General features: G+C 73.2%; 46 protein-coding genes. 37 read left to right on the top strand and 9 right to left on the bottom strand.

The features are described from left to right. Positions 1-276: 276 nt before the first annotated feature. The gene (locus tag ACMA1D_RS09515) at positions 277-2,304 is read right to left on the bottom strand and encodes an ATP-binding protein (RefSeq protein WP_414723426.1); all 2,028 of its coding nucleotides are present in this window, start codon (positions 2,302-2,304) and stop codon (positions 277-279) included. Between the two features lie 502 nt (positions 2,305-2,806). On the opposite strand from ACMA1D_RS09515, the gene ACMA1D_RS09510 reads away from it, so the two are divergent. The 14 genes from ACMA1D_RS09510 (at position 2,807) to nusB (ending at position 17,452) form a co-directional block, all read left to right on the top strand. Further along, a complete protein-coding gene (locus ACMA1D_RS09510; RefSeq protein WP_349992228.1) occupies positions 2,807-3,265 on the top strand; it encodes a DUF948 domain-containing protein in 459 nt (152 codons plus the stop codon). 5 nt (positions 3,266-3,270) lie between these two features. Next, positions 3,271-3,702 (top strand): hypothetical protein, encoded by a 432-nt coding sequence (locus ACMA1D_RS09505; RefSeq protein WP_414723425.1) that lies wholly within the window; start codon positions 3,271-3,273, stop codon positions 3,700-3,702. Continuing rightward, positions 3,702-6,371 carry an alanine--tRNA ligase gene (gene alaS, locus ACMA1D_RS09500; RefSeq protein WP_414723424.1) on the top strand — a complete coding sequence of 890 codons (2,670 nt, stop codon included), beginning with the start codon at positions 3,702-3,704 and terminating at the stop codon, positions 6,369-6,371. Before ACMA1D_RS09505 ends, alaS begins: the two co-directional genes overlap by 1 nt. Before the next feature lie 194 nt (positions 6,372-6,565). Then, a complete protein-coding gene (gene ruvX, locus ACMA1D_RS09495) occupies positions 6,566-7,030 on the top strand; it encodes a Holliday junction resolvase RuvX (protein WP_414723453.1) in 465 nt (154 codons plus the stop codon). A 126-nt stretch (positions 7,031-7,156) separates the two neighbouring features. Then, on the top strand, positions 7,157-9,109 hold the full coding sequence (gene mltG / locus ACMA1D_RS09490) for an endolytic transglycosylase MltG (RefSeq protein WP_414723423.1): 1,953 nt from the start codon (positions 7,157-7,159) through the stop codon (positions 9,107-9,109). A gap of 31 nt (positions 9,110-9,140) precedes the next feature. Beyond that, positions 9,141-9,986 carry a shikimate dehydrogenase gene (locus ACMA1D_RS09485; RefSeq protein WP_414723422.1) on the top strand — a complete coding sequence of 282 codons (846 nt, stop codon included), beginning with the start codon at positions 9,141-9,143 and terminating at the stop codon, positions 9,984-9,986. Positions 9,987-10,370: 384 nt separating this feature from the next. Then, the gene (gene aroC / locus ACMA1D_RS09480; protein WP_414723421.1) at positions 10,371-11,555 is read left to right on the top strand and encodes a chorismate synthase; all 1,185 of its coding nucleotides are present in this window, start codon (positions 10,371-10,373) and stop codon (positions 11,553-11,555) included. A 116-nt stretch (positions 11,556-11,671) separates the two neighbouring features. Next, positions 11,672-12,169 (top strand): shikimate kinase, encoded by a 498-nt coding sequence (locus ACMA1D_RS09475; protein WP_414723452.1) that lies wholly within the window; start codon positions 11,672-11,674, stop codon positions 12,167-12,169. A gap of 49 nt (positions 12,170-12,218) precedes the next feature. After that, on the top strand, positions 12,219-13,352 hold the full coding sequence (gene aroB / locus ACMA1D_RS09470) for a 3-dehydroquinate synthase (protein ID WP_414723420.1): 1,134 nt from the start codon (positions 12,219-12,221) through the stop codon (positions 13,350-13,352). After that, positions 13,349-13,795: a type II 3-dehydroquinate dehydratase gene (aroQ, locus tag ACMA1D_RS09465; RefSeq protein WP_414723419.1), complete on the top strand. Its 447-nt coding sequence runs from the start codon at positions 13,349-13,351 to the stop codon at positions 13,793-13,795. Before aroB ends, aroQ begins: the two co-directional genes overlap by 4 nt. Before the next feature lie 357 nt (positions 13,796-14,152). Next, on the top strand, positions 14,153-15,061 hold the full coding sequence (locus ACMA1D_RS09460; protein WP_414723418.1) for an AAA family ATPase: 909 nt from the start codon (positions 14,153-14,155) through the stop codon (positions 15,059-15,061). 233 nt (positions 15,062-15,294) lie between these two features. After that, a complete protein-coding gene (locus ACMA1D_RS09455; protein ID WP_414723417.1) occupies positions 15,295-16,401 on the top strand; it encodes an aminopeptidase P family protein in 1,107 nt (368 codons plus the stop codon). 47 nt (positions 16,402-16,448) lie between these two features. Continuing rightward, entirely contained in the window at positions 16,449-17,015 is a 567-nt protein-coding gene (gene efp / locus ACMA1D_RS09450; protein ID WP_349992852.1) for an elongation factor P, read from the top strand. 2 nt (positions 17,016-17,017) lie between these two features. Further along, a complete protein-coding gene (gene nusB, locus ACMA1D_RS09445) occupies positions 17,018-17,452 on the top strand; it encodes a transcription antitermination factor NusB (protein WP_414723416.1) in 435 nt (144 codons plus the stop codon). Positions 17,453-18,073: 621 nt separating this feature from the next. Here the strand turns inward: nusB and bldD are convergent. Then, complete coding sequence (gene bldD, locus ACMA1D_RS09440; RefSeq protein ID WP_414723415.1) at positions 18,074-18,574, bottom strand: transcriptional regulator BldD; 501 nt, start codon at positions 18,572-18,574, stop codon at positions 18,074-18,076. Between the two features lie 198 nt (positions 18,575-18,772). Between bldD and pyrR the strand changes: the two genes are divergently transcribed. The 13 genes from pyrR to metK all read left to right on the top strand — a co-directional run bounded on the left by pyrR (position 18,773) and on the right by metK (position 34,076). After that, positions 18,773-19,423 (top strand): bifunctional pyr operon transcriptional regulator/uracil phosphoribosyltransferase PyrR, encoded by a 651-nt coding sequence (gene pyrR / locus ACMA1D_RS09435; protein WP_414723414.1) that lies wholly within the window; start codon positions 18,773-18,775, stop codon positions 19,421-19,423. 87 nt (positions 19,424-19,510) lie between these two features. Continuing rightward, the gene (locus ACMA1D_RS09430; protein ID WP_414723413.1) at positions 19,511-20,545 is read left to right on the top strand and encodes an aspartate carbamoyltransferase catalytic subunit; all 1,035 of its coding nucleotides are present in this window, start codon (positions 19,511-19,513) and stop codon (positions 20,543-20,545) included. Beyond that, positions 20,542-21,837 (top strand): dihydroorotase, encoded by a 1,296-nt coding sequence (locus tag ACMA1D_RS09425; RefSeq protein WP_414723412.1) that lies wholly within the window; start codon positions 20,542-20,544, stop codon positions 21,835-21,837. The genes ACMA1D_RS09430 and ACMA1D_RS09425 overlap by 4 nt, the downstream gene beginning before the upstream one ends. Continuing rightward, positions 21,834-22,499 carry a hypothetical protein gene (locus ACMA1D_RS09420; RefSeq protein WP_414723411.1) on the top strand — a complete coding sequence of 222 codons (666 nt, stop codon included), beginning with the start codon at positions 21,834-21,836 and terminating at the stop codon, positions 22,497-22,499. The genes ACMA1D_RS09425 and ACMA1D_RS09420 overlap by 4 nt, the downstream gene beginning before the upstream one ends. Then, positions 22,499-23,638, top strand: a complete 1,140-nt coding sequence (gene carA / locus ACMA1D_RS09415) for a glutamine-hydrolyzing carbamoyl-phosphate synthase small subunit (RefSeq protein ID WP_414723451.1) — start codon at positions 22,499-22,501, stop codon at positions 23,636-23,638. Before ACMA1D_RS09420 ends, carA begins: the two co-directional genes overlap by 1 nt. Next, positions 23,631-26,945 (top strand): carbamoyl-phosphate synthase large subunit, encoded by a 3,315-nt coding sequence (gene carB, locus ACMA1D_RS09410; RefSeq protein WP_414723410.1) that lies wholly within the window; start codon positions 23,631-23,633, stop codon positions 26,943-26,945. Before carA ends, carB begins: the two co-directional genes overlap by 8 nt. A 203-nt stretch (positions 26,946-27,148) precedes the next feature. Beyond that, positions 27,149-28,264: a quinone-dependent dihydroorotate dehydrogenase gene (locus ACMA1D_RS09405; RefSeq protein WP_414723409.1), complete on the top strand. Its 1,116-nt coding sequence runs from the start codon at positions 27,149-27,151 to the stop codon at positions 28,262-28,264. Then, on the top strand, positions 28,261-29,160 hold the full coding sequence (gene pyrF, locus ACMA1D_RS09400) for an orotidine-5'-phosphate decarboxylase (RefSeq protein WP_414723408.1): 900 nt from the start codon (positions 28,261-28,263) through the stop codon (positions 29,158-29,160). The genes ACMA1D_RS09405 and pyrF overlap by 4 nt, the downstream gene beginning before the upstream one ends. Before the next feature lie 249 nt (positions 29,161-29,409). Continuing rightward, positions 29,410-29,733, top strand: a complete 324-nt coding sequence (locus ACMA1D_RS09395; protein WP_014157387.1) for an integration host factor — start codon at positions 29,410-29,412, stop codon at positions 29,731-29,733. A gap of 38 nt (positions 29,734-29,771) precedes the next feature. Beyond that, positions 29,772-30,392, top strand: coding sequence for a guanylate kinase (gmk, locus tag ACMA1D_RS09390; RefSeq protein WP_414723407.1), 621 nt, complete (start codon positions 29,772-29,774; stop codon positions 30,390-30,392). 307 nt (positions 30,393-30,699) lie between these two features. Further along, the gene (gene rpoZ / locus ACMA1D_RS09385) at positions 30,700-30,972 is read left to right on the top strand and encodes a DNA-directed RNA polymerase subunit omega (RefSeq protein ID WP_005319902.1); all 273 of its coding nucleotides are present in this window, start codon (positions 30,700-30,702) and stop codon (positions 30,970-30,972) included. Between the two features lie 129 nt (positions 30,973-31,101). Beyond that, on the top strand, positions 31,102-32,409 hold the full coding sequence (gene coaBC / locus ACMA1D_RS09380) for a bifunctional phosphopantothenoylcysteine decarboxylase/phosphopantothenate--cysteine ligase CoaBC (protein WP_414723406.1): 1,308 nt from the start codon (positions 31,102-31,104) through the stop codon (positions 32,407-32,409). A 443-nt stretch (positions 32,410-32,852) separates the two neighbouring features. Continuing rightward, positions 32,853-34,076: a methionine adenosyltransferase gene (metK, locus tag ACMA1D_RS09375; protein WP_414723405.1), complete on the top strand. Its 1,224-nt coding sequence runs from the start codon at positions 32,853-32,855 to the stop codon at positions 34,074-34,076. 142 nt (positions 34,077-34,218) lie between these two features. Here the strand turns inward: metK and ACMA1D_RS09370 are convergent, their stop codons facing one another. The 4 genes from ACMA1D_RS09370 to ACMA1D_RS09355 are packed head-to-tail and all read right to left on the bottom strand — an operon-like array spanning position 34,219 to position 39,521. Next, the gene (locus ACMA1D_RS09370; RefSeq protein WP_414723404.1) at positions 34,219-35,367 is read right to left on the bottom strand and encodes a hypothetical protein; all 1,149 of its coding nucleotides are present in this window, start codon (positions 35,365-35,367) and stop codon (positions 34,219-34,221) included. A gap of 22 nt (positions 35,368-35,389) precedes the next feature. Beyond that, on the bottom strand, positions 35,390-37,345 hold the full coding sequence (locus ACMA1D_RS09365) for an ABC transporter substrate-binding protein (protein ID WP_414723403.1): 1,956 nt from the start codon (positions 37,343-37,345) through the stop codon (positions 35,390-35,392). Next, complete coding sequence (locus ACMA1D_RS09360; RefSeq protein ID WP_414723402.1) at positions 37,342-38,169, bottom strand: toll/interleukin-1 receptor domain-containing protein; 828 nt, start codon at positions 38,167-38,169, stop codon at positions 37,342-37,344. Before ACMA1D_RS09360 ends, ACMA1D_RS09365 begins: the two co-directional genes overlap by 4 nt. Positions 38,170-38,216: 47 nt before the next feature. After that, positions 38,217-39,521, bottom strand: coding sequence for a helix-turn-helix domain-containing protein (locus ACMA1D_RS09355; protein ID WP_414723401.1), 1,305 nt, complete (start codon positions 39,519-39,521; stop codon positions 38,217-38,219). A gap of 392 nt (positions 39,522-39,913) precedes the next feature. Between ACMA1D_RS09355 and ACMA1D_RS09350 the strand changes: the two genes are divergently transcribed. Next, positions 39,914-42,061, top strand: coding sequence for a primosomal protein N' (locus ACMA1D_RS09350; RefSeq protein WP_414723400.1), 2,148 nt, complete (start codon positions 39,914-39,916; stop codon positions 42,059-42,061). A gap of 300 nt (positions 42,062-42,361) precedes the next feature. Here ACMA1D_RS09350 and ACMA1D_RS09345 read toward each other — a convergent pair whose 3' ends face one another. Beyond that, complete coding sequence (locus ACMA1D_RS09345) at positions 42,362-42,886, bottom strand: hypothetical protein (protein ID WP_414723399.1); 525 nt, start codon at positions 42,884-42,886, stop codon at positions 42,362-42,364. A 255-nt stretch (positions 42,887-43,141) separates the two neighbouring features. Between ACMA1D_RS09345 and fmt the strand changes: the two genes are divergently transcribed. The 9 genes from fmt (at position 43,142) to ACMA1D_RS09300 (ending at position 55,389) form a co-directional block, all read left to right on the top strand. Further along, entirely contained in the window at positions 43,142-44,074 is a 933-nt protein-coding gene (gene fmt, locus ACMA1D_RS09340; protein ID WP_414723398.1) for a methionyl-tRNA formyltransferase, read from the top strand. A 356-nt stretch (positions 44,075-44,430) separates the two neighbouring features. Continuing rightward, complete coding sequence (locus tag ACMA1D_RS09335) at positions 44,431-45,480, top strand: LLM class flavin-dependent oxidoreductase (protein ID WP_414723397.1); 1,050 nt, start codon at positions 44,431-44,433, stop codon at positions 45,478-45,480. Between the two features lie 83 nt (positions 45,481-45,563). Then, the gene (locus ACMA1D_RS09330; protein WP_414723396.1) at positions 45,564-46,976 is read left to right on the top strand and encodes an RsmB/NOP family class I SAM-dependent RNA methyltransferase; all 1,413 of its coding nucleotides are present in this window, start codon (positions 45,564-45,566) and stop codon (positions 46,974-46,976) included. Positions 46,977-47,275: 299 nt separating this feature from the next. Then, a complete protein-coding gene (locus tag ACMA1D_RS09325) occupies positions 47,276-48,589 on the top strand; it encodes an MFS transporter (RefSeq protein WP_414723395.1) in 1,314 nt (437 codons plus the stop codon). Between the two features lie 206 nt (positions 48,590-48,795). Continuing rightward, positions 48,796-51,129, top strand: a complete 2,334-nt coding sequence (locus ACMA1D_RS09320) for an MMPL family transporter (RefSeq protein ID WP_414723394.1) — start codon at positions 48,796-48,798, stop codon at positions 51,127-51,129. 113 nt (positions 51,130-51,242) lie between these two features. Next, positions 51,243-52,460, top strand: coding sequence for a sensor histidine kinase (locus tag ACMA1D_RS09315; protein ID WP_414723393.1), 1,218 nt, complete (start codon positions 51,243-51,245; stop codon positions 52,458-52,460). Between the two features lie 81 nt (positions 52,461-52,541). Then, the gene (locus tag ACMA1D_RS09310; protein ID WP_414723392.1) at positions 52,542-53,213 is read left to right on the top strand and encodes a response regulator; all 672 of its coding nucleotides are present in this window, start codon (positions 52,542-52,544) and stop codon (positions 53,211-53,213) included. A 324-nt stretch (positions 53,214-53,537) separates the two neighbouring features. After that, positions 53,538-54,233 (top strand): ribulose-phosphate 3-epimerase, encoded by a 696-nt coding sequence (gene rpe, locus ACMA1D_RS09305; protein WP_349991245.1) that lies wholly within the window; start codon positions 53,538-53,540, stop codon positions 54,231-54,233. 127 nt (positions 54,234-54,360) lie between these two features. After that, complete coding sequence (locus tag ACMA1D_RS09300) at positions 54,361-55,389, top strand: sugar-binding transcriptional regulator (protein WP_414723450.1); 1,029 nt, start codon at positions 54,361-54,363, stop codon at positions 55,387-55,389. A gap of 367 nt (positions 55,390-55,756) precedes the next feature. Here ACMA1D_RS09300 and ACMA1D_RS09295 read toward each other — a convergent pair whose 3' ends face one another. Together ACMA1D_RS09295 and ACMA1D_RS09290 are read right to left on the bottom strand one after the other, a co-directional pair. Continuing rightward, positions 55,757-56,908, bottom strand: coding sequence for a Vms1/Ankzf1 family peptidyl-tRNA hydrolase (locus tag ACMA1D_RS09295; protein WP_414723391.1), 1,152 nt, complete (start codon positions 56,906-56,908; stop codon positions 55,757-55,759). Positions 56,909-57,060: 152 nt separating this feature from the next. After that, positions 57,061-57,671, bottom strand: a 611-nt coding sequence (locus ACMA1D_RS09290) for a TIGR03557 family F420-dependent LLM class oxidoreductase (RefSeq protein ID WP_414723390.1), incomplete at its 5' end; no start/stop codon positions are given.

The following is a 57,671-nucleotide window of genomic DNA, read 5'->3' as shown; positions in this document are numbered from 1 at the left end:
GTGCGGATGGCGCCGGTTACGTGGGGCTGACGGCCGTACGGGAGGCGTACGGCCAAGTGGGTGGTTCGTCCGGCGGGGCCCGTTGTGGAAGTGCCCTCGGGCGGGGGCTGCTGCGGAGCTGCTTCGGGCGGTGTCTGCTTCACACAGGTTCAGGTCGGAGCTGCTTCGGCCGGGCCTGGTCCGTACGTGCCGTGTGGGGACAGGGCCCGGCGGGCCGCCCCCTCGTGGCCGCACCCCTCAGTGGCCTCGCCGGTCCGTACGGGCCCCGGCGGGGGTTCACTCCGGGGCGTCGGCTTCGGGTGTGGCCGGCGGCGGTCCCGCCGGCTGCTTGCGGCGCAGCGCAGCCGCCGCGTCCGCGGCCCACTCCTCGGCGGCCCGGCCCTCGCTCGCCCGGTCCTCCTCGGGCCAGGGCCGCCCGGCCACCCCACCGGCCTGGCCGACGAGACTGGCCGGTCGGCCCCGGCCCCGCTCCAGGACCTGGGCCACCGCCGACTCCAGGCCACCGCGGCGGCCACCGCGCCGGGCCGCCTCGTACCCCGCGTCGCCGATGATGCCCTTGGCCCGGGCGGCACACCGCTCGTGCCGGTCGCGCAACTGCGAGGAGCGCAGCGGCTCGCCGCTCAGGTCGCGCCAGCCGGTGGCCGCGGCGCCCTGGAGCTCGGCCGCCCACTCCGGCGCGTCAAGCACCACCAGCGGCGCCAGCCGCTCCAGCGCCAGCGTCATGCCGAGGGCGTCGCCGAACTCCTGCTTGATCTCCAGACAGTCCACCAGCAGTTCGCGGGCGAGCTGGTCCTCGCCGCGCTCGGCCCGCGCGCAGGCCAGCGCGTACAGGGCGTACGAGCGCACCCACCGCTCCCCGCTGTCGGCCGCCACCTGTCGGGCGTCCTCGGCCAGCGCCAGGGCCGCCTCCAGGTCGCCCACCAGGGCCAGCGCCAACGAGAGCTGTACCTGTGCCAGGAGGACCAGGGCGTTGAGCTCGCCGCGGGTGCGGTACCGCTCCAGGCACTCGCGCAACAGGGCCACCGCGCCCGGCAGGTCGTCGTTGGAGAGCGCGGTCACGCCCAGCATCTGCGTCGCCAGCGCCGCCGCGCTCTCGTCGCCGGTGCTCTCGGCCAGCTCGCGACACTCGTGCAGGGCGGTCAGCGCGGCCACCGCGTCCCCCCGCGCCGCCGCCGTCAGACCCACCGCCCACAGCGCCTTGGCGCGCGGTTCGGGCTGGTCGCTCTCCAGCTCAAGCGCCCGCTCCAGCCACCGCTGGCCCTCGGCGAGCCGCCCGCAGCCCACCCAGTAGAACCACAGCGTGCCGGTCAGGTACTGGCCGATGTGCGCGTCGTCCGGGCTGTCCAGGCTGTACTCCAGGGCCAGCCGCAGGTTCGGCAGCTCCGCCTCCACCCGCTGCGCCACCTCGACCTGCCGCAGGCTGAACCAGTCCAACTCGCACCAGGTGGCCAGCCCCAGGTACCAGTCGCGGTGCCGCTTGCGCAGCCGCTGCGTCTCGCCCAGCTCGGACAGCCAGCGGGCCCCGTACGCGCGTACCGGGTCCAGCATCCGGTAGCGGGCCTGCCCGGCTTCGTCCGGCGGGGCGTCGCGGACTATGACGGACTGCGCGACCAGGCCGGTCAGCGCCGCCAACACCTCGTCCGCCGGCAGGTTCGTACCGGCGCACACGTACTCCACGGCGTCCAGGTCGAAGCCGCCGTCGAAGACCGAGAGGCGGGACCACAGCAGCCGCTCGGCCGGGCTGCACAGTTCGTGGCTCCAGCCGATCGCGGTGGACAGCGAGCGGTGCCGGTCGGGTGCGCTGTGGCCGGTGGTGGTCAGCAGCCGCAGCGGGTCGTCGAGCCGGTGCAGGACCTGTTCCAGGGAGAGCGTGCGTAACTGGGCCGCCGCCAACTCGATGGCCAGCGGAATGCCGTCGAGCCGCCGGCACACCTCGCCCACCGCCTCCCGGCCGACCGCCGGCGTGAAGGCGGGCAGCACCGCGGACGCGCGGTCGGCGAACAGCGCCACGGCCTCCGGCCGGATCGGCAGCGGGCCGAGCGGCAGCAGCCGTTCGCCGGTGATGCCCAGCGGGCGCCGGCTGGCGACCAACACCCGCAGCCCGGGCGCCCTCCGCAGCAACTCGGCCACCAGCGCGGCGCACGGCTCGACCACCTGCTCGCAGCCGTCGATGAGGAGCAGGGTGTCGCCCTGCGCGAGTCGTCGCACCAGCACATCGCGCGGCGAACGACCGCCGGGCGCCACCAGCCCCAGCGCATCGAGCAGGGCCTCTTCTGGGGTTCCGGTTGTGGGTAGCTCGTCCATGGGGACCAGCCACATTCCGTCGCAGAAGCGATTCCGCATGCGCTTGGCACCGCGGCGCGCCAGGCGTGACTTACCGATCCCGCCCACCCCGGTGACCGTCACCAGACGGGACCGGGAGAGAAGTCGCTTGAGTTCGGCCAGTTCCGCGGACCGACCGATGAATCGACTGACGTCGGCGGGCAACCCGCCTGTTCTGGCTGGCCCGGCGAGCGGACCGGGCCGTGGAGATCCGGGGCGCGGAGCATGTCGCATAAAACACGGAGCGTACTGAACGGTTTGCGGGCCGTACAATCCCCTCCCGCGCCACTTCGCCACCGCCCGCGACCTGCCAGGAACGGCCCGCTGCGGGCGGCAATGCAGTACGGCCGACGACCCGCGGCGCGATATGGTCGGGGTCTGCCGCCCGCGCCCGCGGTGACCCCGCCGTCCGTGCGCGGCGGCCGACCGGGACGACCAACAGCGGCCCATGACGAGCCCGAGATTCAGCAGGGAGCGGTGCGAGATGTCCGGTGGAGAGGTGGCCGGGATCCTCGTGGCCGTCTTCTGGGCGATCCTGGTGTCGTTCCTCGCCCTTGCCCTGGTGAGGCTCGCCCAGGCGCTCAGGGCGACCACCAAGCTGGTGGCCGAGGTCACCGAGCAGGCCGTGCCGCTGCTGAGCGAGGCGTCCGCGACGGTGCGCTCGGCCCACACCCAACTCGCCCGCGTCGACTCGATCGCAGCCGACGTCCAGGAAGTGACCTCCAACGCGTCGGCGCTCTCCTCCACGGTCTCCTCCGCGTTCGGCGGCCCGCTGGTGAAGGTGGCCGCGTTCGGCTACGGGGTGCGCCGGGCGATCGGCCGCAAGGGCGAGGCCGCGGACCCCGCGACCGTCGTCGTCGGCAAGACGGTGCCCGCCGCGCGCCGCGGAGGCCGCCGCAGCCGGGTACGCGACCGGGGCAACAACCGCAGCAAGAAGGACTGATCGCGATGTTCCGCCGCGCATTCTGGTTCACCACCGGCGCCGCAGCCGGCGTGTGGGCCACCACCAAGGTCAACCGCAAGCTGCGCCAGTTGGCGCCGGAGAGCCTCGCCGCACAGGCCGCGGACAAGGCGGTGGAGACGGGGCACCGGCTCAAGCAGTTCGCCCTGGACGTACGGGTCGGAATGGCGGACCGGGAGGCGGCGTTGAACGACGCACTGGGTCTCGCAGCGGGGCCCGACGTCCGGGAACTGCCCGCACAGCGCGCGCAGGTGCTGGAGTCGAAGACGTACCGCCCCGTGAGCCTGACCACCCACGGCGACCCGGCCACCGACCGGGCCCGCGACTGGAACGACCGGAAGTCCGGCCGCAACGACGACCGGAACACCGACCGGCACGACGGCCGGAGCGACCGGAACAACGAGAAAGAGGACTACTGATGGAGTCGGCCGAAATCCGCCGCCGCTGGCTACGCTTCTTCGAGGAGCGGGGGCACACCGTCGTGCCGTCGGCGTCGCTGATCGCGGACGACCCGACGCTGTTGCTGGTCCCCGCGGGCATGGTGCCCTTCAAGCCGTACTTCCTCGGCGAGGTCAAGCCGCCCTTCGACCGCGCGACCAGCGTGCAGAAGTGCGTGCGCACGCCCGACATCGAAGAGGTCGGTAAGACCACCAGGCACGGCACGTTCTTCCAGATGTGCGGCAACTTCTCCTTCGGCGACTACTTCAAGGAAGGCGCCATCAAGCTCGCCTGGGAGCTGCTCACCAGCTCGCAGGAGGACGGGGGCTACGGCCTCGACCCGGAGAAGCTGTGGATCACCGTCTACGAGCAGGACGACGAGGCCGAGCGCATCTGGCGTGAGGTGATCGGCGTCCCGGCCGAGCGCATCCAGCGCCTGGGCATGGGCCCCAACTACTGGTCCATGGGCGTGCCCGGCCCGTGCGGCCCCTGCTCGGAGATCAACTACGACCGCGGGCCCGAGTTCGGCGTCGAGGGCGGTCCGGCCGTCAACGACGAGCGGTACGTGGAGATCTGGAACCTGGTCTTCATGCAGTACGAGCGCGGCCCGGGCTCCGGCAAGGACGACTTCCCGATCCTCGGCGAGCTGCCCAGCAAGAACATCGACACCGGACTCGGCCTCGAACGCCTGGCGATGATCCTCCAGGGCGTCCGCAACATGTACGAGACCGACACCCTCCGCGTCGTCATGGACAAGGCCACCGAGCTGACCGGCGTCGCCTACGGCGCCGGCGCGGACAGCGACGTCGCGCTGCGCGTGGTCGGCGACCACGTCCGCACCTCGGTGATGCTCATCGGCGACGGCGTCACGCCCGGCAACGAGGGCCGCGGTTACGTGCTCCGCCGCATCATGCGCCGCGCCATCCGCAACATGCGCCTGCTCGGCGCCACCGGCCCGGTCATCGGCGAGCTCGTGGACGTGGTCCTGAAGACCATGGGCGAGCAGTACCCGGAGCTGCTGACCGACCGCAAGCGCATCGAGACGGTCGCGCTGGCCGAGGAGGGCGCCTTCCTCAAGACGCTCAAGGCCGGCACCAACATCCTGGACGCCGCCGTCAGCGAGACCAAGGCCGCCGGCGCCAGCCAGCTCGCCGGTGACAAGGCGTTCCTGCTCCACGACACCTGGGGCTTCCCCATCGACCTGACCCTGGAGATGGCCGCCGAGCAGGGGCTCAGCGTCGACCAGGACGGCTTCCGCCGGTTGATGAAGGAGCAGCGGGAGCGGGCCAAGGCCGACGCCAAGGCCAAGAAGCAGGGCCACGCCGACGTCTCCGCCTACCGCGCGGTGGCCGACGCCTCCGGCGCCACGGTCTTCACCGGGTACGTCGACACCGCAGGCGAGTCCTCGGTGGTCGGGCTGCTGGTGGACGGCGTCTCCTCGCCCGCCGCGCACGAGGGCGACGAGGTCGAGGTCGTCCTCGACCGCACCCCCTTCTACGCCGAGGGCGGCGGCCAGCTCGCCGACACCGGCCGGATCAAGCTCGACACCGGCGCGGTGGTCGAGGTCCGCGACGTGCAGCAGCCGGTGCCCGGCGTGAGCGTGCACAAGGGCGTGGTGCAGGTCGGCGAGGTCACCGTGGGCGCCAGCGCGTACGCCCAGATCGACATCGCCAGGCGGCGGGCCATCGCCCGCGCCCACAGCGCCACCCACCTCACCCACCAGGCGCTGCGCGACGCGCTCGGCCCGACGGCCGCCCAGGCGGGCTCCGAGAACTCGCCCGGCCGCTTCCGCTTCGACTTCGGCTCGCCCACTGCGGTGCCCTCCGCCGTGCTCACCGACGTCGAGCAGAAGATCAACGACGTGCTCTCGCGCGAGCTCGACGTCACCGCCGAGGTGATGAGCATGGACGAGGCGAAGAAGCAGGGCGCCATCGCCGAGTTCGGCGAGAAGTACGGCGACCGGGTGCGCGTGGTCACCATCGGTGACTTCTCCAAGGAGCTGTGCGGCGGCACGCACGTGCACAACACCGCCCAGCTCGGCCTGGTGAAGCTGCTCGGCGAGTCCTCCATCGGCTCCGGGGTGCGCCGTGTGGAGGCCCTGGTCGGTGTGGACGCGTACAACTTCCTGGCCCGTGAGCACACGGTCGTCTCGCAACTGACCGACCTGGTCAAGGGCCGGCCCGAGGAGCTGCCGGAGAAGATCTCCGGGATGTTGGCCAAGCTCAAGGAGGCCGAGAAGGAGATCGAGCGGTTCCGCGCGGAGAAGGTGCTCCAGGCCGCCGCCGGGCTGGCCGACGGCGCCCAGGACGTGCGGGGCGTGGCCCTGGTCACCGGCCGGGTGCCGGACGGCACCGGCGCGGACGACCTGCGCAAGCTCGTCCTCGACGTGCGCGGTCGCATTCAGGGCGGCCGGCCGGCCGTGGTCGCGCTGTTCACGGTCAACGGCGGACGTCCGCTCACCGTGATCGCCACCAACGAGGCGGCCCGCGAGCGCGGCCTGAAGGCCGGCGAGCTGGTCCGCACCGCGGCCAAGACGCTCGGCGGCGGAGGCGGCGGCAAGCCGGACGTCGCGCAGGGCGGCGGACAGCACCCGGAGGCCGTGGACGAGGCCATCGCCGCGGTGCAACACCTGGTCGCCGAGCAGGCGTAGCGAAGGGGCCGGCCGGGCGGAGGGAGAGCCACCCGGCCGGCCCAGCCGGCCCCCTCGGGTGTGTGGTACACCCGATCGGGCCAGTGGGACCCGGGGGCGCACGGGCGTCACCCGGGCGGTGCGAGACGGCTCCGACGCGTGGATCGCGGGGCCGGCGGGAGCGAGGACGAGGCGGCATGAGCGAGGAAGCGCCCATGCGGCGTGGGCGAAGGATCGCCATCGACGTCGGCGACGCCCGGATCGGAGTCGCCTCCTGCGACCCCGACGGCGTCCTGGCGACACCGGTGGAGACGGTGCCCGGACGAGACGTGCCGGCGGCGCAGCGCCGGCTGGCGGCGATCGTCGCCGAGTACGAGCCGATCGAGGTGGTCGTGGGGCTGCCCAGGTCGCTGCGGGGCACCGAAGGGCCGGCCGCGACGAAGGTACGGGCCTTCGCGAGCACGCTCGCCCGTGCGCTCGCCCCCCTTCCCGTACGGCTGGTCGACGAGCGGATGAGCACCGTCACCGCAGCTCAGGGGCTACGTGCCGCGGGGGTGAACAGCAAGAAGGGTCGGTCGGTCGTGGATCAGGCCGCCGCCGTCATCATCCTCCAGAACGCACTGGAAACCGAGCGCACCTCGGGGCGCCCGCCGGGGGAGGCCGTCGAGGTGGTCATCTGATCGCAGTACGGTAACGTTCCGCGCGGCATGGCAGCCGTTCGAAACCCGGGAATCGTGATAGCCCGGCGGAGCGAACCCCGCGCCCCACGCGCGTACCGGCTGCCGCAGCGCGGCACTAGGGGATCGATGACTGAGTATGGCCGGAGCCCCGGCTCCCAACCGTGGGACCCCGAAGACCCCCTGTACGGGGATCCGGGGTGGCACGGGCAGCAGGCCGCAGGTGGTCAGAGCCCCTACGGCGATCAGGCCCAGCAGTATGCGCAGCAGCAGGAACCTTTCGGGCAGCAGCAGTACGGCTGGGACGACTCGCAGGGCGCGGGCGTGCCCTACGCCGGCGGCCAGGCCGATCCGTACGCCACCGGCCAGCACCCCGGCCAGCCCCTCGATCCCTACCAGGCGCAGGCGGCCCAGCACGGTGACCCGTACGGCGGGCAGCACGCCGACTACTACGGAACGCCGGACGGCTATCCCGCACCGGGCCCGGGCGGACCGCTCCAGGGCGAGCACCCCCACCCCCCACATCCGGGCCATCCCGGCCAGCCAGGCCAGTACCCCGCCCCCGGGCAGCACCCGCACCCGGGTCAGCAGCAGCCGCAGCACTTCGCGCCGCAACCGCAGGACCAGCACCCGCACAGCCAGCGCCCGCACCTTCAGGACGAGCACCTCCAGCAGCAGGCCGCGTTCGGTCAGCAGCCGGGGGCCGCGGCGCAAGGGCGGGGGCCGGCGAATGCGCTGGTGGACGAGCCGGTGGACGACTGGCGGGCCGAGCCCGAGCCCGACCTCGCACCGGAGCGGCCCGCGGACGAGCTCTTCGCAGGTGGGAACGGCCCGCGGCGCGGCGAAGGCGGTGCCGGCGGGCCCGACGATCGTGACGGTGACCGCCGTGGGGGCCCGGACGAGGGCTACGACGACGGTTACGAGGAGGAGTACGACGACGACGTCCAGGAATCGCGCGAGGAGCGTCGGCGCGGCCGGGAACGCCGTAACAAGACCAAACGCCGTAGTGGCGCCGCCTGTCTGGTGGTGACGGTGGTGCTCGGCGGGGTGGTGGCCGGTGCCGGGTACTTCGGCTACCAGTTCTGGCAGGAGCACTTCGGCGCCGCCCCCGACTATGCGGGCGAGGGCACCGACGAGCAGGTGCAGATCGAGATCCCCGAGGGCACCGGCGTCTCCGCCATGGGCGACATTCTCACCCGCGAAGGCGTCGTCAAGAGCAGTCGGGCGTTCGTGGAGGCCGCCAACAAGAACCCCAACGGCGACCGCATCCAGGCCGGTTCGTACACCCTCAACAAACAGATGTCGGGCGATGCGGCGGTCACCATGATGACCGACCCGTCCGCGCTCAACTTCCTGATCGTCAGCGAGGGCATGCGCAACCGGGCGGTCTACGCGGCGATCGACAAGAAGCTCGGCGCGGCCGAAGGCACCACGATGAAGGTGGCCAAGGACGAGTACCGCAACCTCGGACTGCCGTCCTGGGCCAACGACGACCCGAACATCAAGGACCCACTGGAGGGCTTCCTCTACCCCTCCCGCTACAGCGTCGGCAAGGACGCCAAGCCGGCCGACGTGCTCAAGAGCATGGTCAAGCAGGCCAACAAGGAGTACACGAAGCTCGGCATCGACGAGGCCAAGGCGCAGAGCCTGGGGCTGAAGTCGCCGCTCGACCTCGTCACCGTGGCCAGCCTGGTCAACGCCGAGGGCATGACGCACGACGACTTCCGGAAGATGGCCGACGTCGTCTACAACCGCCTCAAGCCCGACAACGTGCAGACCAACGGGCTGCTGGAGTTCGACTCCACGTACAACTACGTCAAGAACCAGAGCAAGATCGACTTGACGATCGAGGAACTGCGCAACTACGACAACCCCTACAACACGTACCACGACGAGGGGTTGCCGCCCGGACCCATCGGGAACCCGGGCGAGGACGCGCTGAAGGCCACCCTGGAGCCGGAACGTGGCGGCTGGTACTACTTCATCTCCGTCGACCTCAAGACGACGAAGTTCACCAAGACCTATGCCGAGCACGACAAACTGGTCAAGGAATTCAACCGCAAGCGCCGCAGCGGCAATTGACACAACGGACACAGGGGGCGGGGACAGACAGATGCCGGACGACCGCAGGGCGGCGGTCCTTGGATCGCCCATCGCGCACTCGCTCTCGCCGGTGCTGCACCGTGCCGCGTACGACAAGCTGGGACTGACCGGCTGGCGGTACGAGCGGTACGAGGTGGACGAGGCCGGGCTGCCCGCCTTCCTCCAGGGCCTCGACCGGGAGTGGGCCGGCCTCTCGCTGACCATGCCGCTCAAGCGGGCGATCATTCCGCTGCTGGATGAGATCAGCGAGACCGCGGCTTCGGTGGAGGCGGTGAACACCGTGCTGTTCACCGCCGAGGGCCGCCGGGTCGGCGAGAACACCGACATCCCCGGGATGATCGCGGCGCTGCGCGAGCGCGGGGTGGAACGGGTCGAGCGGGCCGCGGTGCTGGGCGCCGGGGCCACCGCCTCGTCGGCGCTGGCCGCCCTCGCCCGCATCCAGGTCGGCGAGGTCACCGCCTATGTGCGGGGCGCGGCCCGGGCGACCGAGATGCGGCAGTGGGGCGAGCGGCTCGGGGTGCGCGTGCACACCGCCGACTGGGCCGATGCCGCGGCGGCGATGAGCGCCCCGCTGGTGATCGCGACCACCCCGGCCGGCAGCACGGACGCGCTGGCCGCGGCCGTGCCCGAGCGGCCGGGCGCACTCTTCGACGTGCTGTACGACCCGTGGCCGACCGCGCTCGCAGCCGCCTGGTCCGGCCGCGGCGGGGCGGTGGTGGGCGGGCTCGACCTGCTGGTGCACCAGGCGGTGCTCCAGGTCGAGCGGATGACGGGCTGCGCGGCGGCGCCGCTGGCCGCGATGCGCGAGGCCGGCGAGGCGGCGCTGACGGCCCGGCAGCGACCGGACGCGGGCTGAGGGCGGGGTTGGCCGTTTGCGCCGGCCGGTGCCCCGGCCCTGCGTGGGCGTCGGGGCGCCGGCCCTCCGCGATCCGGTAGCGAGCGGACAGAGATGGGACAACGGTCGGAGAACGGTCTCGGACTGCCGTAGGGCGATCGAAAACGGTCAGCAGGTGGCCATATCCCGTCGGTGCCAGCTAACCGAACTGGCCGACAAACGGCCGGTATCCGGTCGGTCTGCGACCGGATCGGCCCGCCCGCGAGAACTCCGCTTGAACAGTGCGCCGTACCCCGCGCAGGGGCGCCCCGCAGTCCGTAGCGTGGACGAGCGATCAGGCTCCGTCGCAGCTCATGGGAGGATCGGGGCTGAGAAGTCGCACGGGCGCGAGGTTAAGGAGCAACGTTGAGCAGGTTGCGTTGGCTGACCGCGGGGGAGTCGCACGGCCCCGCACTGGTGGCGACCCTGGAGGGGCTGCCGGCCGGGGTACCGATCACGACCGACATGGTGGCCGACGCCCTCGCCCGCCGGCGGCTCGGCTACGGGCGCGGCGCCCGGATGAAGTTCGAGCGCGACGAGGTCACCTTCATCGGTGGCGTGCGGCACGGCCTGACCCTCGGCGGCCCGGTCGCGATCATGGTCGGCAACACCGAGTGGCCCAAGTGGGAACAGGTCATGTCGGCCGACCCGGTCGACCCCGAGGTACTGGCGGGCCTGGCCAGGAACGCCCCGCTGACCCGCCCCCGGCCCGGCCACGCCGACCTGGCCGGCATGCAGAAGTACGGCTTCGACGAGGCCCGGCCGATCCTGGAGCGCGCCTCCGCCCGCGAGACCGCGGCCCGGGTGGCGCTCGGCGCCGTGGCCCGCTCCTACCTCAAGGAGACCACCGGCATCGAGATCGTCTCGCACGTGGTGGAGCTCGCGGCGGCGAAGGCCCCGTACGGCGTCTACCCCAAGCCCGCCGACGTCGAGCGGCTGGACGCCGACCCGGTGCGCTGCCTGGACCCGCAGGCCAGCGAGGCGATGGTGGCCGAGATCGACCAGGCCCACAAGGACGGCGACACGCTCGGCGGCGTCGTCGAGGTGCTGGCGTACGACGTGCCGGTGGGCCTCGGCTCGCACGTGCACTGGGACCGGCGGCTCGATGCGCGGCTCGCGGCTGCGCTGATGGGCATCCAGGCGATCAAGGGCGTCGAGCTCGGCGACGGCTTCGACCTGGCCCGTGTACCCGGCTCGCAGGCGCACGACGAGATCCTGCCGACCGAGGACGGGATCAGGCGCGCCACCGGCCGCTCCGGCGGTACCGAGGGCGGGCTGACCACCGGCGAGCTGCTGCGGGTGCGAGCCGCGATGAAGCCGATCGCGACCGTGCCGCGCGCCCTGGCCACCGTCGACGTCACCACCGGCGAGCCCACCCAGGCCCACCACCAGCGGTCGGACGTGTGTGCCGTGCCCGCCGCCGGCATCGTCGCCGAGGCGATGGTGGCGCTGGTCCTCGCCGACGCGGTGGCCGAGAAGTTCGGCGGTGACAGCGTCCCCGAGACCCGCCGCAACGTCCGCGGCTTCCTCGACCACCTCCAGATCCGGTGACCGGCCAGGACCCGAACGCCACCACCGGCGGCGCCGCCGGCGCGGCCAACGCCGCCGGTGCGGCCGGCGGGCCCAGCGCCCCCGGAGACCCCGGCGCCCCAGGCCAGGGCCCCGCCGTGATCCTGGTGGGCCCCCCGGGCGCGGGCAAGTCCACCGTCGGCGCGCTGCTCGCGGAGCGCCTCGGCACCACCTACCGCGACACCGACGCCGACATCGAGCACACCGCGGGCCAGCCGATCCCGGAGATCTTCTTCGAGCACGGCGAACCGCACTTCAGGGCGTTGGAGCGGGCCGCGGTCCGGGCCGCGGTGGCCGAGCACCCCGGGGTGCTCTCGCTCGGCGGCGGCGCGGTCATGGACGAGGAGACCCGGGCCCTGCTGGTCGGCCGCCCGGTGGTCTTCCTCGACGTGCAACTGGCCGCCGCGGTACGCCGGGTGGGCCTCGACGCGCCGCGCCCGCTGCTCGCCGTCAATCCGCGGCAGCGCTGGCGGGAGCTGATGGAGGCGCGCCGGCCGCTGTACACGGAGGTGGCGCGGGCCGTCGTGAGCACCGACGACCGCACCCCGCAGGACGTGGCCGGCGCGGTCGCCGAGGCGCTGGAGCTCGACGCGTGACCGCCGCGCCCGCACCCCCCAAGCCGTCGCATCCCGCTGTGAGGAACGCATGACTGACCCGTCCCAGACCACCGCGGCCCCCGCTGCCGAGGCCCCCGAGCCGCCGATCCGCATCCACGTCGGCGGCAGCGCGGGTTCCGCGCCGTACGAGGTGCTCGTCGGCCGCCAGCTCCTCGGCGAGCTGCCCGGACTCATCGGTTCCGGCGTCAAGCGCGTCGCCGTGCTGCACCCCGAGGCGCTCTCCGCGACGGGCGACGCGCTCCGCGCCGACCTCGCCGACCAGGGGTACGAGGCGATCGCCATCCAACTGCCGAACGCGGAGGAGTCCAAGACCGCCGAGGTCGCCGCGTACTGCTGGAAGGCCCTCGGGCAGACCGGGTTCACCCGCTCCGACGTGATCGTGGGCGTGGGCGGCGGGGCCACCACCGACCTCGCCGGCTTCGTGGCCGCCACCTGGCTGCGCGGGGTGCGCTGGATCGCGGTGCCCACCACGGTGCTCGGCATGGTCGACGCCGCGGTCGGCGGCAAGACCGGCATCAACACCGCCGAGGGCAAGAACCTGGTCGGCGCCTTCCACCCGCCGGCCGGCGTGCTGTGCGACCTGGCCGCGCTGGACACCCTGCCGGTGCACGACTACGTCAGCGGCCTGGCCGAGGTGATCAAGGCCGGGTTCATCGCCGACCCGGCGATCCTGGAGCTCATCGAGTCCGACCCGGAGGGCGCCCGCAGCCCGCAGGGCCCGCACACCGCGGAGCTGCTCGAACGCTCGATCAAGGTGAAGGCCGAGGTCGTCTCGTCCGACCTGAAGGAGTCGGGCCTGCGCGAGATCCTCAACTACGGCCACACCCTCGCGCACGCCATCGAGAAGAACGAGCGCTACAACTGGCGGCACGGCGCGGCCGTCTCGGTCGGCATGGTCTTCGCCGCCGAACTCGGCCGACTGGCCGGCCGGTTGGACGACGCCACGGCCGACCGGCACCGCGCCGTCCTGAAGAGCGTGGGCCTGCCGCTCAGCTACCGCGGTGATCAGTGGCCCAAGCTCCTTGAGACCATGCGCGTGGACAAGAAGTCCCGCGGCGACCTGCTGCGCTTCATCGTCCTGGACGGCCTGGGCAAGCCCGTCGTCCTGGAGGGCCCGGACCCGGCGGTGCTGCTCGCCGCGTACGGAGAGGTGGCGGAGTGAGCGACGACCGGCGCGTCCTGGTCATCAACGGTCCCAACCTGGGGCGGCTGGGCAGCCGCGAGCCCGACGTCTACGGGGCGACCTCGTACGCGGGCCTCGTCGAACAGTGCACCGCACTCGGCAAGGAACTCGGCTTCGACGTCGAGGTCCGGGAGACCAATGACGAGGGCGAACTGATCCGCTGGCTGCACGAGGCCGCGGACGGCGCGCTGCCGGTCGTGATCAACCCGGGCGCCTTCACGCACTACTCGTACGGCATGCGGGACGCGGCGGCCCAGCGCACCGCCCCGCTGATCGAGGTGCACATCTCCAACCCGCACGCGCGGGAGGAGTTCCGTCACAACTCTGTCATCGCGGCCGTCGCCAGCGGCACCATCGCGGGCTTTGGAATCGGGTCATATCGGCTCGCCCTGCGGGCCCTGGCCGACGAGATCGACGGCTGACGCACCCCGCCGCACCCCGCCGCACGCCCCGGACGACGCCCCGCACAGCCGGCGCCGCCCGGGGCCGGCGACGGGCGCTCGTTGCGGTCAACGGCCTGGTAGTACGGGCGAGTTGAGGGTGCGGCGGCGGAGCGCCTGGGCGTGCCGTCGTTCGCCTGACGGGCCGTCACCAAGGGCATGGCGGGGGCCCGGCGGGCGCCGAACTGGCGGGAACGCGCCGTGGCCGGCGAAGGTCGGGTCGGGCGCCGGGTCGCCGGGTGCGGGGGAGTACCGTTCGGTAGCACACCTGGTCGGCGTACGTGCGAACGGCCGGGTCCAGCCAAGGTCAGCCGCCGGCACGAGACGGAGAGCCACCGGATGCAGCACGTAACGGGAGTTCCGCTGCCCCCGTCCCACGGACCGGGCGTCACGGGTGCCGCGGGCGCCGTCCAGCACCCGGGCCACCCCGCCCCGCCCGGACAACCGCCCGCCACCGGCGGCCCGCCCCCGGCCGGCGGGCAGGTGCCGGCCCCCGGCTGGCCGGGGCAGGGCGCACAGCCCGCACCGGCGCAGCCCGCGCCCCCGCACCACACGGCCCCGCCGATGGCGGCGCCGTCCGGGCCGCCGCCACCGCCGGCCGACGGCACCACGGGCCCGGTGACGCTGCCGCCCGGCGCGCCGGTGCCGCTGCCGGACGCCCCGCAGGACCAGCCCGTGATCGACGCCTCCCGGGCCGCCGTCGCCGTCCTCCTGATCGGCCCGGCGGGCGCCGGCAAGACCACCGTGGCCCGGCTGTGGGCCGACAACCGCCGGGTGCCCACCGCGCACATCAGCCTGGACGACGTACGCGAATGGGTCAGGTCGGGCTTCGCCAACCCGCAGTCCGGCTGGAACGAGAACTCCGAGGCGCAGTACCGGCTCGCCCGCCGCACCTGCGGCTTCGCCGCTCGTAACTTCCTCGCGAACGGCATCTCGTGCATCCTCGACGACGCCGTCTTCCCGGACCGCCCGGTGGTGGGGCTCGGCGGCTGGAAGCGCCACGTGGGACCCGGGCTGCTGCCGGTGGTGCTGCTGCCGGGCCTCGAAGTCGTCCTGGAGCGCAACGCGGCCCGCTCGGGCAACCGCAGGCTCAGCGACGAGGAGGTCGCCCGCATCCACGGCCGGATGGCCGGCTGGTACGGGTCGGGCCTGCCGATCATCGACAACTCCACGTACGACGTCACCCAGACCGCCCAGGCCCTGGACGAGGCGATCGCCCGCAGCATCGCCAGTCCGCCCACCTGGTAGTCGGACACCGGGCCCGGGCCGCCGCCCGGGGTGCGGTCCGGTTCGCCCCGGGCAGCCGGTGGAGAAACCTTCCGCGGCGCCCGGGGCGGGCCGGCGCCGCCGCGTGGCTTCCCGCCGCCACGTGGCTTCGACGGCGCGGCACGGTGCTGCTCCGCTGCGGACGGCGCCGCGGAGCGTCCCCAGTCGGACGCGCCCGACCGGCGGGCCGCGCGCCGCGCACCTAGGCTCGGAACATGTCCGAGGTGTTCGCGGCCCGCCGCACCCGGCTGCGCGAGCACTGCGCGGCGGCCGGGAGCCCGGCAGCGCTGGTCTCCCGCCCCGCCAACGTCCGCTACCTGTGCGGCGACGCGCCGCCGGGCTCCGTACTGCTGCTCGGCCCGCTCGATGACGTGCTGCTGCGCCCGCCGCCGGTGATGGCCGACGCCACGGCCACCCGCCCGCCCGACGAACTCGGGGTGCGCGAGGTGGCCGGCACGGGCGGCGACCCCGCCATCGCGGGTGCGGAACTCGCCGCGGACCAGGGCGCGCACCGCATCGCCGTCGAGGAGCACCACCTGACCGTCGCCCGGCACCGGGCGGTGCGCGCCGCCGTGCCCGGGCTCGATCTGGTCGGCCTCGGCTGCACGGTCGAGCAGCACCGGATCGTCAAGGACGACGACGAGATCGCCGCCCTGCGCATCGCCGCCGAGATCGCCGATCAGGCCCTCGGCGAACTCCTGGAATCCATCCTGGTGGGCCGCACCGAGCGGCACCTCGCGCTGGAGTTGGAGCGCCGCCTGGTGGACCACGGCGCGGACGGCCCGACCTTCGCCACCTCCGTCGGCACCGGCCCGCACTCGGGGCGGCTCGGCCACCTGCCCACCGACCGCAGGGTGGAGGAGGGCGACTTCCTCACCGTCTGCCTGGGCGCCGGCTACCGCGGCTACCGCTGCGAGGTGGGGCGCACCTTCGTGATCGGCCCCTCGCCGGCCGACTGGCAGATCGAGCTGTACGACGTGGTCTTCGCCGCCCAGCGGGCCGGCCGGGAGGCGCTGGCGCCGGGTACCGCGTGCCGCGAGGTGGACCGGGTGACCCGGCAGGTGCTGGCCGCGGCGGGCTGCGAGGCGACGCTGGGAGCCAGGGTCGGGCACGGCGTGGGCCTGGAAAACGACGAGGACCCTCGGCTGGCACCGGAAGCCATGGGTAAACTGGACGCTTGTGTGCCGGTCACCGTCGAACCGGGGGTCCACCTCCCGGGGCGGGGCGGTGTCCGGATCGATGACACGCTCGTCGTCCGCCCCGAGGCGGACGGCGGTCCCGAGCTACTCACCATCACGACCAAGGAGCTGCTCGCGCTCTAGCGCGCACCCCTGGTTCCACCAGCTTCAGTCCAGGAGATTCCGCAACCGTGGCATCCACGAACGACCTCAAGAACGGCCTGGTGCTCAAGCTCGACGGGGGCCAGCTCTGGTCCGTCGTCGAGTTCCAGCACGTCAAGCCCGGTAAGGGCCCCGCCTTCGTCCGCACCAAGCTGAAGCATGTGCTGTCCGGCAAGGTCGTCGACAAGACCTTCAACGCCGGCGTGAAGGTGGAGACGGCCAATGTCGACAAGCGCGGCATGCAGTTCTCGTACAAGGACGGCAACGACTTCGTGTTCATGGACACGGAGACGTACGACCAGATCAACGTCACGCCCGAGACCGTGGGCGACGCGGCCAACTACCTCCTTGAGGGCAACGAGGCCGTCGTAGCGATGTACGAGGGCTCGGTCCTCTACATCGAGCTGCCCACCTCGGTCGAGCTGGTCATCGAGTACACCGAGCCCGGCGTCCAGGGCGACCGCTCCACCGGCGGCTCCAAGCCCGCTCGGCTGGAGACCGGCTACGAGATCCAGGTGCCGCTCTTCATCACCACCGGTGAGAAGATCAAGGTCGACACCCGCTCCGGTGAGTACCTCGGTCGGGTGAACAGCTAACCGTGGCTGCCCGCAACAAGGCCCGCAAGCGTGCCTTCCAGATCCTCTTCGAGGCCGATCAGCGCGGCGTCGCCGTGCCGACCGTCCTCGCGGACTGGATCAGGCACGCGCGGACCGATGACCGGCAGCCGCCGGTCACCGAGTACACGATGCAGCTCACCGAGGGGTACGCGGAGCACGCGGCCCGCATCGACGAGCTGATCGCCACCTATGCGGTCGGTTGGACGCTGGACCGGATGCCGGTCGTGGACCGCAACATCCTGCGGCTCGGCGCGTACGAGCTGATCTGGGAGGACGAGACGCCCGACGCCGTCGTCATCGACGAGGCCGTGCAGCTCGCCAAGGAGTTCTCCACGGACGACTCGCCGTCCTTCATCAACGGCCTGCTGGGCCGGCTGAAGGACCTCAAGCCCAGCCTGCGCCGCGACGACGCGTAGCGGCCCCACGCATGCCGCTGCCCCTGGTCCGACCCGAGAGGGTTGGACCAGGGGCAGCGGCATGTTGCGTACGGGGGCCGTGACGGGGCCGTCGACGGTCGCTCGTGGCCGGGCCGAGGGGCCCGCGAGGTGAAGGACGGTGCGGGTCGCTGCGGCGGGACCGCTGCGATGAAGGTCCCAGGCGGGCCCGGGACGGCAGCGGGAGCAGTCGGGGCCCGCGGGGGCCCGTTGGGGCTCGGGAGGGCTCCCGGTGTCGCGGGGAGCGCCCGCCCCGCGGCGGCGGAGATGGAGCGCTGACGCACCGGCGCGCCGGGCTTCCCGGAGCCTGGCGCGCTGACAGGCACCACCCCGCGGCAACGCGCCGTAGACGCCCGCGAGGGGCCTCCAGCGGCACCCGGAGAGAGCCCGGCGTCACGCAGTGAGCGGCGCCACCCGGAGGGCGACGGCCGGCCCACAGGAGACTCCGGCGGGCCCCACGGCGCCGGTGCGCGCCAGTTCGTGGTGTGGGGACCGGATGCAGCCCTCCGCCGCATCCGGGCCCTCCACATCACACGGGCGGTCACCGACCGCCCGCGACACGCACGCCGGGTCGGTGGTGGCCCGGCGGTCACCGGCGGTCGGTCAGAGCTCCTCGTGCTGCACGGCGCGGCGGGCGTCCGCGTCCAGCACGCCCCAGCCGATGAGCTGCTCCGTCAGCACGGAGGGCGACTGGTCGTAGATCACCGCGAGGGTGCGCAGGTCGTCCTGGCGGATGGAGAGCACCTTGCCGTTGTAGTCGCCGCGCTGGCTCTGGATCGTCGCCGCGTAGCGCTGCAAGGGGCCCGCCTTCTCGGCCGGCACGTGTGCCAGCCGCTCCAGGTCGAGGACCAGCTTGGGCGGCGGCTCCGCGGCCCCGCCGGGCGTCGTGCCGGGCAGGAGCTCCTGCACGGGGACGCCGTAGAAGTCGGCCAGCTCGGCCAGCCGCTGCACCGTCACGGCCCGGTCGCCGCGCTCGTACGAACCGACCACCACGGCCTTCCAACGGCCCTGGGACTTCTCCTCGACCCCGTGGAGGGAGAGCCCCTGCTGGGTGCGGATGGCGCGGAGCTTGGCTCCGAGCTGTTTAGCGTATTCGCTGGACATAAAGCTCCCCGGACGAAGACTGGTAACTCACTGTGAGGTTACGCAGCGTAATTTGGCTTCGTCAAGCCGAAAGTTGCGTACGCCTGCTCGGGCGGGGGGCCTGAGTCCGTACGTTTTCGGTCCTGGTACCGTCAATATCGTAAATCCGACGTCCTTTAAGGTCCGTCCCGTGAGGCGGAGAAGGAGGTCCGTTCCGTTATGGACGCACCCAGCCAGCCCGCTGGCCCCGCATCGAGCAAAAGTTCTGGCCAGAGTTTCGGCCAGGAAGGTCATGCCCGGCCGGTTCTCGAAGCCCCGGACATCGCCCGCGTACTGACGCGCATCGCACACGAGGTCGTGGAACGCGCCAAGGGCGCCGACGACGTGGTCCTCCTGGGCATCCCGACCCGCGGCGTCTTCCTCGCCCAGCGGCTCGCCGCCAAGCTCGCGGAGATCACCGGCCGCGCCATCCCGGTCGGCTCGCTCGACATCACCATGTACCGCGACGACCTGCGGCTCGGCCCCGCACGCACCCTGGCGCGCACCGAGATCCCGGCCGACGGCATCGAAGGCCGGGTCGTGATCCTCGTCGACGACGTGCTCTTCTCCGGCCGCACCATCCGCGCCGCCCTGGACGCCCTGAACGACATCGGGCGCCCCCGCGCCGTACAACTGGCGGTGCTGGTCGACCGCGGCCACCGCGAGCTCCCGATCCGCGCCGACTACGTCGGCAAGAACCTCCCGACCTCACTGCGCGAGACGGTGAAGGTGCAGCTCACCGAGTTGGACGGCCGGGACAGCGTGCTGCTCGGCGTACGCCCCGCGACCTCACGCGGTGCCGACGACGAGCGCACGGACACCGGGCGGTAGCACCCCGGCACGGCCCCGCGCGACGGGCCGCGCTGCCGCATGCCCGCACGCCCGCATCCCCACCCTCCCCACTCACGGAGCCTCCAGATGAAGCGTCACCTCATCTCGGCCGCCGACCTCACCCGCGACGACGCCGTCCTGATCCTCGACACCGCCGAGGAGATGGCCCGGGTCGCGGACCGGCCGATCAAGAAGCTGCCCACGCTGCGCGGGCGCACCGTCGTCAACCTGTTCTACGAGGACTCGACGCGGACCCGCATCTCCTTCGAGGCAGCGGCCAAGCGACTCTCCGCCGACGTCATCAACTTCTCCGCCAAGGGCTCGTCGGTCTCCAAGGGCGAGTCCCTGAAGGACACCGCACTGACCCTGGAGGCGATGGGCGCCGACGCCGTCGTCATCCGGCACCACTCCTCCGGCGCCCCGCACCGTCTCGCCACCTCAGGCTGGATCAACGGCTCGGTCGTCAACGCCGGCGACGGCACCCACGAGCACCCCACCCAGGCCCTGCTCGACGCCTTCACCATGCGCCGCCACCTGGCCGGCGCCCCCGACGGCGGCCCCACCCACCACCGCGGCCCCGGCGACGGCACCGGGCGCGACCTGGCCGGCCGCAAGGTCACCGTCGTCGGCGACGTGCTGCACAGCCGGGTCGCCCGCTCCAACGTCCACCTGCTGACCACGCTGGGCGCCGAGGTCACCCTCGTCGCCCCGCCCACCCTGGTGCCCATCGGAGTCGAACACTGGCCCTGCGAGGTCAGCTACGACCTCGACGCCGTCCTGCCCACGTCGGACGCCGTGATGATGCTGCGGGTCCAGCGGGAGCGGATGAACGCCGCGTTCTTCCCCACCGAGCGGGAGTACGCCCGCAGGTACGGCTTGCACGGCGCCCGCATGGCCCGAATGCCGGAACACGCCATCGTCATGCACCCCGGCCCGATGAACCGGGGTATGGAGATCACGGCCGAGGTCGCGGACTCGGCCCGCTGCACCGCCGTCGAGCAGGTCACCAACGGCGTGAGCATCCGGATGGCCGCCCTGTACCTGCTGCTCGGCGGGAACGAGCCCGCCATCGCCGCCGCCCCACCGGCCCCCGCCCGCACTGAGGAGACCAGCACCCCATGAGCGACACCACCAAGACCCTGCTGCGCGGTGCCCGGCTGATCGGCGCCGACGCCACCGACGTCCTCATCGAGGGCGAGACCATCGCCGCGGTGGGCCAGGACCTGCCGGCCGACGGCGCCACCGTGATCGAGGCCGCCGGCCAGATCCTGCTGCCCGGCCTCGTCGACCTCCACACCCACCTGCGCGAGCCCGGCCGCGAGGACTCCGAGACGGTGCTCACCGGCACCCGGGCCGCCGCCGTCGGCGGTTACACCGCCGTGCACGCCATGGCCAACACCTTCCCCGTCGCCGACACCGCCGGCGTCGTCGAGCAGGTGTGGCGGCTCGGCCGCGAGTCCGGCTACTGCGACGTGCAGCCCGTCGGCGCCGTCACCGTCGGCCTCGAAGGCAAGCAGCTCGCCGAACTCGGCGCGATGCACGACTCCGCCGCCGGCGTCGTGGTCTTCTCCGACGACGGCAAGTGCGTGGACGACGCGGTGATCATGCGCCGGGCGCTGGAGTACGTGAAGGCGTTCGACGGCGTCATCGCCCAGCACGCCCAGGAACCCCGGCTCACCGAGGGCGCCCAGATGAACGAGGGCACCGTCTCCGCCGAACTCGGCCTCGGCGGCTGGCCCGCGGTCGCCGAAGAGTCGATCATCGCCAGGGACGTGCTGCTCGCCGCCCACGTCGACTCCCGCGTGCACATCTGCCACCTGTCCACGGCCGGCTCGGTGGAGATCGTGCGCTGGGCCAAGTCCAAGGGCTGGCGCGTCACCGCCGAGGTCACCCCGCACCACCTGCTCCTCACCGACGAGCTCGTACGGTCCTACAACCCGGTCTACAAGGTGAACCCGCCGCTGCGCACCGAGGCCGACGTGATGGCGCTGCGCGAGGCGCTCGCCGACGGCACCATCGACTGCGTCGCCACCGACCACGCCCCGCACCCGCACGAGGACAAGGACTGCGAGTGGGGCGCAGCCGCCATGGGCATGGTCGGCCTGGAGACCGCGCTCTCCGTCGTCCAGCACACCATGGTGGACACCGGCCTCCTGGACTGGGCCGGCGTCGCCGACCGGATGTCCTTCCGCCCCGCCGCCATCGGCCGCCTCGCAGGACACGGCCGCCCGGTCGCCGCCGGTGAGCCCGCCAACCTGACGCTGCTGGACCCCGCCTACCGTGGTGTGGTGAACCCCGCGGGCTTCGCCTCCCGCAGCCGCAACACCCCCTACGAGGGGCGCGAGCTGCCGGGGCGCGTCACGCACACCTTCCTGCGGGGCCGGGCAACGGTCGTGGACGGGAATCTGACGTGACACCTGTGACAGTTCTGGCGGCAACTGACGGCTCGGGTAGCTGGGCCGCGCGCACCGGCTGGGTGGTGGGCCTGCTGCTGGTCATCGCGCTGCTGTACTGGCTGATGCGGGAGGGCTGGAAGTGGCGCGGACTGCTCCAGTCCGACCTGCCCGACCTCGCCCAGGTCCCCGCCGACGCCGGCGCGCCCCAGCTCACCATGGCCGGGCGCTACCACGGCTCGACCAACGCCGGACAGTGGCTTGAGCGCATCGTCGCGCACGGCCTCGGCGTCCGCAGCCGCGCGGAGGTCACCCTCACCGACGGCGGGCTGAGCGTGCGCAGGCCGGGTGCCCGGGACTTCTTCGTCCCCGCCGCCGACCTGCGCGGCGCCCGGCTCGACAAGGGCATCGCCGGCAAGGTGCTCACCGAGGGCGGTCTGCTGGTGATCACCTGGCAGCTCGGCGAGCGCACCATCGACTCCGGCTTCCGCTCCGACCGCGCCGCCGAACACACGGCGTGGGTCACGGCCATCAACGACCTCACCGGCGGCCCCGACGACGCGACCGCGACGCAGCGTGACGAACCCGCCACCGGCGTGGCGGCCGACGCCGACGGCGCCCGGCCCCGTGCGGCTGCACCACTGCGCGGGGCGACCCCCGCGACTTCTGAGAAAGGCACATGATGACGCTCTCCACCCAGGGGGCCAAGGTCCCCGCCGTACTCGTCTTGGAGGACGGCCGCACCTTCCGTGGCCGGGCCTACGGGGCAGTGGGGGAGACCTTCGGCGAGGCGGTGTTCTCCACCGGCATGACCGGCTACCAGGAGACCCTGACCGACCCCTCGTACCACCGTCAGGTGGTCGTCATGACCGCCCCCCACATCGGCAACACCGGCGTCAACGACGAGGACCCGGAGTCCGCGCGGATCTGGGTCTCCGGTTACGTGGTCCGCGACCCCGCCCGCAAGCCGTCCAACTGGCGCTCCCGGCGCACCCTCGACGAGGAGCTGGCCGCTCAGGGCGTCGTCGGCATCAGCGGCGTCGACACCCGCGCCCTCACCCGCCATCTGCGCGAGCGCGGCGCGATGCGGGTCGGCATCTTCTCCGGCGTGGCCATCGCCGAGGACACCGAACTCCTGGAGCGGGTGCGCACCGCCCCCGCCATGAAGGGCGCCGACCTGTGGCGCGAGGTCACCACCAAGGAGACGTACGTCGTCCCCGCGGTCGGCACCAAGCGGTTCACGGTGGCCGCTATCGACCTGGGCATCAAGACCATGACCCCGCGCCGGATGGCCGAGCGGGGGATAGAGGTCCACGTCTTCCCGGCCACCGCCAGCCTGGCGGAGATCTACGCCATCGAGCCCGACGGGGTCTTCTTCTCCAACGGCCCCGGTGACCCGGCCACCGCCGACCACCCGATGGAACTGGCCCGCGGCGTCCTGGAGCGCCGCACCCCGCTGTTCGGCATCTGCTTCGGCAACCAGGTGCTGGGCCGGGCGCTCGGCTTCGGCACGTACAAGCTCAAGTACGGCCACCGGGGCATCAACCAGCCGGTGCAGGACCGCACCACCGGCAAGGTGGAGATCACCGCGCAGAACCACGGCTTCGCCGTCGACGCGCCCCTGGACGAGGTCGTGGACACCCCCTACGGCCGGGCCAGGGTCGCCCACGTGGGCCTCAACGACGACGTCGTGGAGGGCCTCGAATGCCTGGACGTGCCCGCGTTCAGCGTCCAGTACCACCCCGAGGCCGCCGCGGGTCCACACGACGCGGCCTACCTGTTCGACCGGTTTGTTTCCCTGATGGAGGGCCCCCGTGCCTAAGCGCACCGATATCCAGTCCGTCCTGGTCATCGGCTCGGGCCCGATCGTCATCGGGCAGGCCGCCGAGTTCGACTACTCCGGCACCCAGGCCTGCCGCGTGCTCAAGGCCGAGGGCCTGCGCGTGATCCTGGTCAACTCCAACCCGGCCACGATCATGACCGACCCGGAGATCGCCGACGCCACCTACGTCGAGCCGATCACCCCGGAGTACGTCGAGAAGATCATCGCCAAGGAGCGGCCCGACGCGTTGCTGCCCACTCTCGGCGGCCAGACCGCGCTGAACACCGCCATCGCGCTGCACGACTCCGGCGCCCTCACCCGGCACGGCGTGGAGCTGATCGGCGCCAACGTGGAGGCCATCAACAAGGGCGAGGACCGCGACCAGTTCAAGGACGTCGTCGCGGCCGTCAACGCCAAGATCGGCCACGGCGAGTCCGCCCGCTCGGTGATCTGCCACTCCATGGACGACGTCCTGGAGGGCGTCGACAAGCTCGGCGGCTACCCGGTCGTGGTCCGCCCCTCCTTCACCATGGGCGGCGCCGGCTCCGGCTTCGCGCACGACGAGGCGGAACTGCGCCGCATCGCCGGCCAGGGCCTGACCCTCTCGCCGACCACCGAGGTCCTCCTTGAGGAGTCCATCCTCGGCTGGAAGGAGTACGAGCTTGAGCTGATGCGCGACAAGAACGACAACGTCGTGGTCGTCTGCTCCATCGAGAACTTCGACCCGATGGGCGTGCACACCGGCGACTCGATCACCGTCGCGCCGGCGATGACGCTCACCGACCGCGAGTACCAGATCCTGCGCGACATCGGCATCGCCGTCATCCGCGAGGTCGGTGTGGACACCGGCGGCTGCAACATCCAGTTCGCCGTCAATCCCGAGGACGGCCGGGTCATCGTCATCGAGATGAACCCGCGCGTCTCCCGCTCCTCCGCGCTCGCCTCCAAGGCCACCGGCTTCCCGATCGCCAAGATCGCCGCCCGGCTCGCGGTGGGCTACACGCTGGACGAGATCCCCAACGACATCACCCAGGAGACCCCGGCCTCCTTCGAGCCCACGCTCGACTACGTCGTGGTCAAGGTGCCCCGGTTCGCCTTCGAGAAGTTCCCGGCCGCCGACGCGACGCTGACCACCACCATGAAGTCGGTCGGCGAGGCGATGGCCATCGGCCGCAACTTCACCGAGGCGCTGAACAAGGCGCTGCGCTCGCTGGAGAAGAAGGGTTCGGCGTTCGACTTCGTCACCCCGCCCGGTGACAAGGCCGCCCTGCTTGAGCGGGCCGCCGTGCCCACCGACGGTCGGATCAACACCGTCATGGCCGCGATCCGCGCCGGCGCCACCCAGGAAGAGGTCTTCGACGCGACCCGGATCGACCCCTGGTTCGTCGACCAGCTCTTCCTGATCAAGGAGGTCGCCGACGAGATCGCCGCCGCCGACAAGCTCTCGCCGGAGATCCTGCGCGAGGCCAAGCGGCACGGATTCTCGGACGTGCAGATCGCCGCCATCCGCGACCTCGGCCCCGAGGTGGTCCGCGAGGTGCGGCACGCGCTCGGCATCCGCCCGGTCTACAAGACCGTGGACACCTGCGCCGCCGAGTTCGCCGCCCGCACCCCGTACTTCTACTCCTCCTACGACGAGGAGACCGAGGTCGCGCCGCGCGAGAAGCCCGCGGTGATCATCCTGGGCTCCGGGCCCAACCGCATCGGCCAGGGCATCGAGTTCGACTACTCCTGCGTGCACGCCTCCTTCGCGCTCAGCGCGGCGGGCTACGAGACCGTCATGGTCAACTGCAACCCGGAGACCGTCTCCACCGACTACGACACCTCCGACCGGCTCTACTTCGAGCCGCTCACCCTGGAGGACGTCCTGGAGATCGTGCACGCCGAGCGCGCCGCCGGACCGCTCGCCGGCGTCATCGTGCAACTCGGCGGCCAGACCCCGCTCGGCCTCGCCCAGGCGCTCAAGGACAACGGCGTGCCCATCGTCGGCACCTCGCCCGAGGCCATCGACCTCGCCGAGGAGCGCGGCGCCTTCGGCCGGGTGCTCACCGAGGCCGGGCTGCCCGCGCCCAAGTACGGCACCGCCTTCTCCTTCGACGAGGCCAAGGGCATCGCCGCCGAGATCGGCTACCCGGTCATGGTCCGCCCCTCCTACGTGCTCGGCGGGCGCGGCATGGAGATCGTCTACGACGAGCCCTCGCTCGCCGAGTACCTCACCCGGCACGCCGGGCTGATCTCCGAGCACCCGGTGCTCATCGACCGCTTCCTCGACGACGCCATCGAGATCGACGTCGACGCCCTGTACGACGGGCACGAGCTCTACCTCGGCGGCGTGATGGAGCACATCGAGGAGGCCGGCATCCACTCCGGCGACTCGGCGTGCGCGCTCCCGCCGATCACCCTCGGCGGCTTCGACATCAAGCGGCTGCGGGCCTCCACCGAGGCCATCGCGCGGGGTGTCGGGGTGCGCGGCCTGATCAACATCCAGTTCGCGATGGCCGGCGACATCCTCTACGTCCTTGAGGCCAACCCGCGCGCCTCCCGCACGGTGCCCTTCACCTCCAAGGCCACCGCCGTACCGCTGGCCAAGGCGGCGGCCCGCATCTCGCTTGGCGCCACCATCGCCGAACTGCGCGCCGAGGGCCTGCTGCCGGCCACCGGCGACGGCGGCACGCTGCCGCTGGACTCGCCGATCTCCGTCAAGGAGGCCGTGCTGCCCTGGAGCCGCTTCCGCGACGCATCGGGCCGCGGCGTGGACACCATCCTCGGCCCGGAGATGCGCTCCACCGGCGAGGTCATGGGCATCGACTCGCTGTTCGGCACCGCGTACGCGAAGTCGCAGGCCGCCGCGTACGGGGCGCTGCCCAGGGGTGGCCGGGCCTTCGTCTCGGTCGCCAACCGGGACAAGCGCTCGATGATCTTCCCGGCCCGGGAACTGGTCGCCCACGGCTTCGAACTGCTCGCCACCTCCGGCACCGCCGAGGTGCTGCGCCGCAACGGCATCGACGCCACCGTGGTGCGCAAGCAGAGCGAGGGCGAGGGGCCGAACGGTGAGAAGACCATCGTGCAGCTCATCCACGACGGTCAGATCGACCTCATCGTCAACACCCCGTACGGCACCGGCGGCCGGCTCGACGGCTACGACATCCGCACCGCGGCCGTCGCCCGCGCCGTGCCCTGCCTGACCACGGTCCAGGCGCTCGCCGCGGCCGTCCAGGGCATCGAGGCGCTGGCCAGGGGCGACGTCGGGGTCCGCTCGCTCCAGGAGCATGCGAAGCAGCTCATCGCGGCCCGCGGCGAGGAGTAGCCGGCGCGGCGGCCGGGCCGGGCAGGATCTGATCCCACCGGGGTCCGACCCGGCCCGGCCCGATCCGGACTGACCTGGACCGGGCTGGAGCGGCCTGGTCTCGGCCCGGCCCGATCTGGAGCGGGCCGCTTCGATCCAGCCACGCCCGGCCGCCGCCCGCAGCCCCCACCCCGCCCACCTGCCTAGCGAAAGCCCGCGACCGCATGCACCCCTACCGTCTCCTCTTCCGCCTCCTCTTCCAGCGCATGGACCCCGAGCGGGCCCACCACCTGGCCTTCGGCTGGATCAGGCTCGCCGCCCGCATCCCCGTCCTGCGCACCTTCATCGCCGCCGTGCTCGCCCCTCGCCACAAGGCGCTGCGCACCGAGGCGCTGGGCCTGCGGATGCACGGCCCGTTCGGGCTGGCCGCCGGATTCGACAAGAACGCCGTCGCCATCGACGGCATGACCATGCTCGGCTTCGACCACGTCGAGATCGGCACGGTCACCGGCCACGCCCAGCCGGGCAACCCGCGCAAGCGCCTGTTCCGGCTCGTACCTGACCGCGCCCTGATCAACCGGATGGGCTTCAACAACGAGGGCTCGGCGGCCGTCGCCGCCCGGCTCGCCGCCCGCCGGCCGGCCTTCAAGACCACCGTCGGCGTCAACATCGGCAAGACCAAGGTCGTCCCCGAATCGGATGCCGTCGCCGACTACGTCACCTCGACCGAGCGGCTGGCCGCGTACGCCGACTACCTCGTCGTCAACGTCTCCTCGCCCAACACGCCGGGGCTGCGCAACCTCCAGGCCGTCGACCACCTGCGCCCGCTGCTGACCGCGGTGCGCGAGGCGGCCGACCGCACGGTGCCCGGTCGCCGGGTCCCGCTGCTCGTCAAGATCGCGCCGGACCTGGCCGACGAGGACGTGGACGCGGTCGCCGACCTCGCCGTCGAACTCGGCCTGGACGGCATCATCGCCACCAACACCACCATCGCCCGCGACGGCCTCGGCCTGACCAGCGACCCGGCCCTGGTCGCGGAGGCCGGCGGCCTCTCCGGCGCCCCCGTCAAGGCCCGCTCGCTGGCCGTACTGCGCCGGCTGTACGCCCGAGTGGGCGACCGGGTCACCCTGGTCGGCGTCGGCGGCATCGAGAGCGCGGACGACGCCTGGGAGCGCATCCTGGCCGGCGCCACCCTGATCCAGGGCTACAGCGCCTTCATCTACCAGGGCCCCTTCTGGTGCCGCACCCTGCACAAGGGGCTGGCCGAGCGGCTGGCGGCCAGCCCGTACGCCACCCTGGCCGAAGCGGTCGGGGCCGAGACCAAGGAGCAGGCGGCATGAGCGCAGCCAACGACCCGCACGCCCCGCAGCAGGCCGACGGCGCCGCCGAGCCCTTCGGCAGCAGGCTGCGGCGGGCCATGGACGCCCGCGGCCCGCTGTGCGTGGGCATCGACCCGCACGCGGCCCTGCTCGCCGACTGGGGCCTGGCCGACGACGTGGCCGGCCTGGAGCGCTTCTCGCGCACCGTGGTGGAGGCGCTGGCAGGCCAGGTGGCCGTGCTCAAGCCGCAGTCCGCGTTCTTCGAGCGGTTCGGCTCGCGCGGGGTCGCCGTCCTGGAGCGCACCGTCGCCGAGGCCCGGGCCGCCGGGGCGCTGGTGCTGATGGACGCCAAGCGCGGCGACATCGGCTCGACCATGGCCGCGTACGCCGCCGCCTATCTGGACCCGGCGTCGCCGCTGTTCTCCGACGCGCTGACGGTCAGCCCCTACCTGGGCTTCGGCTCGCTCGCGCCGGCGGTCGAGCTGGCCCGGGCGAGCGGCAGCGGGCTGTTCGTGCTGGCGCTCACCTCCAATCCGGAGGGTGCCGAGGTGCAGCACGCGCTGCGGGCCGACGGCCGCAGCGTCGCTGCCACCGTCCTTGGCCACCTCGCCGAGCAGAACGCGGCCGAGCGCGCCGCGGGCGCCCCGCTCGGCTCCTTCGGCGCGGTCGTCGGCGCCACGCTGGGCGACGCGGCCACCGCCGCGGGCGCCCCGCTCGCCATCGACGGCCCGCTGCTCGCCCCCGGCATCGGCGCCCAGGGCGCCACGCCGGCGGACCTCCCCGCGGTGTTCGGCGCGGCGGTCGGCAACGTGGTCCCCAGCGTCAGCCGCGGGGTGCTGCGCCACGGCCCGGACGCCGCCGCACTGCGTGCCGCGGCGGCCCAGATCGCCGATGAAGTACGGGCCGCCGTGAAATAAGTACCTCAGAACCCGGTGCATTTGCCCCGAAAAGTCCTGGTCGAGCGAGTCTGACCAGGACTTTTCGTCTGTTCTCGCTGACTGGAGCGGCCGTGGCCGCTAGTCTCCGACGAGTGGGGGCTCCTCCCACGCCGTTGAGGCAGCGGGGGAGGAACGCACAAGCGCGTTGCGCGTTGCTCCCCAGGTGAGGGGCGACTAGGTTCCTCACCGGTCCGTATCCGACAGTTCGATATCCGAGGTGACGTAGGCGTGGCTCTTCCGCCCCTTACCCCTGAACAGCGCGCAGCCGCGCTCGAAAAGGCCGCCGCGGCTCGCCGGGAGCGCGCCGAGGTCAAGAATCGGCTCAAGCACTCCGGCGCATCGCTGCACGAGGTCATCAAGCAGGGCCAGGAGAATGACGTCATCGGCAAGATGAAGGTCTCCGCCCTCCTGGAGTCCCTGCCCGGCGTGGGCAAGGTCCGTGCCAAGCAGATCATGGAGCGGCTCGGCATCTCCGAGAGCCGCCGCGTGCGCGGTCTGGGCTCCAACCAGATCGCTTCCCTGGAGCGTGAGTTCGGCGGCAGCGCCGCCTGACGTTCTCAGGGGCTCGCGGGAACCTGGATAATCGCCGCATGGCAGCACACCCCCAGGGGGCGACCAGCCCCCTCGCTTCGCAGGCGGTATCCCCCGTAACTCCGGACGCTCGTCCGCGGCTGACCGTGCTCTCCGGCCCCTCAGGGGTCGGCAAGAGCACGGTCGTCGCGCATCTGCGCAAGGCCCACCCGGAGGTATGGCTCTCGGTCTCCGCCACCACCCGCAAGCCGCGCCCCGGCGAGCGCCACGGCGTCCAGTACTTCTTCGTCGAGAACGAGGAGTTCGACAAGCTGGTGGCCAACGGGGAGCTGCTGGAGTGGGCCGAGTTCGCGGGCAACCGCTACGGCACCCCGCGCCGCGCCGTCCTCGACCGGCTTGAGGCCGGGGAGCCGGTGCTGCTGGAGATCGACCTCCAGGGGGCCCGGCTGGTGCGGGAGTCGATGCCGGAGGCGCAGTTGGTCTTCCTGGCCCCGCCGAGCTGGGAGGAGCTGGTGCGCCGGCTGACCGGGCGGGGCACCGAGTCGCCCGAGGTGATCGAGCGCCGGCTGGCGGCGGCGAAGGTCGAGCTGGCCGCCGAGTCGGAGTTCGACACCACCCTGGTCAACACCTCCGTCGAGGACGTCAGCGCCGAGCTGCTAGCCTTGATGCGAGTGGTCTGATCTTTTCTGATTCTTTGACCCTCCTTGTTCCAAACTGCTCCAACCTGTTCCACCGCTTCTCGTACGACCTGTTCCACCTGCTCCACCCCTCTGGTTTGCTCCAGAGGCATCCCCTTGGTCGCACCCGTGACCAAGACCCCCAGCCGAGACCTTCGGCGGGGGCAGGGACGGCGCCGCGGTTCGCGGCGCTGGCGTCCCGACAGACGCCGTCGCCACGGGCGACCGGCGGCCACGCAAGGGTGACACCGTCACCACGCGGATCGCCGCAGCGTCTGTGAAACCGCTGAACCCGATCGGAAGGCAGAGAGTGTCCTCTTCCATCACCGCGCCCGAGGGCATCATCAACCCGCCGATTGATGAGCTGCTTGAGGCCACCGACTCGAAGTACAGCCTGGTGATCTACGCCGCCAAGCGCGCTCGTCAGATCAACGCGTACTACTCGCAGCTCGGTGAGGGCCTGCTGGAGTACGTCGGCCCGCTGGTCGACACGCACGTCCACGAGAAGCCGCTGTCGATCGCGCTCCGCGAGATCAACGCGGGCCTGCTGACCTCCGAGGCCATCGAGGGCCCGGCCCAGTAGTCACCGCGGGCGGTACGTTCTCTTCACCACGGGCCCGGCAGCGGGCGCCTCCGGCACGGGCCGGTGGAGCGGCTGCCGGGCCCGTGGTGTGTCATGGGGCCGATGCGACAGCGCGCGGAGAGGTGAACGATGGACAAGCCCACGAAGCAGCCGACCGACCGACCTGCGACAGGCGGCGAGCCGGAGCCGGCGGCAGCCGAGCCGGCCGCGCAGCCCGCGGCCGAGAAGCCGTCGGTGGTACTCGGCGTGAGCGGCGGCATCGCCGCGTACAAGGCGTGTGAGCTGCTGCGCCGACTGACCGAGTCCGGGCACGACGTACGGGTGGTGCCCACCGCGTCCGCGCTGCACTTCGTCGGCGAGGCGACCTGGTCCGCGCTCTCCGGCCACCCGGTGGCCACCGAGGTCTGGGCGGACGTGCACGAGGTGCCGCACGTGCGGATCGGGCAGGCGGCCGATCTGGTGGTGGTCGCCCCGGCCACCGCCGACACGCTCGCCAAGGCCGCCCACGGGCTCGCCGGCGACCTGCTCACCAACACCCTGCTGACCGCCCGCTGTCCGGTCGTCTTCGCGCCCGCCATGCACACCGAGATGTGGGAGCACCCAGCGACCCAGGAGAACGTGGCGACCCTGCGCCGCCGCGGCGCCGTCGTCATCGAACCCGCCGTCGGCCGGCTGACCGGCGTGGACACCGGCAAGGGGCGGCTGCCCGACCCCGCGGAGATCTTCGAGGTCTGCCGCCGGGTACTGGCCACCGGCCAGCACCCCGCCCACGACGACCTGGCCGGCCGCCACGTGGTGGTCAGCGCGGGCGGCACCCGGGAGCCGCTGGACCCGGTGCGTTTCCTCGGCAACCGTTCGTCGGGCAAGCAGGGGTACGCGCTGGCGCGGGCCGCCGTGGCCCGGGGCGCACGGGTCACTCTGGTCTCCGCGAACAGTGCGCTGCCCGACCCGGCCGGCGTCGATGTGGTACGCGTGGGCACGGCCCTGCACCTGCGCGAGGCGATGCTCAAGGCGGCGGCCGACGCGGACGTGGTGGTCATGGCCGCGGCCGTGGCCGATTTCCGGCCCGCCGTCTACGCACCCGGCAAGATCAAGAAGCGGGACGGGCAGGAGCCCGAGCCCATCGCGCTGGTCCGCAACCCGGACGTGCTCGCGGAACTCTCCGCCGAGCGCACGCGCACCGGCCAGGTGGTCGTCGGCTTCGCCGCCGAGACCGACGACGTGGTGGCCAACGGCCGGGCCAAGCTCGCCCGCAAGGGCTGTGACCTGCTGGTCGTCAACGAGGTCGGCGAGCACAAGACCTTCGGTGCGGAGGAGAACGAGGCCGTGGTGCTCGGCGCCGACGGCAGCGAGACGCCCGTACCGTACGGCCCCAAGGAAGCACTGGCCGAAACCGTGTGGGATCTGGTCACCCGCGCGCTGAGCCCGGCCGTCTGAGGCAGTCGTACCACTATGTGAGACCGCTGGTGGCGGAGTGCGGACGCGCGCGGGAGCGCTCATGGTCCGTGCTCCGCGACCGGGTGCGCCGGTGGGTCCCGGCGGCGCACCCGCGCCCGGCGCCGCGGGCGCCGATCATGGACTGCGGGGCGGCCAGCGGCCGTTGGGCCGGTGCGGGGCCGCCCTCCCCGCCCGCCGGGACCGGCCGCGCGACCTGGGGACCCGCCGCCGACTCGGCGCAAAAGGGCCGCCCACTGTGTGGTTGAACGCACAATTCACCCCAACCAAGCGTGTGGGACGAGTCACCCTGCGCCCGTGTTGCGAGACACGCGGCCCAATCGGCGAGAGTGACCGATAAACTGGTCACGGATTCGCGTCGGGCGCAGCTCCCGTGCGTCTCCGCCCATGCTCAGCCAGCAGCCGCTGCAACCCCAGGGAGCGATGTGTCCCGCCGCCTGTTCACCTCGGAGTCTGTCACCGAGGGCCACCCTGACAAGATCGCTGACCAGATCAGCGACACCATCCTCGACGCCCTCCTGAAGGAGGACCCGCACTCGCGGGTCGCCGTCGAGACCCTGATCACCACCGGTCTGGTGCACGTGGCGGGTGAGGTGACCACCAAGGCGTACGCGCCGATCGCCTCGCTCGTGCGCAACAAGATCCTTGAGATCGGGTACGACTCGTCCAAGAAGGGCTTCGACGGCGCCTCCTGTGGCGTCTCAGTGTCGATCGGCGCGCAGTCGCCCGACATCGCCCAGGGTGTCGACACCGCGTACGAGGCCCGTGTCGAGGGCTCGTCCGCCGGGGACAAGGACGACGACCTCGACAAGCAGGGCGCGGGCGACCAGGGGCTGATGTTCGGCTACGCCTGTGACGAGACCCCCGACCTGATGCCGCTGCCGATCCACCTCGCGCACCGGCTCTCCCGCCGGCTGTCCGAGGTGCGCAAGAACGGGACCATCCCCTACCTGCGCCCCGACGGCAAGACCCAGGTCACCATCGAGTACGACGGCGACAAGGCCGTCCGCCTCGACACCGTCGTCGTCTCCTCGCAGCACGCGTCCGACATCGACCTGGACTCGCTGCTCGCCCCCGACATCCGCGAGTTCGTGGTGGAGGCGGAGCTCAAGGCCCTGGTGGACGACGGCATCAAGCTGGAGACCGAGGGCTACCGGCTGCTGGTCAACCCGACCGGCCGCTTCGAGATCGGCGGCCCCATGGGCGACGCCGGCCTCACCGGCCGCAAGATCATCATCGACACCTACGGCGGCATGGCCCGGCACGGCGGCGGTGCCTTCTCCGGCAAGGACCCGTCCAAGGTGGACCGCTCGGCCGCGTACGCGATGCGCTGGGTCGCCAAGAACGTGGTCGCCGCGGGTCTCGCCGCGCGCTGCGAGGTCCAGGTCGCCTACGCGATCGGCAAGGCCGAGCCGGTCGGTCTCTTCGTGGAGACCTTCGGCACCGCCACGGTCGACGCCGAGCGCATCGAGCAGGCCATCACCCAGGTCTTCGACCTGCGCCCCGCCGCGATCATCCGCGACCTCGACCTGCTCCGCCCGATCTACGCCCAGACCGCCGCGTACGGCCACTTCGGCCGCGCGCTGCCGGACTTCACCTGGGAGCGCACGGACCGGGTGGACGCCCTCCGCCAGGCCGCCGGCCTGTAACCCACCGACCCACGCGCCATTCGCGCTGCCGCAACCACGCGGCACGGGCCGACAACATGCGCCGCACCGCGGCCCCGGACCCTTTGGGGGTTCGGGGCCGCGGTGTTTTTTGGGGCGGGGTGGTGGGAGAAGGGAGGGGGCGTTAGCTGTCGGTTGTGGTTGCGGCGTTGTCCGAACTGCCGGCGGGCTCCGGATCGGATGGCCCCGCGGGGGCCGCGGGGGCGTCGAAGGCGCTGCGTACCTCGGCCGCCCGCTCGCCACACCCGGCGCCCACGAGCAGGTCGGCCAGGCGCCGGGCGAACAGGGCGCGCTCGGGCCCCTCCGCGGCCAGCCCCGCACTGGTCATCAACCGGTCCACCTGGTCGGCGAAGCCGCTGCCGTTCGATGTGGCAGACCCGGGCGCGGGCCCGGTGCCGTCGAAGAAGAGGCCGGCCGTCGAGCCGTGGCCGTTCGCCGCCGGGATGGAGCCGGTGGGCGGCGCCTCCTGTTCGGGGCGGGCCGTGGGCACCAGGTGCCGGAAGGTCTCCGGCACCTCCTGGTTGTGCGCGGCCGACGAGAGCTGGGCCAGCGGCCCGATCAGGTGCACGGTCTTCTCGATGGCGTCGTCGTTGCGCGCCATCCACCACACCACCGCGCTACCGGGGTCCTTGAGCACGTCGTTGGACAGATAGGCCCGCTTGTTCCGTTCCCAGTTGCGCTCGTGCTCCCATATCTCCTCGTCCTTGCGTACGGTCGACAGCTTGCGCAGGCGCTCTTCGTCGGCGTCGCTCAGCCGCAGGCCCACCCCCTCGGCCATGGCCGTGACCCGCCCCGTCGGATCGGGAAGCATGGTGGCCAGTGCGCCGTGCAGGTAGTGCTGGGTGAGTGAGGCGCGGTGCGGCGGGTGGAGGGCGGCGATGTGCCTGGCCCGGTCCAGTACGGCATCCACGGCCAGGGCGCCGGCATTGATCTGCGGGGCGTCCGGTGCGACGGGCAGGGGGCACCACCGCACGGTGGCCGAGAAGAGGAAGTCGTAGTCCTCCTCGGCGCTGGGCAGGGCCACCGCGCACACCGCTCGCTCCCACCGCTCCGGCTCCTCGATGGGGCGGTCGGGCTCCAGCAGGAACTGCTGCGGCACGGTGCCACGGCGTCGGTTGGGAACCCCGGCGAACAGGGCCGAGGCGACGATCAGGGCGAGCGCGAGCAGCGGATACACCCGCAGCGGCCAGCCGGCGCCCAGCCCGACGATGCCGAGGACCAGCGCGCAGATGGTGGCCAGGAAGGCGGTCAGGGTCTTGCGACCAGAGCTCATGGTGCGTCTCCCACGTCCGGGTTCACAGGGCGAAGGCGGGGCTCTCGATGCCCTGGGCGGCATCGATCTTGTCGGCCAGCAGGCGGGCCACCTCACTCCGGCCGGGCCCGGGCGCCGCGGCCCAGTCGCGGGCGATGACGTGCAGCCGGCTGAGCGGGCCCGGGCGGCTCGCGGCGGCCCCGACGAGAACGTCCAACAGCGCCGCACCGTACGCGTCCGCTGCGAGGGCGGCCGACAACCAGTGGTTGACACAGGGGCGCCACCGGTCGTACGCGCCGTGCTCGAACACCGCAGCCCAGCCCGTGCCCAGCCGGGCGCGGGTGGTCGGCTCGGTGTACAGGGCCGGGGTGCGCGAGGCGGCCTCGGCGAGGGCCAGGAAGATCTCCGCATCGGCGGGCCAGGCGTCGGGGCGGAGCCGGTCGAGCAGGTAGCGGCAGTGCCGGCCCTCACGCGTGGCCAGGGCCAGCAAGGCCGAAAGCGCCAGCCGGTCGCGGGTCGTGCGCTCCTGGCGCGCGAGGTGGTGCAGCCGCACCAGGGCCTGGCTGGGGTGGCGCTCGGCCACCACCTTCTTGCAGGCCGTCACCAGGACGTACCGGAACGCGGAGGGCAACCGGCTCTCCCGCGACCACTCGTAGACCTTGCGGCGGAACGCCTGGCCGTGCCGGTCGTGACGGAGCCCCTCGGCCAGTGCTTGGGCGGCGTCGGGGATGAGGCGGGCCGCGTCAGGAGAGCGGCACCAGCGGTCGGCCAACTCCCACAGATCATCGGGACGGTCGGAGCGCAGGCTCTGCTCAGCGAAGGACGCCACCAGTGCGGCACGCGCCGTGTCGTCGAAGCGGCGGGAGCGGACGCAGCGGCTCACCCACTCCTGGAAGCTGGGCCGGAGGTCAGGGAAGTACGTCCAGAAGTGGGTGCGGACCGCCTTGGCGTACGTCGGGGTGTCGAACCGCACGGTTCCGCCTGCGCGGTGCTGTGCGCGGACGGCACGGAACTCCTCGGTGAGGTCGGTCCGGTCGAAACGCGGGCGGTCGTCCTCGGCGTGGTCGACGATCGACAACAGGTGGGCCGCCGCTTCGTGGACCACCTCGGGCGAGCGCTCGTGGAGCATCGCCAGGGCGAGGGCGACGGCGCGTTGTCTGCCGGTCAGGGAGACGACGAACCGTGCCACCTCGGGCGTGTGGTCGGTGATGCCGGCCAGCGCCCGGTCGCGCCAGTCCCCGATGCCGTACGGCGGGTCGGGATGTGCGTCGCGCTCGCGACGCATGAGGTCGGCCAGGCCCGCGAGATCGCGGGCCGGCGCGTACACGAGGTATTCGGTCAGCTCCGTTGAGCCGAGGTCGGCCAGATCGGGGACGATGCCGTGGTGGCGCAAGTGGCGCATGAGGACGCTGCGGGCGTCTGGCCGGCCCAGGTGCACTGTGAGTTGCCGGTGGCTGTTCTCCCGCAGATAGCCGAGGTGGTGGGGGAGGACGACGGCCAGCCGCGCGTCCTGCTCCCGCAGTTGTGCGCGGAAGGCGGACAGCTCCTGTTGCACCTTCAGGTACCACGTCTCGTCGCTGCCCGACAGGTCGAGCAGCATCCGGTCGCCCCTGCCGATCATCCGCGGGTCGAGCGCGGCCCCGTCCTCGCTGTCGCTCGTGTCGGGCAGTTCGTGGAAGCTGCCGGCGGCACCGGCGAGCTCGTGCAACAGGACCAGCGCCGCCGCTCGCCGGCCGCTGCCCGGTTGACCGGTCAGGAGTACGAGGCCCTGGCTGCGCAGCAGTTCGCGGGCCTGGCGGAACTGGTCGGGGTAGACGAAGCAGCGGCTCAGCCACCCCAGGTCGTCTTCGGCGATGGTCTGCCGGGGCGTGTCGATCCGCTCCTCGGCTTGCGAGAGGGCGGCCTGGATGATGTTGAACTGGTGCCCTTCGCCGGTGTGGGTGGGGCCGAAGGCCGCGCCCAGGTGGGTCGCGATGTGCTCCGCCAACGGGTCGTTCACCGGTCCTCGCCGTCCTCGGGCTCTTGGGGGGCCTCGAAGCGCTGGTGGATGCCGCCACGGTTGTCACCCGCGATGTACTGGGCATGACCGCCGTTGAACTCCGGCCGATGTAACTGCCCGCCGTTGATCTGGTCCCCGTTGACCTGTCCGCCGTTGATCTGGTCGCCCCGGATCTGGTCCCCGTTGATCTGGTCGCCGTTCCCCGTGTGCAGCGGGCCGTGCGCCTCGCCCACGAACGTGCCGAGGTTCCCGGTGAGCGTGCCGATGCCGCCGCTCTGGCCGGTGGGGCGGGGCGGGCCGGGCTCGGGGTCCGCCGGCGCGGGCCGGCTCGCCCGCTGGTCGAGCTTGGCCAGCACCGGCACCGAGCTGACGAGGCGATCACCGAGCCGGTCGAGGTCGGCGGCGCCGCCGCGTTCGGTGAACCGTTCGTACTGGCACTCGGCGAGCTGGGCGATCGACTTCGGCAGGCGGCGGGGATCGAGCTGTTCCGTGGTCCGGCCGATGAGGACCGGCACCACCAGCACCCCGTACGCGAACGCCTCCTCAAGCTCGCGGCGCACCCAGTCCTGCGGGTCGGTCAAGGCCCGGCGGTTGGGCCGCTTGGCGTGCGGGGTGTCGATCCAGCCCCCGTCGATGAGTGCCAGGAACACCGCGCAGCGCCGCACCGCGGTGCACAGCACCGAGTCGAAGTTCGTCCCGACGTCGATGGACTTGCGGGCGAGGAAGACGCTGTCGGTTCCGAAGCGCTGCGAGAGCGCCTCGTTGAACAGGTACGCCGTGGTCTTGCCGCCGGCCGTGCGGTAGTTGATGAATATCTCGTGCATGGGAGTCTCCCCGGTTCGTTGGTCGGCTTCGGTGGTGCGTGGAGCGACTACGCGGCTGAGGCACTTGCGGCGAGGGCGAGGTCGGGGCTGAGCTCGCGCACGGAACGGTGCCGCGGATAGCGGTTCAAGGTCCTGGACAGCCGGCGCAGATCCGCCCGGATGGTCGCGGAATGCACCAGGCCGACCGAACCGAGCAGCTCCCGGGTCAGGACGCAGGACCGTTCGATCTCGCCCGCCGCGGCGTGCGCGAGCGCGGCACGCACGCCGTAGCGCGTCCGAGTGCGCAGGGCGTGCGCCGGGAGGCGGCCGATCTCCCGCTCCAGCGTCTCGGCCGCCCGGGTCGGCCGGCCGAGCTCGTACAGGCACCACCCGGTGAACATGGCCGCGACGTCCGGCAGGTGCGAGGCTCCGATGACGGGCTTGGCGCCGTCGTCACTGCTGCGTGCCAGGAGGTCGCGGGCCCGGTCCAGGTTGCGCATGCAGGCGTCGTACGCGCCCTCGACGGCCAGGCTCTGGGCGAGGTGCTGGGCGGCGATGCCACGGACCCGCGGCGATGCGTCGCAGGCCAACACGTGCTCGGCGAGCCCACTGGCCTGCGCGGTATCGCCGCGGAAGAGGCTGATCAACGCCCTGCGCACCACGGTGTACGCGGCGTGTTCCCGATCGTCACAGGCCGTGGCCAGCTCCACGGCCCGCTCCGTCCACCACAGGGCGCCGGCGTCCTGACCGGCTTCCTGCGCCATCCACCCGGTGTACTCCGCGTAGCGCGACGCCAGGACCAGCAGGTCGTGCCGGGTCCGGGTGCCGGAGCGCGCCGCGAGCTGCTCCAGGCTGTGGGTCTGGGCGATGAGCACGGGCAGCAGGGTGCTGGGCCCCGAGGTCTGCCCCAGCCGGCGGAACTGGTCGAACAGTGCCCGTGAGGTGTCGACGAGGCCGGCTCCCAGCACATCGGCCGGTACGGGCATCCCGCCGCCGGCGCCGATCGCGAGCACCGAGCCGGCCCCCGCCGTGATCACCTGCCTACGGGCCACGGGCTGGAACGCACTCGATCCGTCCTTGTTGAGCTGCATCAACCACACCTCACCGTCGTCACTGGAGCGGGCGTCGCGAGCCTCGGTCCTGGGGCCCGCCACGAGGGCGGAGAGGGCACCGCCCGTTTCCAACCGTGCGTCGCACATCCGGGCGAGCTCGACGGTGGGGCGTTTGAGTCCGCGTTCCACCTTGCTGAGCTGGCCCTTGCTGTAGTGCACCAACGCGCCCAACTGCGCGAGCGACAGCCGTGCGGCCAGCCGCCGCCTGCGTAGCTCCCGGCCGAATTCCTGTGGCTGCTCCAGCACGTCAACCTCCGTCACGGTTCCCCGAGCAGCCGCCTGTCACCGCGAGTCAGCGTGCGGCAGGCGGCACGGCGGAACAAGGCGAAATGGGGTGTTTCCCGTTTCCTGTTGGACAGGCAACGGGAAAGGCATCGGCCCTGTCGAGGGGGCCTCCCACGGCCGGCGGCCACCTCCCGGCCACCCCGCCCCTGTCGTACCCGTCTGCTAAGACTGGAGCTGTGAGCAGCGAGAACGAGCAGTCGGGAGGTGGGCCGGGGCGCGTGGGGCGTTCCGGTGGGGACCACGGGGCTGGCGCGCGGGGTGGGGAAAGCAGGGCTGGTGTGCGGGGCGGGGAAGGTAGAGCTGGCGTGCGGGGTGGGGAAAGCAGAGCTGGTGTGCGGGGTGGGGGAGACGGGGCTGGTGGGGGAGAGGTGGGGGAGCAGCTTGCGTTGATTCGGGAGACCGTGCGGAAGACCAAGGTGCCCAAGGCCAAGCCGCGCACGTGGCGGGGGGCGCCGTTGGCCAAGGAGTTGCCGGTGGCGCGGGTGTTGGTCGACAAGGGGCCGGTGCACCTGGACAAGCTGTGGGATTACGCGGTGCCGGCCGAGTTGGACGCCACGGCGCTGCCGGGGGTGCGGGTGCGGGTGCGGTTCGGGGCCGGGACGGGGCAGGTGCGGGGCGGGCGCCGGGAGGGTGGCGGGCTGCTCGACGGCTACATCCTGGAGCGGGTGGCCGAATCCGACTACCAGGGGCCGCTGGCCGTCATCGCCCAGGTCCTCTCGCCCGAGCTGGCGCTCGGGCCGGGGCTGCTCACGGTGTGCCGGCTGGTGGCCGACCGGTATGCGGGTTCCCTCGCCGACGTGCTGCAACTCGCCGTACCGCAGCGGCACGCCCGGGTCGAGGCCCAGCCGTCGCCGGCGCCGCTGCCACCGCCGGGGCCGCCGGAGCCGGGCGGCTGGCGGCGCTATCCGCACGGGCCCAGCTTCTTGCAGGCGCTGGCCAGGGGCGATGCGCCGCGGGCGGTGTGGACCGCGCTGCCGGGCCCGCAGTGGCCGGACGAACTGGCCCGGGCGATGGCCGCCACGCTCGCCTCCGGGCGCGGGGCGCTGGCCGTCATGCCCGACGGGCGCAGTGCCGCGCGGGTGGACGCCGCGCTCACCGCGCTGCTCGGCGCCGGCCGCCATGCGCTGCTCACCGCCGACAGCGGCCCCGAGGAGCGCTACCGCCGCTGGCTCGCGATCAACCGGGGCGCGGTGCGGGCCGTGGTCGGCACCCGGGCCGCGATGTTCGCCCCGGTGCACCGGCTCGGCCTGGTCGCGATCTGGGACGACGGCGACGCCAACCACAGCGAGCGGCACGCGCCGCAGCCGCACGCCCGCGAGGTGCTGCTGTTGCGCAGCGCGCACGAGCGCACGGCGTTCTTGCTGGGCGGCGTCAGCCGTACGGTGGAGGCGGCGCAGCTCGTGGACAGCCGGTGGGCGCTGCCGCTCGCGGCCGAGCGCGAAGTCGCCCGTGCCGCGGCCCCGTTGGTGCGCACGGTCGGCGACGAGCAACTGGGGTGGGACGGCGCCGCTCGGGCCGCGCGGTTGCCCAGCCTGGCCTGGGAGACGGCGCGCGCGGGCCTGCGGCACGGCCCGGTCCTGGTGCAGGTGCCGCGGCGGGGGTACGTGCCGCGGCTCGCCTGTGACCGCTGTCGTACGCCCGCGCGCTGCACCCGCTGTCAGGGGCCCCTCCAGGCGCCGGCCGCGGACGCGGCGCTGTGCTGCGGCTGGTGCGGGACCGGGTTCCCCGACTGGCACTGCCCCGAGTGCGGCGGGCGGCGGGCCCGGGCGCAGGTGGTGGGCGCGCAGCGCACGGCCGAGGAGTTGGGGCGGGCCTTTCCCGAGGTGCCGGTGTTGTCATCGAGCGGGGACCACATACGGACGACCGTCCCCGACCGCCCTGCGCTGGTGGTCGCCACGCCCGGTGCCGAACCCGTCGCCGCTGGTCCCGGCTATGCCGCGGCCTTGTTGCTGGACGGCTGGGCCCTGTTGTCGCGGCCCGACCTGCGGGCCGGCGAGGAGGCGCTGCGCCGCTGGCTGGCGGCGGCGGCGCTGGTGCGCGGGCAGGACGTGGGCGGCGTGGTGACCGTGGTGGCCGAGCCGACGCTGCGCCCGGTGCAGGCCCTGGTGCGCTGGGACCCGGCCGGGCACGCGGCGCGTGAACTGGCCGAGCGGGCCGAGCTGCGGTTCCCGCCGGTCTCCCGGATGGCGGCCGTCTCCGGGCCCGGCGGGGCCGTCGCTGACCTGCTCGATCTGCTGGAGCTGCCGGACACGGCCGAGGTGCTCGGCCCGGTGCCGGCGGCCGACCCGCGCCCTGGCCGGGGCGGCCGGGCGGGCGATGGGGCGGCCGAGCCGCGGCTCGCGACGCCGTTCGAGGCGTCCGCCGGGGCGCAGGAGTGGCAGCGCGCACTGATCCGAGTCCGCCCTGGCCAGGGCGCGGCACTCGCTCGCGCACTGAAGTCGGCCCAGGCCACGCGGTTGACCAGACGCCAGGGCGACCCGGTGTGGGTGCGGGTGGACCCGCCCGATATCGGGTGAGGGGTGAGGCCGTGGGTGCGTGCGGCGTGCCGTGCCGGTGCGGGGTCGCCGCCGGGCCCGGTCGCCGGGCGACGGCGGCGGAAGCCGGCCCGACCGGTCGGGCCGCGGGGAGGCCGCTGCGGAGGCGGGACGCGTACGGGCGGGCGTACGGGCTCGGTAGCCGACGGCCGGCCCGCTTCGGCCCGTGCAGCACACTGGCCCGGCGGTGAGGTGCCGCCGGGCCAGTGTGGAGGGGGAGGAAACAGGGGGTGGAGAGCGGAGAGCGGGGAGTTCGGCAGGTGGGGGACGGGGCGGCGGCGGTCAGCCGTTGCGGGGGCCGGGGAGGGCGCCCGGGCGGGGCTCTTCGCGGAGGGCGGGCCCGGCCGACGGGGCGGGGAGGGACGGGACGGAGCGGGCGGCGGGGACGATGGGGACGGCCGTCTCCGTCGGGCGCTCGGCCGTGCGCAGCACCTCACCGTCGCCGACGGCGGCCGAGGTGGAGCGCCGGCTGCCGTACCTGCGGTGCACCGCCTGCTTGGTGACGCCGAGCGCCGACCCCACCGCGTCCCACGAGAAGCCCAGTGAACGGTCGAAGTCCACCGCGGCCGTGACCAGCGTTTCGATGCTGTCCCGCAGCTCCTGCGCCAGCCGTACGGTGGGGGCTGGTGCCCGCCCGTAGACGACGAAGCCCGCGGACGGGCCGGTGCGTCGCGGGCGGTAGACGTTGCCGAGCTGGGCGGTGAGCGTACGCAGTGCGTCCACCTGCCGCCGGACCCGCTCGATGTCCCGGACCAGCAGATGGAGGCTGGCCCGAGCCTGGGCGTCGTGGGTTGCGTGGTCGGCCATGAACAAGCCTCTCGAACCGGCGTTGAAATTGACAGGGAATAAGGATCGGGCCGCTGGAGCAGCCCGATTTCGGTCAATCTGACTTGACCAACGCCCCAGCCGCCCTCGTGGTCACGGTCCGGGGCGCGCGGGGCCGGACCCGTACGCCCCCCGATCGGGGCTCGGCCCAGCGGGGGCCCGGCACCGGGCCCGCGCGCGGCCGGCGGCCTAGACTGGGGCGCCGTTCCGCAGCGTGTGAGAGGTAGTCCGCCAGACATGAAGCTCGTCTTCGCCGGTACCCCCGAGGTCGCCGTCCCCGCCCTGGACGCACTGCTCGCGTCCGACCGGCACGATGTGGTGGCCGTGGTCACCCGGCCCGACGCGCCCGCCGGGCGCGGTCGGCGGCTGGTCGCGAGCCCGGTGGCGCAGCGCGCCGAAGAGGCCGGCATCGAGGTGCTCAAGCCGGCCAAGCCGCGCGACGCGGACTTCCTGGCCCGGCTGCGCGAGATCGCCCCCGACTGCTGCCCGGTGGTGGCCTACGGGGCGCTGCTGCCCAAGGTGGCGCTGGACATCCCCGCCCACGGCTGGGTCAACCTGCACTTCTCGCTGCTGCCGGCCTGGCGCGGCGCGGCCCCCGTGCAGCACGCGGTGCTCGCCGGTGACGAGATGACCGGCGCCTCCACCTTCCTGATCGAACAGGGCCTTGACTCCGGGCCGGTGTACGGGGTGCTCACCGAGCAGGTGCGGCCCACCGACACCAGCGGTGACCTGCTGACACGGCTGGCCTTCGCCGGTTCGGGACTGTTGGCGGCGACCATGGACGGCATCGAGGACGGCACCTTGCAGCCGGTGCCGCAGCCCGCCGACGGCGTCTCGCTCGCGCCCAAGATCGAGGTCGCGGACGCGCAACTGGACTGGGCGGCGCCCGCGCTGCGGGTGGACCGGGTGGTACGCGGCTGCGCCCCGGCCCCCGGGGCCTGGACCCTCTTCCGCGGCGAGCGGCTGAAGGTGATGTCCGTACGGCTGGTCGTCGACCGTACCGACCTCGCCCCCGGTGAGCTGGCCGCGACGAAGAACGCCGTGTTCGCCGGCACCGGCAGCCACGCCGTCGAACTGCTGTGGGTGCAGCCGCAGGGCAAGAAGCCGATGGCCGGCGCAGACTGGGCGCGCGGGGTGCGGATCGCGGCGGGGGAGCACTTCGAGGCGTAGCCGCCGCGGCGGTCCTTGCTGCGCCGCCCCGCAGCCGCCCCGCGCCCCGGCGGCCGGCGGGGCACCTCGCGTACGCGCTCCCGCCGGCCCCACCTCGCGTACACACTCCTCGCCCCACCCTGCGCACGCATCCCACGCGCGCACCCCGCGTCCGGGCCCCGCGGGCCCCGTCCCGTCCGCAGGCCGCAGCCGTACGCCCCATCCCATCCGCTCCGCACCCTGGACAGGCCGGGGCAAGCTCGCCAACACTTTCCGGGACGGCGTCCGGATGGCCCCAACTCCCGTGTCCGCACGGCGCGTTCAGTGTCTCCCGTACGCCCGCCCAGGCCCCTTTCCGCTGCGATGAGGCGGCGCCCATGCGGTTCAGCTACGCCCTGCTCCCCGACTACCCGCTGGTCGAGTCCCTCGCCTCCATCCGGCTGGCCGACGCGCTGGGCTTCCACGCCTGCTACGTCGCGGACGAGACCTGGCACAAGGACCCGTGGCAACTGCTCGCGGTGGCCGCCGGGCAGACCCGCACCATCCGGCTGGGCACCTGCGCTTCGCCGGTCACCCTGCGCGATCCGACGCTGATCGCGCAGGCGCTCGCCACCTTGGACGAGCTCTCCGGCGGCCGGGCCGAGGCGGTGCTCGCCAGCGGGAACTGCGGCCTCCTCGCCCAGTACGGCATCGACGGCGCAGCCCACCGCCCGCTCTCCCGGGTCAAGGAGGCGCTCGGCGTGGTGCGCACCCTGCTCGACGAGGGGGCCATCACCCGGCGGGGCGCGTTCGCCTCGTACGAGGGGCTGTTCACCTTCGCCCGTCCGGTGCAGCAGCGGGTGCCGCTGAAGCTGGGGGCGATGCGCGGGCCGAGGTCGTTCGTCGCGGCGGGTGAGTCGTCGGACGGCTGCCACCATTCGATGAGCGCCACCCGGGAGGCGTACGAGTACGCCGTACGCCATCTGCGCGCCGGTGCCGAACGGGCCGGGCGGGACTGGCGCGACCTGGACATCGGCGCCTGGGTGGTCTTCGCCACCGGCCCGGACGGGGCGCTCGCCAGGGAAGCGGCCCGCAGCATGATCGGGCCGTACGCCTCGGCCGTCTCCGACGAGCAACTGCTGCGCAACGGCGTCGACCCGGGTGCCCTGCGGCCGGTGGTGGCCGCGGTGCGCGCCGGCGATCCGGCCCGTGGCATCGAGCTGACCGACCCGGGCGTCGTCGCGCGGCTCGCGATTGCGGGGACGCCGGCCCAGTGCGCGGAGCAGATCCGCACCCAACTCCGCCCGGCCGGCGTCAACCACGTGATCTGTGCGATCGTCGATCCGACGCTGGTGCGGCTGTTCACCGGGCGCGAGCTGCCCGGGCTGCCCGGGGTGGACGAGCAGTTGCGGCTCGTTCACGACGCGGTGCGGCCGGCGGTCGGGTGAGCCGCCGCCGGGGCTTGAAGCGCCCGCCACGCCGTGGCACGTAGGCTGGGGCCGTTCGTCTTCCCAGCTCCGGAGCACCTTTCGTGAACGATCGCCGCCCAGCCAAGCCCTACCGCCGGCCGAAGAAGGACCCCGTACGGGTGCTCGCCTTCGAGGCGCTGCGGGCCGTCGACGAGCGGGACGCCTACGCCAACCTGGTGCTGCCCCCGCTGCTCCGCAAGGCCAGGGAGGACGGCTCCTTCGACGCCAGGGACGCGGCGCTCGCCACCGAACTGGTCTACGGCACGCTGCGCTGGCAGGGCACGTACGACGAGATCATCGCCGACTGCGTCGACCGGCCGCTGCGCGAGGTGGACCCGCCGGTGCTCGACGTGCTCAGCCTGGGCGCGCACCAGCTCCTCGGCACCAGGATCCCCACCCACGCCGCGGTCAGCGCCAGCGTGGAACTGGCCCGGGTGGTGCTCGGCGACGGGCGGGCCAAGTTCGTCAACGCCGTGCTCAGGAAGATCGCCGCGGACGACCTGGAGGGGTGGCTGCGCCGCGTCGCGCCGCCCTACGAGGAGGACGCCGAGGCCCACCTGGGCGTCATGCACGCCCACCCGCGCTGGGTGGTCTCCGCGCTGTGGGACGCGCTCGGCGGTGGCCGGGCGGGCGTCGAGGCGCTGCTCGCGGCCGACAACGAACGACCCGAGGTGACCCTGGTGGCCCGCCCGGGCCGGTCCACCGCGGCCGAGCTGCTGGCGGCTGCGGGGCCCGACCGCGCGCTGCCCGGCCGCTGGTCGGCGCAGGCCGTACGGCTCGTCGAAGGCGGCGAGCCCGGTGCGCTCGACGCGGTGCGCGAGGGCCGGGCCGGTGTGCAGGACGAGGGCAGCCAACTGGTGGCCATGGCGCTGGCGAACGCCCCGCTCGACGGTGCGGACGCGCGCTGGCTCGACGGCTGCGCGGGACCCGGCGGCAAGGCCGCCCTGCTCGCGGCGCTGGCCGCCGAGCGCGGCGCGGCGCTGCTCGCCTCCGAGAAGCAGCCGCACCGGGCCAGGCTGGTGGCCCGGGCGCTGGCCGGCAACCCCGGCCCGTACCAGGTGATCTGCGCCGACGGCACCCGCCCGACGTGGCGGCCCGGCTCCTTCGACCGGGTCCTGGTGGACGTGCCGTGCACCGGGCTCGGCGCGCTACGCCGCCGCCCCGAGGCCCGCTGGCGCCGCCGCCCCGAGGACCTGGAGGGCTTCGCCCCGCTCCAGCGCGGACTGCTGCGCGAGGCGCTGGCGGCGGCCCGGGTGGGTGGTGTGGTGGCGTACGCGACGTGCTCGCCGCACCTGGCGGAGACCCGGGCGGTCGTCGACGACGTCCTCAAGGCCACCGGCGGCGCCGAGTGGATCGACGCCCGCCCCCTGCTGCCCGGCGTCACCGACCTGGGCGAAGGGCCTGACGTGCAGCTCTGGCCGCATCTGCACGGCACCGATGCGATGTACTTGGCGCTGTTGCGGCGTACGGGCTGACGTCAGCCCGGCCCGATCCCAACGGGGCCAAGCCGGGGCCGCGGGCCCGCGGCCCGGCTCCGCGCTCTCGCCGGCCGCGCCCCGGGCCGCTGCCGAGGGCCGCGACCCACCGCCGGGCCTCCGCCTCCGCGGCCGTTTCCGGCTACCCGCCCACAGCCGCTGACTCCGGGTGGCCACACAGGCCCCGTATTCGCGTAACGGTACGAACCACCGCGCCGGCCGTCCGATTTCCGCGATGTGACGGAGCAACCAGTTGGCTGGTACAGCGTGTTGCTGGCGGGGCGTGCATGATTCGTCGGGTGAATGAGTCGGGAGAGGCAGAAGGAACGGAAGAGATATCCGATCGGTCCCGAAGACGGTGGGGCGTGTTGGCCCAGCGGGACTTTCGGCTGTTGTGGATCGGCGAGACCGTCAGCGGGTTGGGCAACAGCATGACGTCGGTGGCGTTGCCGCTGATCACGGTGGTGGCGCTGGACGCGGGTGCCACCGCGGTCGGGCTCGTCGCCGCCGCGGTGTGGCTGCCCTGGCTGGTCGTGGGGCTGCCGGTGGGGGCCTGGGTGGACGGGATGCGCAAGCGGTCGGTGATGATCGTGTGCGACCTGGTGGCGGGCGCGGCCCTGGTGAGCATTCCGGTGGCGGCCTGGCTCGACGCGCTCACCCTGACCCAGTTGATCGTCGTCGCCCTGATCTGCGGCACCACCGGGGTGTACTTCAAGACCGCCTACCACACGTACGTCAAGACCGTGCTGCACGGCCGGGACCTGATGGAGGGCAACGCCAAGCTGCACGGCAGCGAGGCCGCGACCCGGGCCGCGGGGCCGGGGGCGATGGGCGTGCTGGCCCAACTCGTCGGCACGGTGGCCGGTTTGGTGGTCGACGCGGTCACCTTCCTGGTCTCCGCGGTGTGCCTGACGCGGATCGAGGTGGTCGAGCCCGCCAAGGCGCCCACCGCGGAACGGGTGCCGCTGCGCCGGCAGATCGCGGTGGGGCTGCGCTTCGTGGCCCGGGACAGGTACCTGCGGCCGATGGTGATCTGGGGCGCCACGGTCAACATGGCGCTGATGGGCTATCAGGCCGTGCAGGTGGTGTTCCTGGTGCGCACCGTCGGGCTCAGCCCGGCGATGGTGGGGCTCGTGCTGGCCAGCGGCAGCGTCGGCGGCATCGTGGGCGCGTTGCTGGCCACCCGGATCAGCCGCCTGGTGGGCTCGGCCCGGGGGCTGTTGGTCTTCCAGGCGGTGACCGCGCCCTTCGCGCTGCTGATGCCGCTGACCACGCCGGGGCCGGGCGTCTGGCTGTTCGTCACGGGCGCGCTGGCCGTCGGGATCGGCGTCGCGGTCGCCAACATCGTGGTGGGCAGCTTCCGGCAGTCCTACTGCCCGCCGCAGTTGCTCGGCCGGGTGGTGGCCACGGCCATGGTCATCAACCACAGCACCATCCCCCTCGGTTCGCTGCTCGGCGGCGTGCTCGGGGACGTGGTCGGCTACCGGTCCGCGGTGTGGATCATGACGGCGATCGTCGCCTCCTGCTGGCTGATCCTCGCCGCGAGCCCGATGCGCAGCGAGCGCGACCTACCCGACACCGAGGCGCCGGTGGAGCAGCCCGCGGCGGGCTGAGCCGGGCGGCCCCCCCCGCCCGCACGGGCCGGGGGTACGCGCCCGGGCGCACGGTGTGAAGCCGCCCGGGTACGCGCGCGCGATGACGGCCCGTGGCGGACGTACTCGATAGTGAGTAGCCCGGATTGTCGGCACGGCGGACGACGCGCCGGGGCCGTCCGGAAAGGCTTGAGGGGTTCCCCAGAGCAGTTACGGAGACCTCTCGTATGGCCAGTTACCTTTCTCGGCTGGGGCGTTGGGCGCATCGGCGCCGCCGCCGGGTCGGGCTCCTGTGGGTGGCCGCGCTGGCCGCCCTCTTCTTCGCGTCGGCCCATGCGCCCGAGCCCCCGGAGGACTCGACGTCCATGCCGGGCATCGAGGCGCAGCAGGCGTTCGACCTCATCAACGAACGGTTCCCGGAAGGCGAGGCGGACGGCGCGAACGCCCGCCTCGTCTTCGTCGCCCCGCAGGGGCAGCGGATCACCTCGGCCGAGCACCGCGCGACCATCGACGCGCTGCTGACCGACGTGGCCACCGGGTCGCAAGTGGCCGACGTGTCCGACCCGTTCGCCGGCCGCGGGGTGAGCGAGGACGCGGGCACGGCGTACGCCACCGTCGCGTACGAGGTGACGGAGGACGAGGTCAGCGACGCCAGCCGCAAGCAGTTGACCGGTGCCGTCGAGCGGGCCAGGGCGGCCGGGCTGACCGTGGAGGCGGGCGGCAACGCGCTGGAGGGCGAGGGCTCGGCCGGGGTCGGCGAGGCGCTCGGCGTCGGGGTCGCCGCCGTGGTGCTGCTGATCACCTTCGGGTCGCTGGCCGCCGCGGGGCTGCCGCTGGTCACCGCGCTGGTTGGGGTGGCGGTGAGCATGTTCGCGATCACCGCGCTCGGCAGTGCGCTCGGCCTGTCGTCGACCACTGGCGAGTTGGCGATGATGCTCGGCATCGCCGTGGGCATCGACTACTCCCTGTTCATCGTCTCCCGCTACCGCGAGGAGCGCGGGCGCGGCCACGGCCCGCAGGAGGCGGTGGGGCTGGCCACCGGCACCGCAGGCGCCGCGGTCGTCTTCGCCGGGCTGACCGTCATCATCGCGCTGGCCGGCCTCGCGGTGGTGGGCGTCCCGATGCTCACCAAGATCGGCCTGGGCGCCGCGGGGGCGGTCGCGGTCGGCGTGCTGGTGGCGCTGACCCTGGTGCCGGCGCTGCTCGGTTGGTGGCCGCACGCGGTCCTCGCCCGCCGGGACCGGCGGGCTGACCCGGGTACTGGGGGCGGGGGCGCCCGTGGTGACCGGCCCAACCGTGGTGCCCGGCGCATCCGGTTCGGCCGGGCGGGCGCGGGCCGCTCGGAGTGGCCGGAACGGGGTGGGGCAGCAGGCGTCGCTGCCGGCGCCCCCGCCGCGGGCAAGGCCAGCGCCTGGTGGGCCGGTTTCGTGCTGCGCCGCCCGGTGCCGGTGCTGGTGACCGCGGTCGTGGGGCTCGGGGCGCTCGCGGTGCCGGCGGTGGATCTGCAACTCGGTATGCCGGGCGACGAGGCGAAGCCCACGTCGACCACCGAGCGGCGGGCGTACGACGCGCTCGCCGAGGGTTTCGGGCCCGGGTTCAACGGCCCGCTGACCGTCGTGGTGGACCTGCGCGGGACCGTACGGCCGACGGCCGCCGCGGGGCGGGTCGCGGACCGGATCGCCGGCACCGAAGGCGTGGTCGCGGTCTCCCGGACCGAGTTCAACCGGGCCCGGGACACCGCGGTGTTGACCGTCACGCCCGCCTACGCGCCGACCAGCGAGCGCACCAAGGACCTCGTACACGCCATCCGCGCCCTGCGGCCGGCGGCCGAGTCCGACACCGGCGCCACCTTCGAGGTCACCGGCACCACCGCGCTCAACATCGACGTCGCGCAGAAGATGCAGGACGCCCTGGTGCCGTACCTGGTGGTCGTCGTCGGGCTGGCCTTCGTCCTGCTGCTGGTGGTCTTCCGGTCACTGCTGGTGCCGCTCAAGGCCGCGCTCGGCTTCCTGCTGTCGGTGCTGGCCGCCCTCGGCGTAGTCGTCACGGTCTTCCAACGCGGCCACGGCGCCGGCGTCTTCGGCGTGGAGCAGACCGGGCCGGTCATGAGCCTGATGCCGATCTTCCTGGTCGGCATCGTCTTCGGGTTGGCCATGGACTACCAGGTGTTCCTGGTCTCGCGGATGCGCGAGGCGTACGTGCACGGGGAGCGGTCGGGCCAGGCCGTCGCCACCGGGTTCGGGCACAGCGCGCGGGTCGTGGTGGCCGCCGCGCTGATCATGATGGCGGTGTTCGGCGGGTTCATGACGGGCGCGGACTCCATGGTCAAGATGGTCGGCTTCGGGCTGGCGAGCGCCGTGCTCTTCGACGCCTTCGTGGTCCGGATGGCGTTCGTCCCCGCCGTACTCGCCCTGCTCGGCGAGGCCGCCTGGTGGCTGCCGCGCTGGCTGGACCGGCTGCTGCCGCGGGTCGACGTGGAGGGCGCGGACCTGCGCCCGGCCGCGCCCGGCGGGCCGCTGCCGGCAACCGCCGGCGGACCGGAAGACGCCCCGCGCGCCTGAGCGGTGGCCGGGCCGCGCCGCTGCGGCCCGGCACTCCGCCCCCCCGCGGGGACCGCTGGCCGCCAGTCCACCCCGTCGCCGACCATGGGCCAAGGCTCACGACCGGAGAACTCATGCTCGCCAGCTTGCAGCGGTACGCCGACCGGCACCCCCGGCTCGTCGAGGGGGCGTTCCTGGCGTTGGTGTACGTCATCACCGCCAAGCAGTACGACCGCGGCGGCCCCGGCTGGACGGCCGGCACGGTCATCGCCGCCGGCTCCTGCTGCACCCTGCTGTTCCGCCGTACGCACCCGGGCGCGGCCGTGCTGGGCACCGGGTGGGTCGCCGCCGCCTCCGGCGCGCTCGGCTACGAGCTCGGCCCGCTGTTGCTGCTCCCGGTCATCGTGGCGCTGTACGAGTTGGCCGTACGGGTGCCGCAGCGGACCGCGCACTTGTACGGCCTCGGGGTCACCGGGTTGATCGTGTACGCGGCGCTGCGCTCGGAGGACGCCGTACTGCCCTGGACCGACCGGGTCGGGCCGACCGTCTTCTGGCTGCTGCTCCCTGTCATCCAGGGCGCCGCCGTCCAGGCCAGGCGCGCCTACCTGGAGGCGGTCCACACCCGCGCCGAACTCGCCGAGCGCACCCGCGAAGAGGAGGCAAGGCACCGGGTCGGCGAGGAGCGCATGCGCATCGCCCGCGAACTGCACGACGTGGTCGCCCACCACATGGCCCTGGCCAACGCGCAGGCGGGCACCGCGGCCCATCTGGTCCGCAGCCGTCCGGAGCAGGCCGAGCAGATACTCGGCGCGCTGTCCCACACCACCGCATCGGCCCTGCGCGAACTCCAGGCGGCCGTGGGCCTGTTGCGCCAGCCCGACGATCCGGACGACGGGGTCGACCCGGCCGAGCCGGCGCCCGGGCTCGGTCGGCTCGCCGAACTGATCACCGCGTTCGCCGCGGCCGGGCTCCAGGTCAGCGTGGTGGTGGACGGTGCGGAACGCCCGCTCTCACCCGGCGTGGACCTCACCGCGTACCGGATCGTCCAGGAGGCGCTGACCAACGTCACCAAGCACGCCGCGACGGGAACCGCGCAGGTCAGACTCGGCTATACGCACGAGTTGCTGACGCTCACGGTCAGCGATGGCGGTGGGAGGGGGAGTGGCAGGGGAAGTGGCGGGGGCGATGGTGGTGGCGGTGGTGGTGGGAGCGGTGGGCCCGCGCTGCCCGGTGGCGGCTTCGGTCTGATCAACATGCGGGAGCGGGCCCGCGGCGCCGGCGGCCGGCTCCGGGCCGGCCGCCGCCCGGAAGGCGGCTTCGCCGTCACCGCCGAACTCCCCATCCACCCTTGACCCTTGCCCGACCCTGGTGCCAACCCACCCGTAGGCCGTGCCTGCCCCCGACCCGCCACCCACCGACCCGTGAAGGGCCCCATGACCATCCGCGTACTCCTCGCCGACGACCAGACCCTGCTGCGGGCGACGTTTCGGATGCTGATCGACTCCTGTGCGGACCTGACGGTGGTCGCCGAGGCCGCGGACGGTACGAGCGCCGTCGCCGGCACCCGCGCGCACCGTCCCGACGTCGTCCTGATGGACATCCGCATGCCCGGTACGGACGGGCTCGCCGCGACGGCCGAGATCTGCGCCGACCCCGCGCTGCGGGACACCCGCGTCCTGATCCTCACCACCTTCCAGACGGACGAGCACATCGCCCGGGCGCTGCGGGTGGGGGCCAGCGGCTTCCTCGGCAAGGACGTGTCGGCCGATGCCCTCCTCGCCGGCATCCGCACCGTCGCGGCCGGTGACGCACTGTTGTCGGCCGCCGCCACCCGCTCCCTGATCACCCGGTTCCTGGCCACCCCGGCCCCGGACGCCCCACCGGCGCTCGCCGCCCAACTGGCCACTTTGACCGCCCGCGAGCGCGAGGTGCTCGGCCTCGTCGCGGACGGCAAGTCGGATGCGGAGATCGCCCGGGAGCTCTTCGTCAGTCCGCTGACCGTACGCACCCACGTCCAGCGCGCCAAGACGAAACTCGCCGCCCGCGACCGCGCCCAACTGGTCGTCTACGCCTACCAGTCGGGTCTGGCCAGGCCCCCGCGCTGAGCGGGACGTGGGGACCGGCCGGTGCCCCGGGCCCGAGGGCGCGAGGTGACCACGGCCCACGCACGGCATCGCCCCGGTGCGTGGGCCCGCCGCCGAAGCCGCAGGTCACGCCGTTGCCGTAGGCCACCCGGACGCGGCGCGGGCCGGGCCCACCGGCCGTACGGACGGCAGCCGCCGGACCCCGGGGCGCACCCGTGGGCAAGCCGCCCGGCCCGCCCGGTGCGGGCGGTCGGGGCGCCGCGGTGGGTGGCCGGGCGCGGACCGAGCGCACGGGCGGCGGTCCCGAGTCCGCCGTGCGGCGCGGGGCGTGGCAGGCTTGGCGGCATGGCCGTTCAGATCAGTCCCAGCATCCTGTCCTCCGACTTCGCCCGGCTGGCGGACGAGGCCGCAGCCGTATCGGGCCCCGACGGCGCCGACTGGCTGCACGTCGACGTGATGGACAACCACTTCGTGCCGAACCTGACGCTCGGCGTGCCGGTCGTCGAGTCGCTCGGCAAGGCGTCGGGCGTGCCGCTCGACTGCCACCTGATGATCGAGGACCCGGACCGCTGGGCCCCGCAGTACGTGGAGGCGGGCGCCGCATCGGTGACCTTCCACGTGGAGGCGGCACGCGCGCCGGTGCGGCTGGCGCGCGAGATCCGGGCCAAGGGTGCCAGGGCGTCGATGGCGCTCAAGCCGGCGACGCCGATCGAGCCGTACGAGGATCTCCTGCCCGAACTCGACATGTTGCTGGTGATGACGGTCGAACCCGGCTTCGGCGGCCAGGCGTTCCTCGACATCATGCTGCCGAAGATCCGCCGTACCCGGGAGCTCATCGCACGGCACGGCCTCCAGATGTGGCTGCAAGTGGACGGAGGGGTTTCGTCTTCGACCATTGAACGCTGTGCTGAGGCGGGCGCGGACGTCTTCGTGGCCGGTTCGGCCGTCTACGGCGCCGACGACCCGGCCGATGCGGTGCGCCGCCTGCGCGCCCAGGCCCAGCAGGCGACGGCCACGGCCGCATGGTCATGCGGACACTGAGCCACGGCTTGGTGAACGCCAAGGTAAAGGGCGAACCAAGGACCGCCGTTTCTGACAGGATGACGGTTGGTTCTAGAACGTGAACAGTGAGGAGAACGCGGTGTCGACGGGCCGTTCAGCCATGCGGATGGGACCCGCCGAGCTGGTGCAGGCGGCAGCCATGGCGCGCCGCTTCTACCTGGAGGGCAAGTCCAAGATCCAGATCGCCGAGGAGTTCGGCGTCAGCCGCTTCAAGGTCGCCCGGGTGCTGGAGACGGCGCTCGACCGCGATCTGGTGCGGATCGAAATCCGGGTGCCCGCCGAGCTCGACGCCGAACGCTCGGACGCCTTGCGCGCCCGCTACGGGCTGCGCCACGCGGTGGTCGTGGAGTCCGCGCCGGCCCCGCTGACGGAGGGTACGGACGACGCGTCGGCCCCCGCGGGCGGCGCCCCGACCGACCCGGAGAACCTGGGCGAGGTCGCCGCCGACCTGCTCGGCGAGCTGGTCACCGAGGGCGACGTACTGGGTCTCGCCTGGGGCCGTTCGACGATCAACATGGCGGCTGCCCTGCACCGGCTGCCGCAGTGCACCGTCGTCCAGCTCACGGGCGTGTACGACGCGGGGACGGCCGAGCGCGGCTCGGTCGAGGCCGTGCGCAGGGCCGCCACCGTCGCCGGCGGCGAGGCCCACCCCATCTACGCGCCGATGCTGCTGCCCGACTCGGCGACCGCCGCCGCGCTCCGCCGCCAGCCCGGCATCGCCCGAGCCTTCGACTACTTCGACAAGGTCACCGTCGCCGCGGTCTCCATCGGCTCGTGGGCGCCGGGCATCTCCACCGTCTACGACATGCTGAGCGAGGAGGAGCGCGCCCAGTACGCCTCGCTCGGCGCGGCGGCCGAGATGTCGGCCCACCTGTTTGACGCCGAGGGCCGGCGCATCGGCCGTGACCTGGGCGAACGCTGCATCACGGTGGAGGCCGACCGGCTGCGCCGCATCCCCGAGGTGGTGGCCATCGCGGGCGGGCTGCGCAAGGCGGAGGCGATCGGCGCGGTGCTCCGCTCCGGCCTGGTGACCAGCCTGGTCACGGATGCCGCGGTCGCCGACTACCTCCTCCTGGAGACCGGCCCAGGACCCCGCCCGGCGCTGGACCGGGCGGACCCGGACGGCACGGGCTGACGGCGGCTCGACCAGCGACCACCAGCGACTGACCACGGACTGCCGACGGGCGGTGCGGGGACGGCGCGGCCCCGCCGCGACCACACCCCGGACCGCCCGTGACGGTTTCCGCAGTCCGTTGCCGACGTGGCCACCGATGTGGTGGAGCCGCCCACACGCGCGGGCCAGGCGGTCACCCCTGCGACGACCGCCTGGCCCGTGCGGTCCGGTCCGGCCGGGCCTCGTTGCGGCGGGATGAGCGGCGCCTGACCGGATGCCGCGATGCCCCGGGGGGCGGCCTACGAGAACCGAACCCAGCGGCGGTACGGGCGCCCGGCCGGCGGATGCCTTCACGGCGGCCGGCCGGGCGTGGGTCCCGGCGGGCGGCTCAGTGCGGGCCGGCCGGCCAGCGCAGCAGGGCGCCGAGGCCACCGACCGGAGCGGCGCCCGGGTCGTTGACGACGAGGGCGTCGGCCCCGCTCGCCGCAGCCGACCGCAGCAGCGCGTCGTCCGCCCGGGCCGCCGCCGGACGCACCTCGCCGAGGTACTGCAACTCCGTGCTGCGCAGACCGAGTTGATCCCCCTTGGGACCCACCCACACCTCGCGTCCGGCGTCCGGCCCGGCAGGGCCGAGGAGCAGGGTGTCGATCTGGTGCTCCCGCGCCGCCTCCACCAGGGCCGGCACGCCGGCGACGGCCTGCCCGCCGCCGTCGTCCTCGCGCCCGGCGTGGTAGCGGTCCAGCACCTCGGCGGCGCGCTCGCCCTCGCGCACCGCACGCACCTGCGCGATGTCGCGGGCGAGCTGCGGGCTCTGCGAACCGGTCGGCCGCGCCCCGTGCTCGCTCTCCGCGGTGCGCGACCGCAGCGGCTCGGGCAGCAGGTCACGCACCACCTTCCGCTCCCGCGCGTCGCCGACCAGCAGCAGGACGTCGGCGCCGGTGCGCTGCCACACCTGGTGCGTGGCTGCGGCGATCTCCGCCGCGTTCTGCTCCCAGGTGTTCTCCACGGCCGTCTGGAAGTGGCGCTCGGACCAGTCCGCCGATGCGGTCTTGTGCACCGGCCAGTCGGCACCGCTGACCTGCCCCTGGTCCCGCTCGCCCGCGTCGTCGTGCAGCTCGAAGTCGGCTCCGATCCGGTCCACGTACGCCACCAGGCAGGTGGGGGAGTCCCCGACGGCGCGCACCAGGGGGGTGAGCCGGGGCAGCGTGGACCAGGCGGTGGTCAGCGGCGCGGCCGGCGGGCCCGGCAGCGGTACGTCCATCACGACCTCGCCGCCGGCGGCGAACACGGCCCGCCCGGCGCGCTTGCCGGACGCCTTCGGCCGGCCGATCGGGCCGTCCCCGGCCGGGCCGGCCAGCGCCGTGTGCACGGCCTCGCAGGTCGCGGCCGGCGCCCCGAGGTCCGCCAGTTCCTGCGCCGCGGCCCGGGCCGTCAACTCCTGCCGCTTGGCCGCGTCCTGCGCCGTGTACGAGGCGTCCACGTACACGGAGGCCCAGGGGCCGTCGTGGGTGAGGATCGGGTTGAGCAGCGACAGACGCATGGTGCCTCCTTGCGGTTCGTTCTCGGGGCCGGGATCGCCGTGTGCCCCCCGCCCGGGTGGGGCGTGGGTGACGGGCGCGCCGGCTGGTCGCCGGTGGTGCCGCGTGGTGCGGGGGAGCGCCCGCGGCGCGCGGCGGGTGGGGCCGGCGCGGCTCAGCTCGGTAGCACGGGCAGCACGCTGCTGCGGTAGAAGTCGAAGAATTCCCGTTGGTCCTTTCCGATCTGGTTGACGTACACGGCGTCGAACCCGGCGTCCACGAAGGCGCTGATCGCAGCCACGTGGCTGTCCGGATCGTCGCCGCAGGGCACGTTGCGGGCGATGCGCTCGCGCGGTACGAGCGTGGTGGCCTGCTCGAAGTGGCTCGGCGTGGGCAGGACCTGCGGCAGCTCGCCGGGCAACTGCTCGGTCGACCACAGCCGGTGCGCGGTGTCGATCGCCTGCTCGCGGTCCCGGCCCCAGCACACCTTGAGGCCGCCGCGTGCGGTCTTCGGTCCACCGCCGGCGCGCCGGAAGCGTGCGACGGAGTCGGCGTCGGGCGCCATGGTGACGTACCCGTCCCCGATCCGACCGGCGAGTTCGGTGGCCGCCGGGCCGAAGCCTGAGACGTCGATGGGAACCGGTTCGTCGGGGACCGTGTACAGCCGGGCGTTCTCCACGGTGTAGTGCGTGCCGTGGTGGCTGACCTCGTCGCCCGTGAGCAGCAGCCGCATCACCTGCACGGCCTCCTCCAGCATGGCCAGCCGGGGGGGGGGGGGGGGGGGGG

It is taken from the genome of Streptomyces sp. 796.1 (assembly GCF_047525675.1).
Lineage (GTDB): Bacteria > Actinomycetota > Actinomycetes > Streptomycetales > Streptomycetaceae > Streptomyces.
Note: the sequence above shows the minus strand (reverse complement) of the source record. Positions and strands in the feature narration are given on the sequence as shown.

Coding starts and splice junctions, on each gene's coding strand:
- ACMA1D_RS09515 (WP_414723426.1), bottom strand. CDS start 2,304: ATGGACGAGCTACCCACAACCGGAACCCCAGAAGAGGCCCTGCTCGAT.
- ACMA1D_RS09510 (WP_349992228.1), top strand. CDS start 2,807: ATGTCCGGTGGAGAGGTGGCCGGGATCCTCGTGGCCGTCTTCTGGGCG.
- ACMA1D_RS09505 (WP_414723425.1), top strand. CDS start 3,271: ATGTTCCGCCGCGCATTCTGGTTCACCACCGGCGCCGCAGCCGGCGTG.
- alaS (WP_414723424.1), top strand. CDS start 3,702: ATGGAGTCGGCCGAAATCCGCCGCCGCTGGCTACGCTTCTTCGAGGAG.
- ruvX (WP_414723453.1), top strand. CDS start 6,566: ATGCGGCGTGGGCGAAGGATCGCCATCGACGTCGGCGACGCCCGGATC.
- mltG (WP_414723423.1), top strand. CDS start 7,157: ATGACTGAGTATGGCCGGAGCCCCGGCTCCCAACCGTGGGACCCCGAA.
- ACMA1D_RS09485 (WP_414723422.1), top strand. CDS start 9,141: ATGCCGGACGACCGCAGGGCGGCGGTCCTTGGATCGCCCATCGCGCAC.
- aroB (WP_414723420.1), top strand. CDS start 12,219: ATGACTGACCCGTCCCAGACCACCGCGGCCCCCGCTGCCGAGGCCCCC.
- ACMA1D_RS09460 (WP_414723418.1), top strand. CDS start 14,153: ATGCAGCACGTAACGGGAGTTCCGCTGCCCCCGTCCCACGGACCGGGC.
- ACMA1D_RS09455 (WP_414723417.1), top strand. CDS start 15,295: ATGTCCGAGGTGTTCGCGGCCCGCCGCACCCGGCTGCGCGAGCACTGC.
- bldD (WP_414723415.1), bottom strand. CDS start 18,574: ATGTCCAGCGAATACGCTAAACAGCTCGGAGCCAAGCTCCGCGCCATC.
- pyrR (WP_414723414.1), top strand. CDS start 18,773: ATGGACGCACCCAGCCAGCCCGCTGGCCCCGCATCGAGCAAAAGTTCT.
- ACMA1D_RS09430 (WP_414723413.1), top strand. CDS start 19,511: ATGAAGCGTCACCTCATCTCGGCCGCCGACCTCACCCGCGACGACGCC.
- ACMA1D_RS09425 (WP_414723412.1), top strand. CDS start 20,542: ATGAGCGACACCACCAAGACCCTGCTGCGCGGTGCCCGGCTGATCGGC.
- carA (WP_414723451.1), top strand. CDS start 22,499: ATGACGCTCTCCACCCAGGGGGCCAAGGTCCCCGCCGTACTCGTCTTG.
- ACMA1D_RS09405 (WP_414723409.1), top strand. CDS start 27,149: ATGCACCCCTACCGTCTCCTCTTCCGCCTCCTCTTCCAGCGCATGGAC.
- pyrF (WP_414723408.1), top strand. CDS start 28,261: ATGAGCGCAGCCAACGACCCGCACGCCCCGCAGCAGGCCGACGGCGCC.
- gmk (WP_414723407.1), top strand. CDS start 29,772: ATGGCAGCACACCCCCAGGGGGCGACCAGCCCCCTCGCTTCGCAGGCG.
- coaBC (WP_414723406.1), top strand. CDS start 31,102: ATGGACAAGCCCACGAAGCAGCCGACCGACCGACCTGCGACAGGCGGC.
- ACMA1D_RS09370 (WP_414723404.1), bottom strand. CDS start 35,367: ATGAGCTCTGGTCGCAAGACCCTGACCGCCTTCCTGGCCACCATCTGC.
- ACMA1D_RS09360 (WP_414723402.1), bottom strand. CDS start 38,169: ATGCACGAGATATTCATCAACTACCGCACGGCCGGCGGCAAGACCACG.
- ACMA1D_RS09345 (WP_414723399.1), bottom strand. CDS start 42,886: ATGGCCGACCACGCAACCCACGACGCCCAGGCTCGGGCCAGCCTCCAT.
- fmt (WP_414723398.1), top strand. CDS start 43,142: ATGAAGCTCGTCTTCGCCGGTACCCCCGAGGTCGCCGTCCCCGCCCTG.
- ACMA1D_RS09335 (WP_414723397.1), top strand. CDS start 44,431: ATGCGGTTCAGCTACGCCCTGCTCCCCGACTACCCGCTGGTCGAGTCC.
- ACMA1D_RS09320 (WP_414723394.1), top strand. CDS start 48,796: ATGGCCAGTTACCTTTCTCGGCTGGGGCGTTGGGCGCATCGGCGCCGC.
- ACMA1D_RS09315 (WP_414723393.1), top strand. CDS start 51,243: ATGCTCGCCAGCTTGCAGCGGTACGCCGACCGGCACCCCCGGCTCGTC.
- ACMA1D_RS09310 (WP_414723392.1), top strand. CDS start 52,542: ATGACCATCCGCGTACTCCTCGCCGACGACCAGACCCTGCTGCGGGCG.
- rpe (WP_349991245.1), top strand. CDS start 53,538: ATGGCCGTTCAGATCAGTCCCAGCATCCTGTCCTCCGACTTCGCCCGG.
- ACMA1D_RS09300 (WP_414723450.1), top strand. CDS start 54,361: ATGGGACCCGCCGAGCTGGTGCAGGCGGCAGCCATGGCGCGCCGCTTC.
- ACMA1D_RS09295 (WP_414723391.1), bottom strand. CDS start 56,908: ATGCGTCTGTCGCTGCTCAACCCGATCCTCACCCACGACGGCCCCTGG.